The organism is Nonomuraea recticatena (assembly GCF_039533245.1).
Classification (GTDB): Bacteria; Actinomycetota; Actinomycetes; order Streptosporangiales; family Streptosporangiaceae; genus Nonomuraea; species Nonomuraea roseola.
Map to the genome: position 1 here is coordinate 110,915 of NZ_BAAATE010000012.1, position 55,500 is coordinate 166,414.

The following is a 55,500-nucleotide window of genomic DNA, read 5'->3' on the forward strand; positions in this document are numbered from 1 at the left end:
CACCGCCGACACCGACGAGGTCAGGCGCGAGGCGTACCGCGTCCAGCAGGAGGGGTTCGCCGACCACTTCGGGTTCGTGCCGCTGCCGTACGAGGAGTGGCTGGCCCGCAGGCAGGCCTCGGCGGCCACCGACTGGTCGCAGCTCACGCTCGCCAGGGTCGACGGCGAGCCCGCCGCGATGCTGCTGGGCACCAACCACTTCGTCTCCGACGAGAACCGCGGCTACGTGCTGAGCCTGGCCACCCTGCCGGCCTACCGAGGGCGCGGCCTCGGCCGCCTGCTGCTGCGCACGGCCTTCGCGGCCGACGCCGCCAGGGGCAGGCGCGGCACCCTGCTGCAGGTCGACGCCAACAACACCACGCCCGCCCTCGGCCTCTACACCTCGGCGGGCATGCGCCCCGTCCTGGTGATCGACGTCTGGCGCAGGAGGGTCTAGACCCTCACCGGCCCGGCGGTCCTCACTACCCGCGCGCGTCTCGGGCCGAGATCCGGTGCCTGGCCAGATGCTCGAGCACCGACTGGTTGGCCTCCCAGCCGTCGGGGAACTTCACGGGCACCCCCAGCTGCACGGTCTCGGCCGAGGGATGGGCGTCGAGCAGCTCGGGAATGCCCGCTCTGGCCACCACCACGCAGGCGTGCCTATGGCGTGAGGCCAGCACGCACAGCCGTCCTGACTCGAGGTGGAAGGCGGTGGCGTCCCTGCGCCCCGACAGCGGGTGCAGCACCACGGTCACGTCGTACTCGCGTCCCTGGAGCCTGTTGGCGGTGTCGACGGTGATCTCGGGCGGCACGCCCGCGTTCCTGATCGCCGCCACCTGGTCGCGATGGGCGGCGCCGACCGCGATGCGGTCGGCCGTCACGGGCGCCTCGCCCCGCTCGGAGTAGGCCACGCCCCCGCGCTGCAGCAGCCGGGTGGCCAGCAGCGCCACCGCCTGGACGGCCTCGGCGTCGGTGCGGACCGTGTGGCGGGCCGGCAGCTCCAGCAGCGCCCACCCCGCGCGGGCGGCCTCCTCCAGGGTGCGGTCGTAGACGGTGCCCATGCCCTCGGTGGTGAGCTCCATCCGGCGCTCGCCCGGCCCGGTGCCCGCCCTGAACCCGGTGAAGGGGTAGAAGGCCCGCGACACGACGGGCGCCGCAGAGGCGGGCAGCCGCCACGACACCGGAAGGCGGTGGACGGGCAGGTCGGGGTTGTGGCGCAGCAGCACCGACACCGCGCTCTGCACCGGGTCCCACGACAGCCCGGCCCACCGGTCGGCCTCCACGATCGAGAACGGGTCGAGCTGCCCCGGGTCGCCCACGAACAGCGCCCGCTCGAACAGCCCCGCGATGCGCAGCAGCTTGTCCGAGCGCATCTGGTAGGCCTCGTCGACGATCGCCCACGGCCAGGTGCGGCCGCTGATCCAGGCCCACTTGTCGGCGGTGGCGATCACGATGGCCGGATCGTCGAGGTCCTGCACCCTGGTGCCGATCGTGACGCTCGGCAGTTCGAGCAGCCTGAGCGGCGCCACGTAGCCCGAGGCCGACAGGCGGCCCACGCTCAGGTCGGGATGTTTGTCGGCGATGCGCTCGATGAGGTCGTCGACCTGCTCGTTGGTCTGGGCCACGATCATCAGCGGCTCGCCCGTCGCCGCCAGGTGCGCCGCGGCCCGCACGACCAGCGTCGACTTGCCCGCGCCCGGCGGCGAGTCGACGACCACGCCCCTGTGCCTGGGCAGGTCGGCGAGGACTGCCTGAATGACCTCTTCGGGGCTGCTCATGCCCATTCCTCCTGGGCGTCCTCGTCGTTCGGTACGTACTCCTGCGGCGGGCCGCCGTGCGTCCATGGCGTGGCGTCCCTGTCGGGCAGGGCGGCAGAGCCCTGGAAGTCGTCGGTCAGTGAGGTGTAGCAGACCCGCTCGCCCGGCTCGGGCACCGACCCAGGAGCGGGTGTCCTGCCCCTGCCCATGCCCTTGGTGATCTTCAGGGTGACCAGGCCGTCGCTCACGTCGACCAGCTGCGCCGCCTGGCCGCGACGGTCGGGTGTGCCGAGCGTGGCGCCCGGTGACAGGCGTACGGGGTCGTCGGTCTTGACCAGGACGACAGGGCGCAGCTTGCGCGAGCGGCCCTCGCCCTCGGTGTGCTCGGGGTCGGTCTCGATGACCTCGCCGGCGAAGGCCTCACCCGTCAGGCGGTACTCGGCCATGACCAGCGGATCGTCGTAGGCGCGCTGCACCTCGAAGGCCGCCTGCGCGCGCTCCATCCTGGACAGCCTGGAGGCGGCCGCGACCGCGCCGTCACGGCGGGCCTGCGGCGGTGCGCCCTCGGCGACCTGCTCGGCCATCATGCTGAACGAGCCGCGGTCGCTCTCCCACCGCGTGGCGACGCTCGCGCCCTCGGGCAGGGCGCGCAGCAGGTCGACGGCCTGCCACATCAGCCGCCACGTCGGCGCCAGCTGCGTGCGCAGCGCCTCGGTGACGCGCTCGACCGTGCCGCTCTCGATCGCGGGCGCTAGCACCTCGGCGTCGAACCCCGGGTCGGTGGCGGGGCCGGCGGGCGGCCAGATCAGCGGGTCCTCGGCCTCCTGCGCGGCCTGTGGCCCCGTGCGCCCAGGGGGAGGGGAGATCCAGCCGAGCAGCGCGGCCAGGTTGGCGTCCTCCAGACCGCTCTGCCCGCTGGCCCAGTGACGGCCGAGCTCCTCGGTCGCCGCCAGCGTCAGCGACGAGCCGGGGTGGGCGGCGCGCTCGGCGAAGTAGGTCAGCCACCTGCCCAGCAGCGGCACCTCGGCGGGCACGGGATAGGGCCCGTCGGGACGGCGGAACCTCGTCGACCTGCCGAGCAGCCTGGTGAAGGCCACGCCCGAGGGATTGGGGAGCAGCAGCTGCGGCGCGTCCAGCGCCCGCTGGTAGGGGTCGGCGTTCTTCTTCTCGACCGTCTCGCTCTGGCCGAGGAAGCTCTCCACGTACGGCAGCAGCACCCGCGCCAGCTCCGCCGTGAAGGCGAACCGCAAGTCCCTGTTGCGCGGCTGGGCGACCACGAGCAGCTCGGGCGCGTCACGATCGGTGCCCAGCATGACCGCCAGCGGCGCCGCGGCCTCGCCGGAGAGCCTGAGCGGGACGAAGACCATGGGGCGCCGGCCGAGATGGCAGTGGCGGACCGTGGCGATGGGCTGCGCCACGCCCTCCTTGATCGCCCTCAGCCTGGCCAGCGAGGTCAGGATGCTCACGCCAGGCACTCCCTGCGCAGCCGTTCGGCGTCGCGCAGCAGGCGCGCGATCTCCTCCTGGCCGGGGGCGGGCTCCCTGAGCCCGTCGGCCAGCGCCAGCGCCTCCTCCACCGTCGCCACCCCGCCCAGCTCGTCGCGCACCTGCCTGCCGAGCTGGTCGGAGGCCCCGTCGCGTCTGGCCTCGTCGCGGCAGAAGAAGCACAGGTCACAGGTGGACAGGCAGTCGGGCGCGTAGCGGGCGCTCACCTGCTGGATCGCCTCGGCGAGGGCCTCGGCCGACCTGGTGGGCGCGCCGTCCTCGCCGGGCAGCAGGTCGAAGCTCACCCCTTCGGGCAGCTCGGCCAGCAGCCTGTCGATCGAGGTCATCCTGGCCAGCTGCCGCTTCAGCACGGCCAACTGCCTGCGCACGTCGACCAGGGTGGCCATCGGGCGGTTGGCGAAGTTCTCCGGGCAGACCAGCACCACGTCGTGCGCCACCAGCAGCGGGTCGTGGCCGAGCTCCTCGAGGAGCGTGCGCAGGGCCAGCACGTACACCGCCGCCTGCCTGGCGGCCGCCGACACGCTGGCGGGGTCGGCCTGCCCGTCGATCACCGCGAACGACTTGATCTCCACGATGTGGAAGCGCCCGCCGTGCTGGAAGGCCACCACGTCGGGCTCGAGGAAGGCGGTGTGCCCGGCGATCTTCAGGCTGAGCAGCGGATGGTCGTAGAGCGTGCCCTGCTCGCCCCTCGCCGCCCTGTCGAACAGGGTGCGGGTGTGGGCGTGCCGCAGGTGGGCGCCGACGTTCTGCACGTCCTGGTAGGCCACCTCGTCGATCGGCAGGCGCAGCACGTCGCGCAGCAGCCTCAGCAGCTCCGCGCAGCCGTCGGCCTTGACCAGCGCCTCGAAGGCGTTGCCCCTGGTGATCGCGAACGGCGACTGGCCGAACGGGGCGGGGAAGCCCAGGTGCCTGGCGGCGGCGTCCTTGTCGACGCCCGCGCCGTCCATCAACGCCCTTCGCGCGCATCCCGGGTTGGCCGCCAGGGCGGCGATGGCCCTGGCGTCGTGGGGCTTGGCGGGCGTCGTGCCCCGCAGCGAGTCGAGCCCGCTCACCCTCTCACCGACGGTCGCCATCGGCCTCCGCTCTCCTCGCCTGACATATCCGGCTCACGCGCACGCACCCTTCCTCGCGACATCGCTCAGCGTAGCCGCGCCGAACAGGCACGCCACCTCATCCAGCTGCGCGGCGGCGCGTTGTGCCAGCTCCGCGCGCTGCCGCGTGTCGGCCTCGAGGTGGACCGCCAGCTCGGCCCTGGCCGCGACGGCCACCCGCTCGGGGTCGGGCTCGCCGAAACCGCTCCCCGCGTCGGGCACGTTGCGCGCCATCCTGGCGAGCAGCCGCCTCGCCGCGGGGGAGGGGTCGTCGAGCCCTCCCGCGCACGCGGCCACCTGGACGGTCGCCACCAGGAAGTCGACGCGCGGGCTCAGCGGGCCCACCACCCTGCGCTCCTGCGGCCAGGTGCTCACCGCCAGCAGCCCCCTGGCAGGGGTGAGCCTGTCGGTGAGCGCGGCGCACACGTAGTGGGGCCTGGCGTACGGCGAGCGCCTGAACGTGCGCTCCTCGTCACGCCTCAGCGTGGTGAGCTGCGAGCTGCGCAGCGGTTCGGCGAAGAACGCGTCGTGAACGCTGACCACCAGCCGCCCGGCCGCGGGCACGCCGAGCAGCGTCAGCGCCCTGTGGACGCGCTCGCGCACCGGCACCGCGACCCGCCCCTCCGGCTCGCCGGGACGAGCGGCGACCTGGGGAGGGGCGTTGACCAGGGTGTCCCATGCCCGCTCGGCCCTGCGCAGCTGCCCGCGCAGCTCGCGCGCCAGGGCGGCCTCCCTAGCCCTGGCGGCGGTGCGGACCTGGGCGCGCAGCAGGTCGATGCGTCGCTCGAGCTCGTCGAGGTCGTCGCTCAAGAGGAGGTCACCTGCCCTCCATGAGCATCAGCACGACCCCGATCGCGATCATCACGGCGAACAGCGCGGAGACGGCGGCGTAGACCCCGCCACCCCTCGCGCGGCGCGACATCGCGGTGGGCGCCGCCCGCAGGTCGCCGTCGTGACCGGCGGGCCATCCGGCGGCGTGTCCCCTCGCCGGCCCGTGCCCTGGCCCATGTCCCGGGCCGTGTCCCGGTCCGTGTCCCGGTCTCTGCTCCGGCCGGGGCCCTGTCGGCGCGGCGGCCCATCCGCCCGCGTGCGCCGCCCCCGGGCCCGTGGGCGCGGCGCCCCAGCCCGCCCCCTGGGCAGCCGCCTGCCCCGTGGGCATCGCGTTCCAGCCGCCCGAGTGCGCGGCCATGGGCGCGGGAGGCGGGCCCTGCCATCCCGCGTCGCCGGGAGGGGCGGGAGGGCCCGCCGTACCGGACAGGTCGGTGGCGGCCAGGGCGTCGCGGAACGCGGCGGCCGTCGGGGTCCGCAGGGCGGGATCGGTGGCCAGCGCGCGCCGCAGCACCTCGGTGAAGGCGGCGGGCACGCCGGGGATCTCGGGCACGGGCCTGCGGTGCAGCGCCATGATCACGGCGAGGTTGCCCACGCCGCTCTCGGGAAAGCGCGGAGGCCGCCCCGACAGCAGCGCGTAGAGGGTGGCCGACAGCGAGTAGACGTCGCCCGCCGCCGTCGGCTCGGTCAGCTCGAACGCCTCGGGCGGGGCGTAGGCGGGGGTGAGCGACTCGCGCGTCACCGACATCTCCGCGCCGGGCTCCGGCATCGTGGCCAGCCCGAAGTCGGACAGCACCACGTTGCCGTAGCGGTTGACCAGGATGTTGGCGGGCTTGACGTCACGGTGCAGCACCCCCGCCGCGTGCGCGGCGGCCAGCGCGTCGGCGATCCTGACGCCGATGTCGCGCACCTCGGCGACGGTCAGCGTGCCCGCGCGCAGGCGGTCGGCCAGCGACCCGCCGGGGCACAGCTCCAGCACCATGTACGGGCGGCCGTCGCGCAGCACCCCCGCGTCGTAGACGTGCGCGACGTGGGGATGGCCCGACAGCGCGCCGGCCGAGGTGACCTCGCGCACGAAGCGCCGCTGGTCACGCTCGGAGACGAGCACCCTGCTGTCGACCTTGAGCGCCACCTCGCGGCCGACAGCCAGCTGCCGCGCCTGGTAGACGACGCCGAAGCCGCCCTGGCCCAGCAGCCCGAGCACCTCGTAGCCTGGCACCTCGGGCGCCACCGCCCACCTCCGATCACCGTTATGGAGCGGCAGACTATCGCCAGGCTCCGACAGATCGGACACCCGCTGAGCCCGCCGAGGTCAGCGGGCTCAGCCGCGTGGGGTCAGCCGGGTGTGGTCAGCCGGTTCGGCGTGAGGCTGGAGGTGGCCTGCGCGCACAGGCGGCCGTCGGCGTCGGTGACGGTGGCCAGCGTCAGGATGCGCGTCCTGCCCCTGTGCGTCACCGTGCCGGCCACGGTGTAGACCTCCCCGGCCCGCACCGGGCGCAGGTAGTCGACGTTGAGGTTCATGGTGAGGTGGAGCGTGGGCCGCTCGGCCGCGCTCCCGCTCGCCATGCCGCACGCGTCGTCGAGCGCCGTGGCGATGTAGCCGCCGTGCACCACGCCCGACCTGTTGGTGAGCTCGGGCCCTGGGCGCCAGACCAGCTCGACCCTGCCGGGCTCCACCAGCACCAGCCGCAGGCCCAGGTGCGTCAGATGGGGGGAGGACTCCACGCTGCCGTCGGCGATGGCGCGCAGGAAGTCGGCCCCCGTCATGCCGGTACGGCCCGCGCCCACGTGCGGTCCTCGGTGAGAAAGCCGTCGAGGTGATGGGTGACTCTGCCCACCCCGGAGCCGAGCTCCAGGACGGTGCCGTTCGGGGGCGTCGCGGCCTCGCCGGGAGGCAGCAGCGTGTAGAACTCGACGGGCGATCCGTCGGGGGTGATGGTTCCAGGACCCGTTCCGCTGTTCATGATCCGACCCTAACCTCGGAGGGTGCGCCATGTGACTGCAGCGGTGATCGGGCTGGCCGCGCTGCCCGTCGTCTACTACCTCACTGAGGCGGGCGCGGCGGGCCTGCGCTCGGGATACGCGCTGCAGCAGCCCGATCCGCTCGGCCCCGCGTGGCTGGGGGCGGCCGTCGCGGTGAGCGGCGCGCTGGCCTGCGCCCCCCGGCTGTCACCGCTGGCCGCGCTGGTGTGCGGGCTGCCGCTGACCCTGCTCGGGCTGCTGTTCGCCGCCGCCCCCGAGAGCGCCGCGCGGGCGGTGGGCGCGCTGCCGCCGATGGACCTCCTCGCGGGCGCGGCTCATGGATCCGGCACCGCCGAGCCGCCAGGGCTGTTGCCCGGCGTGACGGGGCTGTACCTGGTGATCGGCGGCCTGCTGGTGCTCTCGGCGCTCCCTCCTTCGCGATGGCGCCCTCCCGAAGCCCGCTCCCGCGCAGGTGACGACCCCTCGCGGGTGAGGAACGAAGCGGGACTATCCTGGCCCCGTGAACGGTAGGGACCCCGATCGGCGCAAGGCGCTGCTCGACGCCGCCGACCGGGCCATCCTGCGCGAAGGGCCCCACGTGTCGATGGCGGCCATCGCCGCCGAGGCCGGGATCACCAAGCCGATCCTCTACCGTCACTTCGGCGACAAGAGCGGCCTGTACCAGGCGCTGGCCGACCGGCACGTGCGCAGGGTCATCGCGCAGCTGCGCCCCGAGTTCGTCAGGACCAGGACCGACCCCCGAGGGCGGGCCCGCGCGGCGGTCGAGGTCTACCTCGACCTCATCTCGGCCAACCAGAACCTCTACAGGTTCCTGTTCCACCGGGCCAGCGCCGAGGACACCGGCGTGCGCAGCCACATGACGGCGCTGGTGCGCGGGCTGGGCGAGGAACTGGGCGCGGTACTGGCCGCCGAGCAGGTGGTGCCCGACGCCGTGCGGGCGCAGATCCTCGGCCACGCCTTCGTCGGCATGGTGCAGACGACCGGCGACTGGTGGCTCGAACACCCCGAGGTCGGGCGCGAGCAGGTGGTGGAGGGGCTGGTCGAGGTGATCGTGGCCGCCTTCATCTCAAACACGGTCGGCTGACAGCGCCTCCAGCAGATCCCACTCGGTCTCGCAGACGCGCCTGCCGATCGCGGCCAGCTCCACCGACCTGGTCGCGCCCGTCAGGTGCCGCAGGGCCTGCGTGACGCAGATGACGCCCCACTTGAGCACCCCGAACGTCTCCCACCAGCGCAGCGCCATCCTGTCCACCCGGTGGCCGCAGGCGCGTTCGTAGGCCGCCACCAGGTCGTCGTACTCGCCGAACCCGCCGACGGGAGCCTTCGCGCCGAACCTCCACGCCTTGACGCACAGCCAGCCGAGGTCCTCGATCGGGTCGCCCGCGTGGGCCAGCTCCCAGTCGAGGACGGCGCGCACCCCCTCAGGCCCGACGACCAGGTTGCCGTTGCGGAAGTCGCCGTGCACGACGGTGGTGCGGGCGCTGTCCGGCCTGGTCCGCTCCAGCCTGCGCAGGGCCAGCTCGAACACCGGGTGCGGCTGTCCCGTCAGGTCGAGCACCTCCCGCCACCTGACGAGCGGATCCTCGGGTTCGGCCCGCTCGACGGCGTCGAGCGGCATCCTGTGCACCGCCGCCAGCGCCGTCCCGCACTGCGCCGCCAGCAGCGGCCTGGCGCGCTCGTAGCGTTCGTCGCGCAGGATCCTCCTCGGGATCGTCTCGCCCTCCACCCTGCTCATCACCAGGTACGGCTCGGCCGCCGCCACCACCTCGGGAACCGGCACCCCCGCCGCGGCCGCCGCCCTGAGCAGCCGCGCCTCCTCCAGCAGCCCGCGGCCCAGACCGGGCGCCGCCCCCTGGTCGTCGTGCGCGGCGGCCAGCCGGACGACGAGCCGGTGCGGGCGCTCGTCACCGTCGACGACGTCGACCGCCCAGGTCTCCCTCGACGCGCCGCCCGACAGCCTGGTCCTCGAGACGACCTCGCACCCGTCCCCGAACGCCTCCTCGACGATGGCGGAGATCATCGCAGCCCGAACTCCCAGTTGCCGCCCGCCGCGTAGGCGCCGAGGATGCGCCGCCCGACCGAGTCGACGTGGACCTCGTCGGGGCCGTCGTAGATGCGGCCCGCCCTTGCGTGCCGGTACATCCGGTCCAGGGGCGTGTCGGGGGTCAGGCCCGCGGCGCCGTACACCTGGATGGCGCGGTCGATCACGTTGTGCAGCATCCGCGCGCCCACCACCTTGATCGCGCCGATCTCGACGCGGGCGTCCTGGCCCGCGTCCATGGCGTGCGCCGCGTGAAGGGTCAGCAGCCTGGCCGACTGGATCTCGGCGTAGGAGTCGAACACGTGCTGGCGCATGAGCTGCTTGCGCGCCAGCGGCTCGCCGAAGGCCGAGCGGGCGTGCAGCCTGCCGCACATCAGGTCGAAGGCGCGCTGCGCCTGGCCGAGCCAGCGCATGCAGTGGAAGATGCGGCCGGGGCCCAGCCGCCTCTGGGCGATCACGAACCCCTGCCCCCTCGGGCCGAGCAGGTTGGCCGAGGGCACCCGCACGTCGTCGTAGCGCACCTCGCAGTGCGCCCCCGACAGCCCGAGCACGGGGGTCTCCCGCACGATGGTGTAGCCGGGCGTGTCCGTCGGCACCAGGATCATCGAGAACGCCAGGTGCGGGGGCGCCTCCTGCGGCTCGGTCCTGCACATGACGGTCGTGTACGCCGCCCTCGACGCGCCCGTGGTGAACCACTTGTGCCCGTTGATCACCCACTCGTCGCCGTCCAGCACGGCGACGGTCCTCAGCTGGGTCGGGTCGCTGCTGGAGACCAGCGGCTCGGTCATCGCGAAACTGGGCCAGATGTCGCCGCCGACCAGCGGCTTCAGGTAGCGCTCACGCTGGGCGGGCGAGGCGTGCTCGTGCAGCATCAGCGAGTCCTGCAGGGTGAAGGTGCCCAGCACCAGCTGCCCGAACTCACTGCGGCCCTGCACCTCGTTGACGTAGGCGTAGTCGAGGAAGGGCAGTTCGCCGCCGCCGAGCTCGCGCGGGTGCCCGAGCGCCCACAGGCCCTCCTTCTTCGCCTCCAGCTGCAGCTCGCGCAGCAGCGAGCCGTCGTCCTCCAGCAGGGCGGGCTCGGCGGGCTCGACCCGCTCGGTCATGAACGCGTGGACGGCGTCGCGCACCGGCCTGACACTGTCGGGGACGGCGAAGGTCATGAAAGGATCACAACCCGAAAGCCGTTGCATAGTCAATAAGGGGTTCCTTATGGCGGCGCCACACGACGTGCCCACGGCGGCGGAGCTGGTCGCGGCCGTACGCGAGTTCCTGGAGCGGGACGTGCTGCCCGAGGTGGAGGGGCGCGTGCGCTTCCACACCAGGGTGGCGGTCAACGTGCTCGGCATGGTCGAGCGCGAGCTCGAACTCGGACCCTCCCAGGCCCTCGCGCACGCCGAACGGCTCGACCGGCTCGGCGTGGCCGACGACGCCGAGCTGGCCGCCGCGATCAGGGAGGGCAGCCTCGCCGAGGACGAGCTGCTCGGCCCGCTGGCGGCAGCCGTACGCGACAAACTGCTCGTCGCCAACCCGCGCCATCTCGACTGAGTAGCCGGATACTCAGGCGCGTCGGGCCTGTCGACGGCACTCTGGAGCCATGAACGCGGGCGGGTTCAGAGCGATGCGGGCGCGGATGGCGGCGGCGCTGGCCATGGGCCACCTGGTCAGGTACGCCCAGAAAGGCGAGCCGCAGGAGCTGCATCGGGCCGTCGCGGCCTGCCGCAGGGCGCTCGCGCTCACCTCCGAGGACGACCCCCTCTACCCCGAACGCCTGTCGGGGCTCGGTGACGCGCTCTCGATGGCCTTCGACCACGGCGAGGACAAGGCGCTGCTGCGAGAGGCGCTGTCTCTGCAGGAGCGGGCGGTGCGGGCCGCGCCGCCCGGACATCCGGCCGCGGGCATGGTGCGCGTCAGCAGAGGGATCGCGCTGATCAACGACTACCGCTCGGGCGGCCCGCCCGGCCATCTCGACCAGGCGATCGAGGTGTTCGCCGAGGCGGAGTCGCTGCTGCCACCGGGGAGTGTGGAGGCGGCGCTGGCGCTCAGCAACCACGCCGAGGCCTACCACCGCCGTTACGAGCGCGACGGCAGGCGTGCCGACGCGCGGGAGTACGCCGCCAAGCTGCGCGCCGCGGTGGCGGCCACGCCGCAGGGCGACCCCGCCCTGATCTTCAGATCCGCCAAGCTGGCCGCCGCGCTGGTGCTGGTGCGCGACGAACCCGGCGCCGAGGACGAGCTCAGGAGGGCGCTCGACATCGTCCGTGCGGGGCTGCCGGGCGTGCCCGAGCCGATGCGCAGGGAGATCCACCTCATCGCCGGCGCCCTGCTGTACGGCGAGCTGCCTCCGCTGGACCACGAGCAGCTGGACCAGCTGCGCGAGATCTCCAGGAACCTGCGGGAGAGGGGCACGATCGGGACGGACCTGCGCGCCGCCGTCCTGAGCGACCTGGGAGGAGCCGTCGTCGAGCAGGCCGTGCGCTCGGGCCGGATCGAGGAGATCGACGGCGCGATCTCGATGCTGCGCGACGCGCTGAGGGAGGCCCCGCCCACCGGAAAGGAGCGGGCGGCCGTGCTGACCAATCTCGGCAGGATGCTCGGCCACAAAATGGAGTGGATGAGCGACCTGAGCGGCGTGGACGAGATGATCGACGTGCTCAGGCAGGCTGTGGAGACGCTGCCTGCCGGCCATCCCGACCACGGCCTCTATCTGGTCAACCTCGCCAACGCTCTGGCGCTCAAGCACGGCGTCGAAGGCGGCGACGCCCTCCAGCGCGAGCTGATCGGCGGCTACCGGCAGGCGGTGCGGGAGACGGCGCCCGACCACGCCGAGCGCGGCATCGCGCTGACCGGTCTGGGCACGGCGCTGTTCGGCCGCTACGAGCGCTGGGGCGGCCGCGCCGACCTGGACGACTCGATCGCCTCGCACAGGGCCGCCGTCGAGGCCACCCCCGCCGGCCATCACTACCGGCCGCTGTACCTGGCCAACCTCGGTAGCGCGCTCGGCCGCAGGCACGAGGTGACCGGCTCGACCGCCGACCTGGACGCGGCGGTCGCTGCGCTGCGCGAGTGCGTCTCGACCACCCCGCCGCTGCACCCGCACAGGGGCGGTTGGATCGCGTCGCTGGCGACCGTGCTGGTCATGCGGTTCGACAGGGTCGGCGAGCGGGACGCCCTGACGGAGGCGGTGTCCCTCTACCGGCAGGCGCTCGACGAGGCTCCCAAGGAGCACCTGCAACGCCACATGATCCTGACCAACCTCGGCAGGGCGCTGCTGCGGCAGGAGCTGCCCGAGGAGGCGGTCGCGGTCATGCGCGAGGCCGTCGCCGCGGCGCCGCCCACCAACACCCAGGCGCCCACGGGCCTGGCCACCGCGCTGGTGCTGCGCTTCTTCCAGGCCCAGGACGGAGACCTCACGGGGGAGGAGTACGCCGCGCTGGCGCTGGCGCTGCTGAGGGGCGAGGAGCCGCCGGCCGCCGAGCTGGCCGAGCGGCGCAGGCTCAGGCAGGGCGAACTGCTGGACGAGGCGATCGCCATCCTGCGCGAGGTCCTGGACAGGAGCCCTCGAGGCGAGTTCGACAGAGCCCGCGCGGCGGGTCAGCTGGGCACCGCGCTGCACGTGCGCGCCGCCATGACCGGCAGGGGACGGCACCTCGACGGCGCGATCCGCACGCTGCGTGACGCCGCCGCGGGCGCGGCGGAGGACGAGCCGGTGCTGTCGATCACGCGCTACCACCTGGCGCAGGCGCTGGCCGACCGGTGGCGGCGCTCGGGCGACGAGCGCGACCGTGAACAGGCGGCGCGGGAGTTCGCCGCGGCCGCATCCGTCGAGACCGCCGCCCCCGCCTGGCGGGCGGGGGTGGCCAAGCACTGGGGCGAGTTCGTCGCCGAGCACGAGGGACCCGCCGCCGCCGTCCTGGCCTTCGCGACGGCGGTGGGCCTGCTCGACGCCGCCGCCTGGCGCGGCATGCGCCGCCAGGAACAGGAGCGGGCCCTGTCGGGGTTCCAAGGGCTGGCCAGCGACGCGGCCGCCTGCGCGATCGCCGCCGGCCGTCCGGAACTGGCGATCGAGCTGCTGGAGCAGGGCAGGGGCGTCCTGCTCGCCCAGATCATCGACGCGCGCCCGCGACACGACGCTCTGCGTGTGGCCGCTCCCGCCCTCGCCGACCGCCTGGCGGAGATCCAGGACGGACTCGACACCGTCGAGGACCTCGACACGCGGCACGCGCTGGCCCGCGAGAGGGAGGAGACGCTGGCCGCGATCCGCGCGCTGCCGGGGCTGGCGGACTTCCTGCGGCCGCCGCCGTTCGCCGACCTGCGCGCCGCGGCGGCCGAGGGGCCGGTGGTGGTGGTGAATGTCAGCAGGTACCGCTGCGACGCGCTCGTCGTCACCGCCGAAGGCGTCACGCTGGTTCCGCTGCCCGGGCTGGGCGCGCAGGAGGTCGCCGAGCGGGCGGCAGGCTTCGTCGAGGCGGTGGGGGCCTACGCCCACGACGACGACCCCGACCCCGAGTTGCTGGAGCGGGTACCCGCGGCCCTGGACTGGCTCACCGAGGTGATCGGCCGCCCGGTGCTCGCCTTACTCGGCGCGCCGCCCCTGCCAGGCGCGACGTGGCCGCGCCTGTGGTGGTGCCCCACGGGCGCGCTGTCGCTGCTGCCTGTGCACGCGATCACCGTCGACGTCGCCGCCTCCTCGGTCACCCCGACCCTGCGCGCGCTCATCCACGCCCGTGAGCAGGCGGCGCCGACCGCGCAGGGCCGCCCGCTGCTGGTCGCCCTGCCCAGCACGCCGGGCGCCGACGACCTGCCTGGCGTCGCCCGTGAGAGCGAGGTCGTCAGGCGCCTGCTGCCCGACGCGATCTGCCTGGAAGGACCCTCGGCGGTACGGCAGGCCGTCCTCGACGCCCTGGCCGCCAGCCCGTGGGCGCACTTCGCCTGCCACGCCGAACAGGATCCCGGCGACCCGTCGCAGGGACGGCTGCTGCTGCACGACGGGCCGCTCACGGTCAGGGAGCTGGCCACGGCCCGGCTGGAGCGGGCCGAGTTCGCCTTCCTCAGCGGATGCGAGACCTCGCGCGGCGGCGACGTGCTGGCCGACGAGTGCGTCAGCCTGGCCGCCACGGTCCAGCTGGCCGGATATCCCAGCGTGATCGGCTCGCTGTGGCCGATCGCCGACCGCCACGCGCCCGTGGTGGCCGAGGCGGTCTACGCGATGATGACCGGCGGCGGGACCAGGCCTCCCGACCCGCGAGCCGCCGCCCTCGGCCTGCACCTGGCCGTGCGCGCCCTGCGGGAGGAGCACACCGGCCTGCCGATCCTGTGGGCGCCCTTCACCCACATCGGGCCCTGACTCTGACCACCCGCGGCGGCAGGCTCAGCGGAGCCTGACCGCCCACGCCCCGAGGACGAACGCGGGCGCGGCCAGCCCCGCCGTCCCGCCGGGCGGGGCGGCCGTGCCCGTGGCGAGGTGGAAGGCGAGCGCGCAGCCCACCCAGGCCAGGGCCGCGCACGCCATCCCGGCCGATCCCCTGATGGCCAGGCGCGTCCAGCGCTGTCCGGGGGCGCCGGGTTCGCCCGCCGTCCAGAGTGCGACCGTGGCCAGCAGCAGCGCGAGCGAGCCCAGTGTGGCGATCACCGCCGGCGTGACGGAGCCCGGCAGCGGCACCCGGTAGCCGAAGGCCTGGATCGCGGCCAGCACCATGAGCGCCGCGCCCACCACCGCGGCCTGCAACAGGTTGAGCCGCTCGCGGTGGCGCTGGAGCTCCTCCTGGCGGCGCTGCAGCCGTTCGCGCCGGTCCTGCACCGCCTCCTCGGCCGCCTGGACCGCCTCGGTGAGCCCGTCGCGCACCCGCTCCCTGGCCGCTTCCAGGTAGAGCAGGTCGTCATCGAGCCGCTGGCCCAGCCAGGCGGCCAGCTCCAGGTCGTCGCGGAAGGGGCCAGGCGTGGCCGCCAGCCTCGTCGAGGGGCGCAGGTTGGCCTCGGCGATGCGCACGGTGCGCTCCATCTCCCGCAGCAGCGTCGTCGACCAGGTCAGCCCGTCAGGGCCGGACAGCAGGCCCGACAGCCGCCGCCTGACCTCCAGCAGCCGCTCGGCGGGGTCGTCGGAGGAGGCCCTGTGCCGCTCGCGCAGCGTCTGGTCGGCGCGCCGCAGCACCTCGTCGGCGTCGAAGCGGTCGCGCTGCCGCAGCTGGTGCCTGACCTTCGCGGCGTGCAGCAGGTGGAGGGTGAGGGGCGGGACGGAGGCGCCTCCAGGCGTCCACATCCACGCCTCCGAGTCGTCCTGCCGGTGCACGGCGCTGATCACCAGCAGCCTGCGCGTGAGGCGGTCGTCGGCTCCCCGCTGCTCCCACACGGCCGTGTGCCCGTCGACCAGCAGCGCCGTGCCCGCCAGCTGCGGCAGAGGGAAGCCGTGAGGAGCCTCGGCGGGAGGGGGCGTGAGGTCGTGGGCGACACCGGTGAACAGGCGCGCCTCGCCCAGTGCCCACGCCGGCAGGTCACCGGCCGTCCGGGTCCAGCGCTCCTCCAGCTCGCGCCAGTCCACCCCGTCCCGCGCCGGTGGGGACATGCCGACCGTCAGCGCCAGCACGTCGTGCCTGCGCCGTACGACGGCCTCGACGATCTCCTCCCGGGAGCGAGACCTGCGCGCGGCCAGCACGGGCCCGCGCGCCGGCTCGTCCAGGTCCAGCCGGTAGGGGCCGAGCTCCGGGATGGACCACGTCATGCCCAGGCCCTCGCCCAGTCGCTCCCACAGCGCGGTCAGTTGCTCGCCGCAGCCGGAGACGGGCGCGAAGACGTGGACGACCAGCGCCCGCTCATCCATCCTCGGCAGGCTCCCGCTCCTCGAACTCGACGACGAGCCGGTTCAGCCGCTCCCTGGTCTCCTCGGGGATCGGCCTCCTCGGCGGGTCGCCGTGCCGGTTCCTCAGCCGCACGGGGCCGACCAGATCCAGGTCCCTGACGGCCAGCGCAGCGGCCCGCTGGTCGCCCGAGCGCGCCGCCGCCTCCAGCGCGCGCAGCGCCCGGTCGACGCGCGCCCAACGGCCCTCGGACAGCTGGTAGCCGGAGATCGCCCGCAGGATGGTGACCGCTCTCGCCCGATCCATGGCGCCATCGTAGGAGCGAGACGACGAAAGGGGATGAGTACCGGGATACTCACCCCCTTTCAGGACACCGGCAGGGTCAGTGCGCCCCCGACAGGTCGAGGTCCTTGACCTTGGGGTCGCCCTCGTCGGCGAAGTAGTCGCCGCGGGAGGTGGCGTCCTCGCCGTCGGCGACCTTGGCGGCGCGGAAGATCAGGGTGGCCAGGGCGGCGACCACCAGGTTGACCGTCAGCGCGATGACGCCCGCGTACAGCGTGGCCTTGGTGTCGAAGCCGAAGTTGGCCAGCGGGAAGGCCGAGCCGCCGAAGTGCAGCTTGCCGTTGGCCGGGTTCGGGATCAGGTAGAGCATCCACATGCCCGCCGCCAGGCCGGCCGCCCAGCCGGCGATGAGGCCGCCCTTGTGGAACCAGCGGGTGTAGAGGCCCAGCGCGACCGAAGGGAGGGTCTGCAGGATGACCACGCCGCCGATGAGCTGCAGGTCGATGGAGAACTGCGGGTCGAGCAGCAGGATGCACAGCACCGCGCCGACCTTGACCACGAGCGAGACCAGCTTGGAGACCTTGGCCTCCTGGGCGTCGGTGGCCTGCTTGTTGAGGTACTCGCGGTAGATGTTGCGGGTGAACAGGTTGGCCGCCGCGATGGACATGATGGCCGCGGGCACCAGGGCGCCGATGCCGATGGCCGCGTAGGCGACGCCGGTGAACCAGTCGGGGAACATCTGGTCGAACAGCACGGGCACGACCGTGTTGTTGTCGCCCTTGCCGGTCTCGGGGTTGACGATGGGCTTGACGTCCGCCGCGATCGCCATGAAGCCCAGCAGCGCGATCAGGCCGAGCAGGAAGCTGTAGGCGGGAAGCGCGGACATGTTGCGCTTGATGACGTTGCGGTTCTTGGAGGCCAGCACGCCGGTGAGGCTGTGCGGGTACAGGAACAGCGCCAGCGCCGAGCCGAAGGCCAGCGTGATGTACTGCAGCTGGTTGTTGGCGTTGAGCAGGATGCCGTCGCCGGGCGCCTCGGTCTTGGCGAACTTGGCGGCCGCCGCGTCGAAGATGTTGCCCCAGCCGTTCAGCTTGGCCGGGATGTAGATGATCGCGGCCAGGATCACGATGTAGATCAGCGTGTCCTTGACGAAGGCGATCAGCGCGGGCGCGCGCAGGCCCGACTGGTAGGTGTAGGCCGCCAGGATGGCGAACGCGATGATGATCGGCAGGTGCCCGGTGATGCCCATCGCCTTCAGCACCGCCTCGATGCCGATCAGCTGCAGCGCGATGTAGGGCATCGTCGCCACGATGCCGGTGATCGCGATCAGCAGCGCCAGCGTCGGCGAGCCGAACCTGGCCCTGACGAAGTCGGCGGGCGTGACGAACCCGTGCACGTGCGAGACCGACCACATGCGCGCCAGCACGAGGAAGACCAGCGGGTAGACCACCACCGTGTACGGCAGCGCGTAGAAGCCGAGCGCGCCGGCGCCGAAGACCAGGGCGGGGACGGCCACGAAGGTGTAGGCGGTGTAGAGGTCGCCGCCCACCAGGAACCAGGTGATCCAGGTGCCGAAGTTGCGGCCACCCAGACCCCACTCGTGCAGGCTCTCGATGTCCTTGGGCCTGCGCCACTTGGCGGCCACGAAGCCCATGCCGCTGACCACCAGGAAGAGGGCGACGAAGACGACCAGCTCGGTCGTGTGCTGGCCGCTCACTTGGTCATCCTGTAGACGATCGTCGTGCAGACGACGCCGACGACGATGAAGGCCAGCTGGAGCCAGTAGAACAGCGGGAAGCCCGCCACCCTGGGCTCGTCGGAGTTGAACAGGAACGTCAGCAGCGGCAGCACGATCGGCACGAACAGCAGCCAGTTCCACGGACTGCGGTCGCCGCGCTCCTGCCCGGTTTCGGGGCTGGACAAGTGATCACCCTCCGGAACGAAAGAAGTTGCACGCACACTAACGTTCCGGAGGTTTTAACCACAGCACATAAGCTTGTTACGGTTTGGCCTAAATTCGTTACGTGGATGACTCGAGTTCCAGATCCCTGACTCGCGGATCGCCCTCGTCGGCGGTGAAGTGGTCGGGCCTGGTGCCGTCGGGGCCGTCGGGCACCTTGGCCGCCCTCGCGATGAGCGTCGCCGCGACGGCCACGATCAGGTTGAGCAGCAGCGCGAGGAAGCCCGCGTAGATCGTCATCTTGGTGTCGAAGCCGAGCTTCTCCAGCGGGAACGCCGAGCCGCCGAAGTGCGCGTGCTTGATCGCCGGGTTGGAGATGTTGTAGAGCAGGACGAGCCCGCCGCCCATGCCCGCGACCCAGCCCGCGATCAACCCCGCCTTGTGGAACCACCGCGTGAACAGCCCGATGGCCACCGACGGCAGCGTCTGCAGGATGATCACGCCGCCGATGAGCTGCAGGTCGATGGAGAACTGCGGGTCGATGAGCAGGATGAACAGCACCGCGCCCACCTTCACCACCAGCGAGGTGAGCTTGCTGACGCCCGCCTCCTGGGCGTCGGTGGCCTGCGGGTTGATGTACTCGCGGTAGATGTTGCGGGTGAACAGGTTGGCCGCGGCGATCGACATGATGGCCGCGGGGACGAGCGCCCCGATGCCGACCGCCGCGAACGCGATCCCGGCGAACCAGTCCGGGAACATCTGGTCGAACAGCACGGGCACGATCGTGTTGTTGTCGGTGCCGATCGGCTTCACGTCCGCCGCGATGGCCATGTAGCCGAGCAGCGCGATCAGGCCGAGCAGCAGGCTGTAGGCGGGAAGCGCGGACATGTTGCGCTTGATGACGTTGCGGTTCTTGGAGGCCAGCACGCCGGTGATGCTGTGCGGGTAGAGGAACAGCGCCAGCGCCGAGCCCAGCGCCAGCGTGAAGTACTGCAGCTGGTTGTTGGCGTTGAGCAGGATGCCGTCGCCCTGCGCGGGCGTGGCGGCGAACTTCTCCTGGGCCCTGCCGAAGATCACCTCCCAGCCGCCAAGCCTGGCGGGGATGTAGATGATCGCGACGAGGATGACCAGGTAGATCAGGATGTCCTTGACGAAGGCGATCAGCGCCGGCGCCCGCAGCCCCGACTGGTAGGTGTAGGCGGCCAGGATGACGAACGCGATGATCAGCGGCAGGTCCGACAGCAGCCCGCTGCCGCCGATGCCCATCGTCTTCAGCACCGCCTCGATGCCGATCAGCTGCAGCGCGATGTAGGGCATCGTCGCCACGATGCCGGTGATCGCGACCAGCAGCGCCAGCGTCGGCGAGCCGAACCGCACCCGCACGAAGTCGGCGGGCGTGACCAGGCTGTGCACGTGCGAGACCGACCAGAGCCTGATCAGGACCAGGAAGACCAGCGGGTAGACGATCACCGTGTACGGCACCGCGAAGAACCCCATCGCGCCCGCGCCGAACAGCAGCGCGGGAACCGCCACGAAGGTGTAGGCGGTGTAGAGGTCGCCGCCCACCAGGAACCAGGTGATCCAGGTGCCGAAGTTGCGCCCGCCGAGACCCCACTCGTTCAGCGACGCCAGATCCTGGGGCCTGCGCCAGCGGGCGGCCACGAACCCCATGCCGCTGACCACCAGGAATAAAACGGTGAAGATGACGATCTCGGTGACGTGCTCGCCCGGGTTCATCGCGTCATCCTGTAGACGAGGGTCGTCGTGGCGACGCCGAGGATGATGAAGGCGAGCTGGAGCCAGTAGAAGAGCGGGAAGCCTAACAGCGTGGGTTCGGCGGCGTTGAACAGGAACGTCATCAACGGGACGGCGATGGGCACCAGCAGCAGCCAGTACCAGGGACTGCGGTCGCGATCGTTACCGGGCAAGGCGTCCTCCCTTTTCCGTTGCCCGGCACATTAGTTTTCTGGCTGTGCCCGTCAGCTCGTAGATCGCTGAACGGTAGGGTCCTCGCGCCGAACGGTCAGCTCGTCGGCGATGTCGCGCGTGCCGTACCCCTCGGGGGCCGGCACCTCGGTGATCGGATCGGGTCTGTCGTCGAACTCCAGGCGCAGCGCCCTCGCCATCGTCGCGTGCATCTCGTACAGGCACGTGACGTAGGTCAGCTCGAGGATCTGCTCGTCGGGCAGGTGCCGCTTCAGCACGGCGAAGACCTCGTCGTGCACCCTGCCGCCGTCGAGGACCAGGCCGTCGGTGTAGGCGAGCACCGCCCGCTCCAGCTCGCCGAACTCCTCGCTGACCTGCCAGTGCGCGACCGCGCGCACCTTCTCCTCCGGCACGCCGAGCGCCCTCAGCTGCTTGCAGTGCTGGGAGTAGACGAACTGGGACTGCCTGGCCCACCCCGCGCGGGTCTGGCCCAGCTCGCGCAGCACCGGGTCGAGCGCGGACTCACGGTAGAGCTGGAAGCCCTTCACGCAGTGCCTGAAGATCGCCGGGTCCTGGGCGAAGACCGTCCACCAGTCGCCGGGCGAGCCGGTCGCGGTGCCCTCGGGCGTCAGCAGCCGGTCGTAGAAGAACGCGACCACGGGGTCGCTGACCTCCTCACGGGGCACCTGGCGCAGGCGCGGCATCAGAGGGTCCTGTCGGCGGCGGTCTTCGGCTCGTGCCGGACGTCCTCGGGGCGGTCGAGCTCGCGCAGCCAGCAGGCGAACTCGATCAGGACGCCGTCGGGGTCCTTGAAGTAGATGGAGCGCACGAACACGCCGTCGTGCAGGGAGGGGGCGACACCGAACTCGCTGTCATCGTGGTTGAGCAGCACCCCGACGTCGATGCCCTTGGCCACCAGCCGCTCCCTGTACTCCTCGATCTTCTCCGGCGGCACGTCGAAGGCCAGGTGGTTCATCGAGCCCACCGCCGAGAGCAGCTCGCCCCTGTCGGGCAGGTTCCTGGGCGCGGAGACGCCGGGCACGCCGTCCGGCGCGTCGGGGAACCAGAAGAAGGCGAGGGCGTTGCCGCCGCCGCAGTCGAAGAAGAAGTGCTGGCCCCAGCCCATGGGCAGCTCGATCGTCTTGATCAGCGGCATGCCGAGGACGCCGGAGTAGAAGTCGACGGTCTGCTTCATGTCCGAGCAGACCAGCGCGATGTGGTTGACGCCGCGAAGCTCGAATTCGGTGTTCATAGTAACCAACTGCTTATCACAGCGCGGGTCGCTAAAACATGACAGAGGATGTCGGACTTCAGCGGGAGGATCACGGCATGACGGAAACAGTCGCGCTGGTCACAGGCGCCACAAGGGGCACGGGAAGAGGCATCGCCGTCCAGCTCGGAGCGGCGGGGGCCACGGTCTACTGCACGGGACGCACCACCCGGCAGGGACGCTCGGAGATGGACAGGGCCGAGACGATCGAGGAGAGCGCCGAACTGGTCACCGCGGCGGGCGGCAAGGGCATCGCCGTCAGGACCGACCACCTGGTGCCCGAGCAGGTCAAGGCGCTGGTGGAGCGGATCGACAGCGAGCAGGGCAGGCTGGACGTCCTCGTCAACGACATCTGGGGCGCCGATCACCTGTGGTCGTGGGACACCCCCGTGTGGGAGCACGACCTCGACAAGGGGCTGCGCCTGCTGAGGCTGGCGCTCGACACCCACCTGATCACCAGCCACCACGCGCTGCCGCTGCTCATCCGCAGGCCGGGAGGGCTGGTCGTGGAGGTCACCGACGGCACGGCCGGCTTCAACGCCACCCGCTACCGCAACCCGATCTTCTACGACCTGGCCAAGACCGCCGTGAGCAGGCTGGCCTTCGCCCAGTCGCACGAACTGCGCCCGCACGGCGCGGCGGCCGTGTCGATCACGCCCGGCTTCCTGCGCTCGGAGATGATGCTGGACAACTTCGGCGTCACCGAGGAGAACTGGCGCGACGCCATCGCGCACAGCCCTGCCTTCGCCATCTCGGAGACGCCCGCCTACGTCGGCAGGGCGGTGGCCGCGCTGGCCGCCGACCCCGACAGGATGCGCTGGTCGGGCTCGTCGCTCTCCAGCGGCCAACTGGCCAAGGAGTACGGGTTCACCGACGTGGACGGCTCCAGGCCCGACGTGTGGCGCTGGATCGAGGAGGTCGAGGAGGGCGGCAAGGACGCCGCCCCCGCCGACTACCGCTAGCGGGGGCCGCCGCCCAGGGTGTCCTCGGCGTACAGGCCGGACATCCGGGCGGCCGCCTCGGCCACCAGGGCGCGCAGCTCGGGCGGGTCCAGCACCTCCGCCTCGGGGCCGAAGGCCAGCACCTGGGTGTAGGCGACCGCCGGCGACTCGACCGCCAGCACCACCGTGCCGTCGTCGCGGGCGGAGGCCAGCGCCTCCGGCAGCGCGGCGGGGTCGGCCACGTGCCGCAGCATCCGCAGCCCCGCGGGGCTGAGCCTCAGCGTGACCTGCGTCCTGAGCAGGGAGCGGGTGAACTGCTCCGACCGCTCGGCCCAGAAGGCCGCCAGGTCGAAGGCGGGGTCGCGGTCGAAGCGCCTGGCGGTGTCGACGCTCACCTCGGTGAACCTGTCGACCCTGTAGACCAGCAGGCGCTCCTTCGCGCGGCCCGCCAGGTACCAGACGCCCGCCTTCAGCACCAGCCCGTACGGCTCGACGGCGCGCGGCGCCTCCCTGTACCTCCCGCTCACGGGATGGTTCCCCCACACCGCCCTGGCCAGCGGCGCGAGCGACTCGGGCGGCGGGGTGTCGCTGGCGAACCAGCCAGGCGCGTCGAGGTGGAAGCGCTGGGCGGCGGTGGCGGGCGCGTCGCGCAGTCCTGGCGCCAGCGCGGCGGCCGCCTTGAGCCTGGCGGCCTCGGCGATCTCGCGCAGGCCCATGTCGCGCAGGGCGGCGGGCACCCCCGACAGGAACAGCGCCTCCGCCTCGGCCCTGTCGAGCCCGGTGAGCCTGGTGCGGTACCCGTCGACCAGGCGGTATCCGCCCGTTCTGCCCCTGTCGGCGTAGACGGGGATGCCCGCCTCCGACAGCGCCAGCACGTCGCGGTGGATGGTGCGCTCGGAGACCTCGAGTTCCTGGGCCAGCTCGCCCGCCGTCATCCCGCCACGCCCCTGCAGGAGGAGGACGAGCGACATGAGGCGGGCGGCGCGCACCATCCGATGCTACCCATCTCGGGTGATCCCGGCCGTCAGAGGACGGCGCAGCCGATCCTGACGGGGACCCGGGCCGAGAAGCGGCCCGACATCGTGTCGTACGCGTAGGCGTAGGCGTTGGCCGGCTTGCCCTTGGCCGAGCAGTCGAACTTGCCGGTCAGGTAGCCGAACGCCCCGCCCGGGTAGCCCGAGGCCTGCTTGGCGGTCACGCTGGCGTGCCAGTAGAGGGCGTCGTTGTGGCTCCACCTGATCGCCAGCTTGACCGTGCCGAAGTTGTAGTGGCTGCCGTTCAGCTTCAGCCTGGCGATGCTGTCGGTCGAGGTGGTGGTCGCGGTGCCGTCCCCGTTGTCCTTCGGCCCGATCGTGTACTTGGTGATCCACAGCTTGGCCAGCACCTTGCGCGCCGAGCTCTGGCCGTTGTCGGCCGCGGCCAGGTCACGCTGCCTGGTGGTGACACAGACGTCGTCGCCGTCGTAGGCGTTGCGCCAGACGTAGGGGACGACGCAGGTGTGCGGGCCGTACGCGCCGGTGGTCCAGCGGCCGTGCCTGGCGGCGTTGTCGGCGGCCACCTGGGTACGGGTCGCGGGGGTGACGCAGACCAGGTCGGACGGCTTGGCGACCCGCCACACGTATCCCTGGCGGCAGGTCTCGGGGCCGGGGTCGGCCGAGCCGGAGACGGCGGCGGAGGCCGCGGCGGGGGCGGTGACGGTCAGGCCGGCGATCGCGAGGACGGCCAGACCGAGCGAGGTGCGCTTCATGGTGCTCTCCTGAGGTCTCGGGGCCCCGGTCCGGCGGTTGCGCCCTGGGGCTCGCGACTCAGTTATGCACCGCTCTGCCTGCAACCTTCTTGCCGTCGATCACGGAAAGTGACCCGCAAGTAACTCAAGCCGCCGTCAAGGGCAGGACGAGCGAGGAAGGGCGCGAGGGGTCGTGGAAGACCTCGACGTCGGCGGGCACCCCCGGGGCGTCCCACCCGGGGGCGCCGGGGTTGCGGGCGATCGTCGGGTAGGCGCCGCTCGCCACGTGCACCCTGATCCTGTGCCCCTTGGCGAACCTGTGCGCGATCGGCCACAGGTCCACCGAGGCCCTGCGCACGCCGTCGGCGTCACCCCCGTCGGCCGCCGACAGCCGCCGCACCCCCTCGCAGACGTTCATGGAACGCCCGTCGGGATGCACGTCGCACACCCGCACGACCACGTCCACGTGCGGCGTGCTCGACCTGACGAACAGCTCGGCCGAGACCGGGCCGATCGCCTCGGCGTCCTCGCGCAGCACGGGGGAGGTGTAGACGAGCACGTCCCTGCGCGCCTCCAGGCGGCGCTGGTCGCGCGGCCTGGAGTCGGCCAGCAGCACGGGACCGCCGATCACCGGCGTCGGATGGGCGGGGTGGTACCTGTACCGGTCGGGCTCGGCCTCCAGCGGCCCGTCGGGACCGAGGCCGAAGGCGCGCTGCAGGTGCCAGCGCACGGGCCGCATGCCGGGCACCGGCCAGTCGGGATAGTCGCGCCACTGCCTCGCGCCCGTCACGTACAGCCGCACAGGGGAGTCCCGCAGCCCCGACCGGTCGCCCAGCAGGTGCGCGCGGAACCAGGCCAGCGACTCGGCCCTGGTCACGGGTCCATGCCTGACGTCGATGTGCCACCAGGGCCCGATCGTCAGGTACGGCTGCCGCCCCGCCGCCCGCATCGCCACGTAGTCGCGCAGCTGCCACGGCAGGAACACGTCGTACCAGCCACCCAGCATGGTGACGGCCGCCTCCACCCTCCCGACCTCGGCCGAGAAGTCCCGCCTGTGCCAGTACGGCACCGCAGGGTCGGCGTGGTGGGCGAGCAGGTCCCTGTAGAAGGGCAGCGCCTGGCCCGCCGACACCAGGTCCAGCTCGGCGACAGGCCGACCCGACAGCACCGCCCTCCTGGTCAGCCTGGGCGCGGTCAGTACCGACGCGCCGCCGAACCTGCGCGAGATCCCGTTGGTCAGTGTGGTCCAGCTCAGCGCCGACTCCAGTGCGAACGCCCCTCCCACGTAGGCGGCGTCCCTGAACTGGGAGGCGGTGATCTGCGTGGCCATCGCCTTGAGCTCGCCTCCCACGTAGGGGGCGATCGCCCACTGGGTGTAGCCGAGGTAGGAGGGGCCGTGCATCGCGAACGCGCCCGGATACCACGGCCTGCCGCGCAGCCACTCGACGGTGGCCATGCCGTCGTCGTGCTCGTCGCCGAGCGGGTCGAGCATCCCGCCCGAGCCGAAACCGCCCCTGCAGCTCTGGATCACCACCTGCAGACCATGGCGGGCGAACCCCCGCCCGTAGGCGTAGCCGAACAGGCCGCGCCTGCCGTACGGCGAGCGGATCAGGACCACCGGCGCGCGCTCGGCCCCGACCGGCACGTAACGGTCGGCGAGCAACGTCACGCCGTCCCGCATCGGGACGGCAAGGTCCCTCTCGACTCGAACCCGCATTACTAACCAGTAACAGACGGGCGGCGGCCTCGACAAGGTGAGTCCCGTCACCCCAGGCTACGGTCGCGTAGGGAGATCACCTGTTGGCAAACTATCCGGTCATGGGACGAATTGCGTCGTTTGTCGCTCTGGGGGACAGCTTCACCGAGGGTCTCGAGGACCCCGCCGACGAGGGCTACCGCGGATGGGCCGACCGGCTGGCCGAGCACATCGAGGCCGAGCAGCCGGGGCTCGCCTACGCGAACGTGGCCGTGCGCGGCAGGCTGATCGACGAGGTCGTCGGAGAGCAGGTGCCGATGGCCGTCGAGCTCGGCCCCGACCTGGTGTCCCTGTGCGCGGGAGGGAACGACATCCTGCGGCCGAGCAGCGGCCCCGACGTGGTGGCGGCCAGGCTGGAGCAGGGCGTGGCGGCGCTCACGCAGGCAGGCTCGAGGGTGATGCTGTTCACCGGCTTCGACCTGCGCGACGTCCCGATGATGCGGCTGGCGCACAGCAAGATCGAGATCTTCAACCTGCACATCCACGACATCGCGCGCCGCTACGACGCCTTCCTGGTGGACATGTGGCCCATGGCGGTGCTGCGCGACAGGCGGGCGTGGAACATGGACAGGCTCCACCTGTCGCCCGACGGGCACCGCAGGGTGGCCCTGCACGCGGCCGAGGTGCTCGGGGTGGCGGTGCAGGAGGACTGGCGCGAGCCGTACCCGCCGCTGCTGCCCGCCCAGTGGGCCGACGCCCGCCGCGAGGACCTGCGATGGGCGCGGCAGTTCCTCGGGCCGTGGATCAACAGGCGCATCCAGGGACGCTCCTCCGGCGACGGTGTCCGCCCCAAGCGACCCGAGCTGGCACCCCTGGTCAACCGCTGAAAACGGCGCGGTGTGTCCGCGTTGCGTGATCTCCGATCGGGCGGCTACCCTTGGGCTATGCGAATCGGCTTGCAGCTTCAGTGGTGGCGCCGCTCCTAGGCGGCGCCAGATTCGCATTCCTCAACGGACGGCCGCCCCGGAAGGCGGCCTTTCCTGTCTCCGCCCCGGGGCTCATGAGCTAGCAAGGGGCTTTGAGTGGAGACGAGCGGATATACCACCGCCGGGGGCGTCAGCGTCGAGCGCGAGGTCCGTGAGGTGCCCGAGGAGGCCCTCGAGCAGATCGTGACCGAGCTCGGCGAGCGACGCGGCGGCGCGTTCTCGTCGGGCATGGACTACCCCGGCCGCTACAGCCGATGGGCGTTCGGCTACGTCGACCCCTGCGTCGAGCTCGTCGCCCGAGGCCGCACCATCGCCGCGAGGGCGCTGAACGAGCGCGGCAAGGTGGTCCTGCCCGCCATCGCCTCCTGCCTGCTGGCCGCGGGCAAGCCGGTCTCCGAGCCGACCGGCGCCCACGTCGAGGTGCACATCCCCGAGTCGGAGGACCTGCTCCCCGAGGAGATGCGCAGCCGCCGTCCCACCGTCTTCACCGCCATCCGCGAGGTCATCGCCGCCTTCAAGGGCGAGGACCAGCACCTCGGCCTCTACGGCGCCTTCGGCTACGACCTGGCCTTCCAGTTCGAGCCCATCCGCCACGAGCTCGAAAGGCCCGCCGACCAGCGCGACCTGGTCCTGCACCTGCCCGACAGGCTCGTCGTCATCGACCGCCAGCGCGAGACCAGCGTGGAGTACCGCTACGAGTTCGTCGTCGACGGCGTCTCCACCAGAGGGCTCGAGCGCACCGGCGACACCTTCCCGCAGGTCGCCCCCACCGAGGTCCCGAAGGACCCGGAGAAGGGCGCCTACGCCACCGTCGTCGCGGCGGCCAAGGAGAAGTTCAAGCGCGGCGACCTGTTCGAGGTCGTGCCGGGCCAGGTCTTCCACGCCACCTGCACCGACCCCTCGGCCTTCTACCGCAGCCTGCGCCTGACCAACCCGGCGCCCTACGAGTTCATCATCAACCTCGGCGACGGCGAGCACCTGGTCGGCGCCTCGCCCGAGATGTACGTCCGCGTCACCGGCGACAGGGTCGAGACCTGCCCCATCTCCGGCACCATCGCCCGCGGCTCCAACCCCGTCGAGGACGCCGAGGCCATCCGCACCCTCCTGTCCAGCGTGAAGGAGGAGTCCGAGCTGACGATGTGCACCGACGTCGACCGCAACGACAAGTCGCGCATCTGCGTCCCCGGCACCGTCCAGGTCATCGGCCGCCGCCAGATCGAGCTCTACTCCCGCCTGATCCACACCGTCGACCACATCGAAGGCCGGCTGCGCCCCGAGTTCGACGCCCTCGACGCCTTCCTCACCCACATGTGGGCCGTCACCGTGACCGGCGCGCCCAAGACCTGGGCGATGCAGTTCATCGAGGACCACGAGGCCACCACCCGCAGGTGGTACGGCGGAGCCATCGGCTTCATCGGCTTCGACGGCTCCATGAACACCGGCCTGACCCTGCGCACCGCCCAGATCAAGAACGGCGTGGCCACCGTCAGGGCGGGCGCCACCCTGCTGTTCGACTCCGACCCCGAGGCCGAGGAGCGCGAGACCGAGCTCAAGGCCAGCGCCCTGCTCGGCGCGCTGGCCGCGGTCAACCAGCCCTCCGCCGTCCGGGAACGCCCCGTGCGCGACCAGCCGGGCCTGGGCATGAAGGTCCTGCTCGTCGACCACGAGGACTCCTTCGTCAACACCCTGGCCGACTACTTCCGCCAGGAGGGAGCCGACGTCGTCACCCTGCGCCACGGCTTCCCCGCGGAGATGATCGACCAGATCGCCCCCGACCTGGTCGTCCTGTCGCCGGGCCCCGGCTGGCCCTCCGACTTCGGCATGTCCGCCCTCATCGACCAGGTCTACGCCAGGGGCCTGCCGGTCTTCGGCGTCTGCCTCGGCCTGCAGGCCATGGTCGAGCACGCGGGCGGCGCCCTCGAACTGCTCGACTACCCCGAGCACGGCAAGCGCGGCCACGTCTCCCGCCTCGGCGACAGCGCCCTGCTGGAGGGCCTGCCCGCCGAGTTCGTCGCCGCCCGCTACCACTCGCTGCACGCCAAGCGGCCCGGCGTCGTCGGCTTCGAGGCCACGGCGCTGACCCCCGACGGCAACGTGATGGCGATCGAGGACGTGGCCAACAGGCGCTTCGCCGTACAGTTCCACCCCGAGTCGATCCTGACCGCGGAGGGCGGCGCGGGCGCGAAGGTGATCGCCAACGTCCTGCGGCTGTCACGCAGGGACTGAAGGACACGCGACCCCGGCCGCGCGGCCGGGGTCGCCCCAACGTACGCAGTGGGCAAAAGCCCGGATCTCGCCGGCGATCACGCTCTAGAGTCAGGCGCATGCTCCCCGTAGACCTGCCGGATGCGGTGCGCGACGCCCTGCTCGCCCCGCTCGTCGACCACCACTGCCACGGGGTACGCCGCGACGACCTCAGCAGGGCCCAGTTCGAGCTGCTGATCGGCGAGTCGCGCACACCCGCCCCGCCGGGAACCACACACTTCGACACCCCGCTCGGCGCGGCCATCCGCCGCTGGTGCGCCCCCGTGCTCGACCTCGAACCGCACGTCGCCCCCGCCGTCTACCTGGGCAGGCGCCAGGAGCTCGGCGCGGGAGAGGTCAACAGGAGGCTGCTGCAGGCCTCAGGGGTGGTCGCCTTCCTCGTCGACACCGGACTGGAGGCCCCCGACCTGCTCTCTGCCGCCGAGATGGGCCGCCACGGCGGCGCCGCGGCCGACGAGATCGTCAGGCTCGAGCAGGTCGAGCAGGACATCGCCGACACCGCGGCGGTCGCCGTCGACTACATGGACAGTCTCGGCGAGGAGCTCGTCGCCAGGGCGGCCCGCGCCGTCGGCCTCAAGTCGATCATCGCCTACCGCTGCGGCCTCGACTTCGACCCCTCCAGACCCAGCAGGGGCTCGGTCATCGCCGCCGCCAACCGCCGCCTGTCCGACCCGCGAGAGCGCCTGGTCGATCCGATCCTGCTGCGCCACCTGCTCTGGACCGCCGTCGACGTGGCCCGCGACCGCGCCCTGCCCATCCAGTTCCACACCGGCTACGGCGACGCCGACCTCGACATGTCGCGCGCCGACCCCGCCCAGATGACCGGCTTCATCCGCGCCCTGCAGCCGCTCGGCATCCCCGTCGTGCTGCTGCACTGCTACCCCTTCCACCGCCAGGCCGCCTACCTCGCCTCGGTCTTCCCGCACGTCTACGTCGACGTCGGCCTCACGCTCACCCACACCGCCGCGGGGTCGGCCAGGATCCTCGACGAGCTGCTCGAACTGGTGCCCTTCCACAAGCAGCTGTTCAGCTCCGACTGCTACGGCCTGGCCGAGGGCTGCCACCTCGGGGCCGTCTACTTCAGGCTCGGCATGGCCGGCGCGCTGGGCAGGCGCGTGGAGTCGGGGGAGTGGAGCGCGGCAGACGCCGCCCGCGTCGCCCACATGGCGGGCTCGGGCAACGCCCGCCGCGTCTACCGGCTTTGACCGCTCCCGCCGGCCTGTTCCGGCCGATTTCAGGGGCGATGCCCCGGCGCCAGCACGGGCTCCGGGGGCAGCCGCTCGGTCACCAGAGACACCTGGACGTCGCAGCGCGGATCGGCGCACTCGCATACGAACGGCCGGGCGGTCGTCTCGGAGGCGTCGGGGCTCCACGGCCGGGCGAAGAAGGCCCGGTACTGCTCGACCACCGCCTCGTTGGCCTCACGCAGCAACCGTGCCCGCTCCTCGGGCCCCCGCGCCAGCGGACCCGCCGCCAGCTCCGCGGCGAAGAAGCGCTCGACCTCGGGTAGCGCGTCCTCCCGCGTGATGACCGCGACACCGGCCCGCTCCACCTCCGCCTCGATCAGCTCGCCGAGGCGAAGGTAGAGCTCGGGCGCCCAGCCGGGCCCGTGCCGCGCCCTCAGCCTGGCCAGCCGTACCTCGGCGGGCGGCACCAGCCACACCGCCCTGCTGCCGGGGGGCAGCATCCCCGGCAGCACCTGCGTGCCCTCGGCCACGGTCAGCGGCGAGGACGGCAGCGCGCGCAGGTCGGCGACGGTCATGGGGCCGCGCTCGGCCTGCAGCCACATGGCCAGGCGCTCCTCCATCGGAGCGGCGGCGCGCTGCGCGGGCGTCAACTCCTCGAACCGCAGCGCGGCCGGATGACCCGCCTTGACGGCCAGGTCGCGATGCGCCCAGGTGCGGGCGTCGGAGTCGTAGCGCCGCAGACCGTGAAGGCGCGCCAGCCTCCTGGCCACGGTTGTCTTCCCCGATCCCGGCGGCCCCCCGATCCACAGCACGTTCACGTCAGGAGAGACTAGCCGGGAGCCGCAGTCAAGGCGCGGTGCGAGGGCCCGTTCTCTGTGACGACGGGCGTACGATGGCGGGCGGCCAGAACGCCGAGCACAAGGGGGATCCACTAAGTGAGCGACGAGCCGCGTTTCCTGAACGACGTCACGGTCGAACTCGTCAAGCACAGCGCGTCCGACACGGATGTGCTCTGGGCCGCCAGGGTGTCGACCGCGGGGGAGCAGTCACTCGAAGAGGTCGGCAAGGATCCCGAGCGGTCCAAGGGGCTGATCAACTATTTGATGCGCGACAGGCACGGCAGCCCGTTCGAGCACAACTCCATGACGTTCTTCGTCAGCGCCCCGATCCTGGTGTTCCGCGAGTTCATGCGTCACCGAGTGGGCTGGTCTTACAACGAGGAGAGTGGCCGCTACAGGGAGCTCCAGCCCGTCTTCTACGTGCCGGGCCATGAGCGCAAGCTCGTCCAGGAGGGCAAGCCGGGCCGCTATGTCTTCGTCGACGGCTCCCCCGAGCAGCACAAGCTCGTCACCGAGGCGATGGAGGGCGCCTACCGGCAGGCGTACGCCGCCTACCAGGAGATGCTGGAGGCGGGCGTTGCTCGCGAGGTGGCCCGCGCCGTCCTGCCCGTGGGTCTGTTCTCCACGATGTACGCCACCTGCAACGCCCGCTCCCTCATGCACTTCCTGTCGCTGCGCACCAAGAACGAGCAGGCCAAGGTGCCCTCCTTCCCGCAGCGGGAGATCGAGATGGTGGCGGAGAAGATGGAGGCCGCCTGGGCCGAGCTCATGCCCCTCACGCACGCCGCCTTCGTCGCCAACGGGCGGGTCGCCCCGTGAAGGTCCTCATCTCCGGCGGGGCCGGATACATCGGCAGCACCGTCGCCTCGGCCTGCCTCGACGCCGGCATCACGCCGGTCGTCCTCGACAGCCTGGTCACCGGGCGCGGGGAGTTCGCGCGGGGGCGCGCCTTCTACGAGGGTGACATCGCCGACGGCGGCCTGATCGACACGATCTTCGCCGAGCATCCCGACATCGAGGCCGTCGTCCACTGCGCGGCGCTCATAGTGGTGCCCGACTCGGTGGCCGACCCCGTCGGCTACTACCGCGCCAACGTGGCCAAGAGCCTCGACTTCGTCGAGCACCTGCTGCGCAACGGCTGCGAAAAAATGATCTTCAGCTCGTCGGCCTCGATCTACGAAGCGGGCGACGACTTCACCGTCGACGAGAGCTCGGGGCTCGCGCCGCAGAGCCCGTACGCGCGGACCAAGGCCGTGTGCGAGGGGATGTTCGCCGACATCAGCGCCACGCAGCCGATCAGGATCCTGTCGCTGCGCTACTTCAACCCGATCGGCGCCGACCCCAAGATGCGCACGGGACTGCAGCTGCGCAGGCCCAGCCACGCGCTCGGCAAGATGATCGAGGCGTGGGAGGAGGGCACGCCGTTCCAGGTCACCGGCACGTCGTGGCCGACCCGCGACGGCTCGGGCATCCGCGACTACATCCACGTGTGGGACCTCGCCACGGCGCACGTGGCGGCCCTCGAGCGGTTCGGCACCTTCACCGAGGACGTCATCAACCTCGGCACCGGCAGGGGAACCACGGTGCGGGAGCTGGTGGACGCCTTCAACGAGGTGGTCGAGCGGCCCATCGAGGTCGTGGAGACGGGGCCGAGGCCCGGTGACGTGGCGGGCGCCTACACCCGCACGGAGCTGGCCAGGCGCCTGCTGGAGTGGGAGCCTCGCCACACGGTGGCCGAGGGCATCAGGCACTCGCTGGAATGGGCCAGGATCCGCCCGGAGATCCTGGGCTGACGGGAGTCCGGGCTCGTTCCCGCGCCGAGGCGGCGTCCTCGCCCGCGGGAACGAGCCGGTGGCCCGCTGCAAAGCGCCTCGGCGGCAGGCGGCAGGGCGCGATATGCGAGGATGGCGGCCGTCCGGTGATCCCGAGCGGATCACGGTCTCGAGGATCGGGGGCCCTGCCATGGTCAGCGTCAGTGTGGAGACCCGGCAACAGACCGAGGAGCGCCTGCGCCAGGTGATCTCCATGGCCGACCTCACCGTGCACGACGGCGTGTGGCACTTCGAGGAGTTCCCCGCCGATCGCCCGCCGGAGCTCACCGAAGACACCCTGGCGGTGGTCCGCGACAGCGAGAGCTGGAGCAGGCTGGTCCCCCTGCCGCGGGACGGCGGAGAGTCCGAACGCTTCGGCGTCTTCTCCTTCCACTTCCCCGCCGACCTCGACAACAGCGGCTTCGTCGGCTGGCTGGCCAGCCACCTCAAGGCCGAGCTGGGAACCGGCGTCTTCGTCATCTGCGGCAGCAACCGTGCGCGCGGTGGCATCTACGACTACTGGGGCTGCCCCGTCGAGCTGCTGCAGGAGGCCGTCGCGGTCGTCGAGGCGCTGCGCGCCGGCTGACGGCCTGCTCGGGGATGGCCGGGATGGCGTCGCCCGGCGGCTTCGAGCGATGACCGTGAAAAGCGATGACCGTGAAAGCCGCATGCCGGGCTGTCCAGGTAGCGTGCGTCCCATGCCCGAGCTGCAGCGCCTCCGCTCCGACCACGCTTCCGCCCTGCTCGCGTTCGAACGGGAGAACAGGGCCTATTTCGCCGCCTCGATCCCCGACCGCGGTGACGCCTACTTCGCCGAGTTCGACGCACGCCACGCCGCCCTGCTGGCCGAGCAGGCCGCAGGGGTGATCCACTTCCACGTGCTCGTGGACGGCGACGGCGTGGTCCTGGGCCGCGTCAACCTGGTCGACGTGGCGGACGGCTCGGCCGAGCTCGGCTACAGGATCGCCAAGAGCGCCTCGGGCCAGGGCCTGGCCACCGCCGCCGTCCGCCAGGTGTGCGCCCTGGCCGCCACCGAGTACGCCCTGACGACGCTGCGAGCGGCGACGACGCTGGACAACCTCGCCTCGCAGGCCGTGCTGGCCCGCACCGGCTTCGTTCCCACCGGCGAGACCGTGCTGGACGGCCGCCCCGCGCTCGAGTACACCCTCGAGCTGAGCCGGTTCGGCGGCTGATTCCGCTCGCCGTCTGCCTCACCCCGCGGTCGTATCGTCACTCGCGGGCCGACCCCGCGGCTCCTTGGACGGCCCGCCCCGCCTCCGCGAGCGGGGCGGTGGCCGGCAGCCTGGCCTCCACCAGGGTGCCGCCACCAGGGCGGGAGGTGACGAAGCAGGAGCCGCCGAGCTCGGCCGCGCGTTCGCGCATCGACGAGGTGCCGACGCCCGCCCTGCAGTCCTGACGCAGGCCCACGCCGTCGTCCTCGACGCTGACCACGAACTGGCCGGCCTCGCGGACCAGGGCGATCCTGACCGACGACGCCCGCGCGTGCCGCCGCACGTTCGTCACCGCCTCCTGCGCGATCCGGTAGGCGGCCACCTCGACGGCCGCGGGCAGGTCGCCCAGCTCGCCGTCCACCACCACCTCGACGGCGGTGCCCTCCTCGTCGGCCCTGGTCAGCGTCGCCTCGGCGAGCTGCCGTACGGCCTGCGCCAGGCCGAGGTCGTCGAGCGCGGGAGGGCGCAGGCCGTACACCAGCTCCCGGATGTCGCCCGTGACCGCCTCCATGCCGCTGTGGAGGTCCTTGAGCAGGTCGTCCGCGGTGCCGGGAGCGCGCTTGATGCTGATGCGGGCGATGTTGATCGTCATGGCCATCGCGCCGAGCGTCTGCCCCAGGCCGTCGTGCAGGTCACGGCGGAGCCTGCGGCGTTCCTCCTCGCGGGCCGCCAGGATGCGCTCACGTGAACGTTGCAGGTCGGCCGCCATGCGCGCGGCATGCGCCACGTCGGCGACATACGGCAGCAGCGTCGCGATGACCCGCTCGTCGTGCGCCGCGGCGAACCTGCGCGCCCCCGGGCGGCCGATCAGCAGGCGTCCGACGGGCTCACCGTGCCAGACCAGGGGGATCTCGCGGGGCGAGGCGCCGACGTCGCCGCTCTCGACGGACAGGCCCCCGCTCACCCGTACGGCCGCGCCGTCCACCGCGAGGCCGTCCCGCACGACCTCGACGACCACGCTCAGGGCCTCGGCCGGGTCCGCGCGCCTGACCTCCTGCGTGAGCCGCTCGGCCAGCAGGCGCGGATCGCCGACGGGGCCGTACATCAGCCTGTCCACCGCCCGCTGCAGGAGGCGGCGCATCGGCTGGAAGAACGCGCCGGCGAACAGCGCCGCGGCCAGCCCCGCCACCTGGTGGTATCCGGCGACCAGCAGGCTCGACACGGCGCCCACGCCGAAGTAGACGCCGCTGACCGCCGCGATCAGGCCGGCGGCCACGAAGGCGCGGCTGACGACCGTGTCGATGCCGAACAGCCGGTAGCGCAGTATCGACACCATGAGCGCGACGGGGATCAGGGCGGTCCAGAAGACGGCGGGCGCCCAGTAGTCGTCGCCGAGCAGCAGGAAGACGATGTAGACGGCGAACGTGACGAGCGGCCAGGCGATCTGGCGGCGCATCGCGGGGTCGGCCCTGCGAAAGCGCGTGGCGAGCGCGATCAGCGCCACGACGACGCACACCTCCATGGCCAGGTAGGCCGCCTCGTAGAGCTGGAGGTGGACGGGCGCGAGCGCCTCGATCTTCAGCGGGTTCGGGATGACCGCGGGGCGGCGCAGCGCGCCGGGCGAGGGCTTCGGACGGACGGCGAGCAGGAAGGCGAGCGTGGCGAACACCGTCATGCTCACCGCCGCATGTACCCGCCACCCGGGCGAGGGCAGCCTGCCGTCCGGCGCGAGCAACGGCACGAGGACCGCGAGGATGCCGCCGCCGAACGCCCACATGGTCCCCGACGCGATGCGGAGCACGCCCGCCGTCTCCATCGACCCCGCGCCCGCCGCCTGGAACATCAACATCCCGGCGAGCACGCTGAGCCCCGCGAACAGCCCGCCCGCGCACATCAGCCAGCCCACGACGAGCCTGGGACGCCGCGCCACGACGAAGGCGCCGACGAGCGGGAAGGCGAGCCCGGCCGCGTGGTCGGGCGTGGCGGGGATGGACGGCCGCCACGCCTCGGGCAGCCGCGCCTGGATCAGTAACGCCACCACGACCGCGACCAGGGACACGACCGCGACACCCCACGCCATGACGCGCGCCAACGCAGCTCCCCGACCGTCCATCCGGGGATTATGTCCGCAATGAGGCAGCGCCCGCCAGCCGGGAGCGCGGGGCGGGACGCTGCCGATCACGGGGGAGCCGCTCGGGGTTCAGGCGCCGATGGCATCGGCCACTCGGCCGCGGTGCAGGCGGGCGGCCTTGGCCATGTTCCAGCCGAGTACCCCGGTGACCTTCCCGTCCCGGTGATAGAGCGCGACGAAGCGGTTCTGCTCGAGATCGCCCTCCACCACGTCCGCCCTGGCGTCTGGGGGGAAGAAGCCGTGTGCCTGGATCTTGGTGTCGTACTGGTCGGTCCAGAAATAGGGCAGGGGAAGGTAGGGCCGGTCCTCGCCGAGGAGGTTGGCCGCCACGATCTGGGCCTGTTCGACGGCGTTGGTCCTGTTCTCCAGCCGCAGCCTGCGATCCAGCTGCTCGTGGTGCCAGGAGGCCAGGTCGCCCACATCAGGCCGCTGACCAGCCGCCGTCCACCGGTACGATCGCTCCGTTGACGAACGAGGCGGCGTCCGAGGCCAGGAAGAGGGCGGCGTCGGCCATCTGCTCCGGCTGCGCCATCCGCTCGCCGAGTGCGAGCACGGGCGCGAGGCGGGCGGCGCCCGCGGGGTCGAAGCTCCCGACGCTCTCCGCTGAGGCGATGCCGGTCAGGGTGGGGCCGGGCAGGATGGCGTTGCAGCGGATGCCGTCCTTGGCGTACGCCCAGGCCACGCTGCGCGTCAGGCCGACGACGCCGTGTTTGGAGGCGGTGTAGGCGGCGCCGGCCGTCCCGCCCCTGATGCCGGCCTCGGAGGCGGTGTTGACGATCGCGCCCCTTCCCTCGCGCAGCATGTGCGGCAGCACCGCGTGGGTGACCAGGAACGTGCCGGTCAGGTTGACCCGGAGCACCCGCTCCCAGAGCGCCACCGGGATGTCGGCGGGCAGGGCCATGGTGTCCATGATCCCGGCGTTGTTGCACAGCACGTCGATCCGGCCGTACGCGCTGATCGCGCTCTCGACCAGCGCGTCCACCGACGCCTCGTCGGAGATGTCGGCGGCGGCCACGATGGCCGCGTCCCCGATCTCGGAGGCGGTCCGCTCCGCGCGTTCGCGGTCGATGTCGCAGACCACGACGCGGGCCCCGGCCTTGGCGAAGGCGAAGGCCATCGCCCTGCCGATTCCGGAGCCCGCGCCCGTGACCAGGCTGACGCGGTCGTCGAAGGCGAAGGTCGTCACGTGTTCGTCCTTTCGGTCGCGGCGCTAAGGCGGCCTGGCCGCGGGCGACGCCCCCGCCCGTGAGGTGCGCCGCGGCTCGGCCGCGGCCCGGGGCGACGTCAGCAACGGACAACCTTGTCCGGTTGCTACTGTAGGCGATGTGCACACTGCGCGTCGACCGAACAGAGGACCAAGCGCCGCGGCGGAGAACCGGGCCGCGCTGATAGCCGCGGCCTGCGAGGTCTTCGCCGGCGCCGGGTACAACGCGCCGCTCAGCATGGTCGCCCGTGCGGCAGGGGTCGGGCAGGGAAGCCTCTACCGGCACTTCCCCGATCGCGTCAGCCTCGCCCTCGCGGTGTTCGAGGACGCCGTGGCCGACCTCGAGGCCCTGGCCGGCGAGCCCGGCTCCACCCTGGCCGACGTCCTCGACCTGATCACCGAGCAGACCATCGCCTCGACCGCGTTCATCGACATGGTCAGCGTGCCCCCGATGGACCCCGATCCTCGCCTCATCCAGGTGCGCGACAGGGTGGCGAGGCTCTTGGCCGGCGCGCTGCCCGAGGCCCGGCGCGCGGGTCGCGTCCGTGAGGACCTCGGCCCCGACGACCTGGTCCTGGCCGTGGGCATGCTCGCCGGCGTGCTCGCCAAGACCCCCGCACCCGACCGGCGTGAGACCGCCGAACGGGTGTGGACGCTGCTCCGCAGGGGACTGGAGCCCTGACCGTGGTCAGCGGAGCGAGGGATGGCGCACGCCGAGCCGCGCCCGGCCATCCGGCGGGGACACGGCCGGGCAGCGGGCGCCAGGGGCAGGGACGACCAGGGATGTCAGATAGCGGTCGATCGTCTCGGTGGTGCAGTCGCTGCGGCCGTAGACGCCGTGGCCCGCGCCCTCGTAGGTGAGGAGCCTGGCCTCGTGGCCGATCTGCTGAGCCGTGCTGACCGCCCACAGGTAGCCCGAGGCCGGGTCGTGGAGCGAGTTGGCCAGCAGGATCGGTGGGGAGCCTTCCACGCGCAGCCTGTGCTGCGGGTTGGGGAGGGGCGTGGGCTGGCCGAGGCAGGAGGCGAGCGCCCCCAGCGCCGCCGGGCTGAATCGCATGTCCCCGGCGAGGGTGGACTGGCGGCCCAGGTGCGCGGCGTACTCGCGGTAGTCGCGGACGGGCAGGTGGAAGTCCTGGCAGTAGACCGCCCGAGGGAAGGGGGACACCGCCCCGTCCTGCTCCGGCCCGGTGAAGGGGGAAGGCGGCTCTTCGCCGGTGTCGATGGCGAGCAGCAGCTCGGCCAGCTCGGCCCAGTTCGGTCCGTAGAACGCGGCGAAGGCCATGTCGGTCAGGTCCCAGCTGGTCATCGGCTCAGCCGACCGGCCGGGCCGGTGCAGTTCGCCGCGGTCGGCCCTGGCGAGCAGGTCCGCCCAGAACGCGCGCACGTCCTTGCCATGCAGTGCGCACCCGGCGGTCCTCGTGCACCAGGCGGCGAACTCGTCGAAGGATCCCTCCGCGTGGAGGGCCGCGGTGTCGAGGTAGGCGGCGGTGCCCAGGCTGTGGTCGAAGTTGCCGTCCAGGGCAAGCGCCCTGACCCGATGAGGGAAGCGTTCGGCGTAGAGCTGGCCGATGAGCGTGCCGTACGAGCCGCCGTAGTAGGTCAGCTTCTCCTCACCCAACGCGGCGCGCAGAGCGTCCAGGTCACGGGCCACACTGAGTGAACTGACGTGGTCGAACAGCGGCCCTGTGCGGGCCCTGCAGTCCTCGCGGAGCCGCCGGTTGTAGGCGAGCCGGGCTTCCAGTTCGGCCTGACTCCCGATGAGCGGGTGCGGGCCCTCGCCCAGCAGCGCGGAGGAGCAGACGACCGGATGGCTGCGGCCCACGCCGCGCGGGTCGAAACCCACGATGTCGAATCTGCTGGTGAGCTCCCCGCTGAAATAGCCGCCGGCCGAGAGTACGAAGTCGACGCCCGAGATGCCAGGCCCGCCGGGGTTGATCACCAGCGAGCCGATCCTGGTCGTACGGCCGGTGGCCTTGCGCCTGGCCAGAGCCAGGTCGATGGAGCCTTCGCCGGGATCGTCCCAGTCGATGGGCACTTTCAGCGCGCCGCACTCGGCGCCGGCGTCCTGGGCGCACGGCGTCCAGATGATCGGCAGCGCGGGGGGCGTGACAGCTCCAGAGGCGCTGAGCGGGAGCAGGGCCGCGATGACGGCCGGGGCGATCGCGAGCAGGACGGATCTTCGCATGTGACTTCAATCGTCGAGGGGCGGATGGAGGAACTCCGGCGGTCGCGGAGCCCGTCACGATCATGAGAGACCGGACATAACGCCCCCGTCACCACCTCCGATCCCGCCGCGACGATGGAGCACCCATGGCATGGCCAAAGCGGTCGACGACCACCGGGCATCTGACAGCTGGGGGCTGACGGGACACACCAAAGAACAGACAATGGGAACAATCGCCAATAAAGGGACTTACGTGACCACATGGATGATCGGGGGACACGCCAATGGTCGACATCGATGTTCCGATCTGGGCCGCCCGTCTGGGAGTCCTGCGCCGAGGGCGGCTGTGGAGTCAGAGAGAGCTCGCGGAACGGCTGTCAGCCGCGGCGGACGAGAGCACGCGGGACCGGTTGCCCGCGCTGGAGACGCTCACCTCGATGATCCGGCTCTGGGAGGCGGGGGAGCGGCGGCCCGACGAGTGGTACGCGGAGCTGCTCTGCCGGGCGTTCGGCGTGGACGAGACCGAGCTGTTCGTCGGCGACGCGGCCGGCACCACCCTGTGGCACTACCTGACCGGCATCCCGCTGGTGCCGGGGATGTTCACCGCCGAGGAGGAGGAATCCACCGGCCGGGCGATCGAGGCGCCTCAGCGGGCCGATGACCGGACGGTCGGCTACTTCAGGGCGATCCTGGACGCCTACACCCGAACCGACCTCCGCCCCGCCGACGCGATCAGCGTCCTGCGGCCTGTCTTCGTGGGCATCGAGGAGTTCCGTCACGATGCCAGTTCGCCCGTCAGACGCGCGTTCCTGCTGCTCGCCACCGAGAACGCGGAGCTGATCAGCCGCCTGCACCACGAGGCAGGAAACCCGGGCAGGGCGCTGGCCTGGTCGGATGAGGCCGTACGCGATGCTCGTGAGGCGGCCGACGCGCTGCTCGAGGCCTACACCCTTGCCCAGAGGGGAGGCCTCTCCGACACCGCCGGTGATCCCGGCGGGCTCGTCGCCCTCGCCGTCGCCGCCCGTGAACGCGCCCACCTCCCCGCGCGGGTGGATGCCCTGTCCCGGCATCATGAGGCGCAGGGCCACGCCCTCGCCGGCAATCTGGACATGTGCCGGCGCCGCCTGGAAGAGTCCGCTCAGTCACTCGCGGAACCGGGGGACGACACGCCCTACCGGTTCGACTGCTCCACCCAGGCCCACGACACCCTGTGCGCGGGGTGTCTGGTCGATCTCGGCCATGCCAGGGACGCGATCGAGATCCTGGAACAGCAGCCACCGAAGGCGCCGCCGACCTATGCCACCGCCTACGCCTTGGCGCGCATGGCCCACGCGTACGCCGACGTTCACGAGTGCGAGCGCTCGGTCGAAACAGCCAGACAGGCCCTCGCCCTGGCCCGGCAGACCGGCGCCCTCCGAGCCCTGCGAGAACTGGCCAAGGTCCACATCCCACCCCAGGAGGCCAGACACACCCGCATCCGCCCGTAGCCACCAGCCACCTGACCTGCCACAGTGGCGCCGCGGAGCTCGTGACGGAGGCCGGCCCGGGGCCGACGAACCACACACCGCCTTCAGCCAAATGATGAAGGAGGACCACCTTCGCTCGGCTTGCCACCGTGACCAGCCCGCAAGGCACTCCTGGTCACGGGCATGGCCGAGCTGTCTCGTCCCAGTGACCAAATCAGGCGCCTAAACCACCCAGATCTACGAGGAAACCTGTCCACCAGAATCCAGCGCATGATGGTCGCCACACGAGTAACCCACTTGAACTGCGATCCTGATCACCGGGGTAAGAACCCCTTGGTCCCTCATGTCCTGTCGAGGGGGCTGGCGATCCTCGGAAGGATCCTCGAGCCTTGACCCAACCCCGCCACCACGACGCCGGGGCCGGGAGGCCCCATGCTGAGGGGAGCTGGGCTCCCCCGGAACACCCGCCCGAAGCCACCCTCGCGCGAAGCGCCCAAAGGCGAAGGCCCATGCAGTCAGGACCCAGCCGAAGCCCGCTGAGGTCAAAGGGCAGGCAGGACGTACACCTCGGCTCCCGGTGGGATCGCGCAGTCGAGGCCGCCCAGCCCCTAGGCGTTCTCCCCGCACACGAACATGTTGATGTGGCTCTTGATCTGCCCGTGGTCGTCCCGTAACCGCCCCTCCAGCGATGGATGAGTCCGCCGCAGCGTGTCGAGGGCGGAGCCCAGGGTGGGCGGTGTGTCGCGGTCGGCCCCCACGGCGAAGACCTTGACCTCGCTCTCACCGCTCACCCAGTGCCGCAGCGCGCTGGGAAGCACGAAGACGACCATCATGGCGGGCTTGGCCATGGGCTAGAGCACCGCCGCCCTGACGGTCAGGACGTCGGGCAGATGGGAGGCCACCTCGCTCCAGGTGTCGCCGCCGTCGCGCGAGCCGTAGACCGAGCCGTCGCGGGTGCCGAAGAAGATGCCCGCGTGCGAGGCGGTCATCGCGTCGCGCAGCACGGAGGCGTAGACAGGCCCCTCGGGCAGGCCCTCGCCGTGCGTCTGCCAGCTCTCGCCCGCGTCGTCGCTGCGGAAGACCTGGTAGCGGTGGCCGACGGGGGTGCGGTCCATGTCGGCGTGCAGCGGCAGGACGTAGAGGGTGTCGGGCCTGTCGGGGTGGACGACGACGGGGAAGCCGAAGTCGGACGGCAGGGAGGAGCCGATGTCGGTCCACGACCCGCCGAAGTCGTCGCTGCGGTAGACGCCGAAGTGGTGCTGCAGGAACAGCCGCTCGGGCCTGGCCGGGTGCAGGCTGACCTTGTGCACGCACTGCCCGAACTCGGGGTACTGCTGGCCCTCGGGCAGGAACGGGGCGCGGATGCCCTGGTTGGCCGCCTCCCAGGACAGGCCGCCGTCGGTGGTGCGGTAGAAGCCGCCCGTGGAGATGGCCACCCCCATGATCTTGGGGTCGGTCGGGTGGTTGAGGATCGTGTGCAGGCACAGGCCGCCGCCGCCCGGCTGCCACTGCGGCCGGTGCGGATGCTCCCACAGCCCCTCGACGAGGGTGTAGGTGATGCCGCCGTCGTCGGAGCGGAACAGTGCGCCCGGCTCGGTGCCGGCCCAGACGACGCCTGGCTCGGACGGCGAGGGCAGGAGCTGCCAGACCTTCTCGAGGGTGGCTCCGGTCTTCTCGGGGAAGGCGATGGGTGGTTTCTGCGCCTCCTGCCAGCTCTTGCCGAGGTCGTCGGAGTACATCACCGAGGGGCCGAAGTGGCCGTACTCGATGCCCGCGAGCAGCCTGGGCCTCTCGCCCCTGGTGTCGATCGCGACGGCGTGCACCCCGACGGTGGAGAACTGGATCGGCTCGACTTCGAACGGGCCGCCGCCGGTGGAGCGGGCGAGGAAGAGCCCCTTGCGGGTGCCGACGGCGAGTAGGGCGTCGCTCATGTTGGTCTCCCTGTCTTGGCTTGCTGGCCATCGTGTCACGCGCTACCGACAACTTCTGGGGAGTGCGGGATTTGCGGGCGTGCGTCGTCCGCTTACGTCCCAGGTAATCGTGATGATTCCCTTTTCCCGCTACCGTTCGGGTTATGGGAGCGCTTGCCGTACAAACTGAGTCATTTGGTGATCTGTTGCGCTCGTGGCGCCAGCGGCGCCGCGTCAGCCAGCTCGATCTGGGAATCGAGGCGGAGGTCTCGGCCCGGCACATCAGCTTTCTCGAGACGGGCCGGGCCAGGCCCAGCAGGGACATGGTGATGAGGCTGTCCGAAGAGCTGGAGATACCGCTGCGGCACCGCAACCGCCTGCTCGTGGCCGCGGGTTACGCGCCCGTCTTTCCCGAGCGCGAGGTGCGCGCGCCGGAGATGGAGGTGGTACGGCAGGCGCTGGACAAGATCCTCGCCGGGCACGAGCCGTACCCCGCGCTGGTGGTGGACGCCGCGTGGGACCTGGTGGCCGCGAACGGCGCGGCCGCGATGTTCATGGAGGGCGCGCCCGCCGAGCTGCTGAAGGAGCCCGTCAACGTGATGCGGCTCTCGCTGCACCCCGAGGCGATGGGCGGGCGGTTGGTCAACCTGCCGGAGGTGCGGGCGCACCTGCTGCACCGTCTGCGCAGGCAGGCGGAGGCCTCGGGCAGCGGGCGCCTGGCCGAGCTGCACGACGAGCTGGCCGGTTACACCTACGAGGGGGTGGACCTGAACGTGGCGCACGTCCCCGGGCCCGCCGACATCCTGCTGCCGCTGCGGATCAGGCAGGGGGACAGGGTGCTGTCGATGTTCACCACGATCGCGACGTTCGGTACCCCGGTGGACGTGACGGTGTCGGAGCTGGCGATCGAGACCTTCTGGCCGAACGACGAGGAGACCGCCGCCGCCTTCCACTGAGCCCTCCTCCCGCGGCCGCGCAGGGGAGGAGGCCGGGGGAGGAGGAAGGGGTCAGCGTTCGCCCTGGACGACGTCGCGGTGGATGCGGGCGAGCGGCACCCCGCTCGCCTGCAGCCGTCCGACCGTCTCGTGCACCATGGCGGGCGGCCCGCAGACGTACACCTCGTGCTCGGCCCAGGAGTGGAAGCGCTGCATCACCTCGGGCAGGTGGCCGCGCATGCCGTCGTAGGAGGGCTGGTGCGAGACCACGGGCAGGACCCGCAGCCAGGGGAAGCGTGACTCCATGCGGATCAGGTCGGGCAGGTCGTAGAGGTCCTCGGCGGTGCGCGCGCCGTACAGCAGGTGGATGTTGGGCCGCCGTCCCGAGGTGATGACGTGGTCGATGATGGCCTTGATCGGGGCGAGGCCCGTGCCGCCCGCCACGCACAGGATGTCCCTGCCGCCGGACTCGTGCGGGATCATCGTCCCGATGGGCGGGCCGAGCATGAGCGTGTCGCCGATGCGCGTGTGCCGCACCAGGGCGGTCGAGACCCAGCCGCCTGGCACGCCTCGCACGTGCAGCCTGATCGTGTTGTCCTCGCGCGGCGCGTTGGCGATGGAGAAGGTCCTCCACACCCTCGGCCAGCGCGCGGTCTGCACGTTGACGTACTGGCCCGCGGTGTACGGCAGGCGCTGGGTCGGCCTGAGCGTGAGCACCGCGATGTCGGTGGTGCGCCGCTCGTGGTCGACGACCTCGGCCAGCCACCACGCGGGTGAGACCCCCGCGTCGCTCTCGGCCGAGTCGATCATGAGGTTGGCGGCGGCGGTGTAGGCCGCCACCCATGCCGCCTCGATCTCGGTGTTCCATATGTCGGCGGCGAAGCGCCTGATGGTGGCCAGCAGGGCGTTGCCGACCGCGGTGTAGTGCTCGGCGATCACACCGTACTTGCGGTGGTCGCGGCCGAGCTGGCCGAGATAGGAGGCGAGGCTGTCGGGACTGTCCAGGCTCCACACCACCCTGGTCAGCGCGCTGAACAGCCGGTCGCGCTGCACGTCCATGGCAGGGGGGAACATCCCCCGCAGGTGCGGGTTCTCGGCGAACAGCCGGCCGTAGAAATAGGCCGCCGCCCTGTCGGCGACGGGTTCGATGACGGAGAAACTCTCTTTGACGAGGCGCGGATTCAACGACATGCCTTTTGACCCCACCCTTTGACCGGAATGTGATTCCGGTCGTGTCGTTCCACCTCCCTGACGGCTCCGGGTTGTGAGCGTACGGCGCGCCCCGGCACGTCCGCGCACTCATCTGGAGTGTTACACCGGCTCCCTGGGGCCACAACCGTTTCACCTCAATACGGTGTTAACCAGAACTATCCGTAATGGGAACGTTATTTTCCGCAATCGAAATTCAGGAGTTAAGGACAGTGAAAGTGAATACGTATCGCATTCGTATTCGCCGGGTGCCGCCGTCCGTCACGTTCGCCCAGGAAGCTTCCCGGCGCCCTGCGACGTGAGGGTGGCGGCATGATCTCTGAGGAGGAAGTGACAGCACTGATACCCGGGAAGGTGACATAACCGAAATCCGGTAGGCCATGATGGAGCGGGAACCTGGTCACCACCTCTGACGCGGGTTGCCCGACCTCCTGCATGCCTCCTGGAGCGCGCATGTCTCGTCCGTTGATCGGTATCACCGCCTATTTCGAGGCCGCCCGATGGGGTGACTGGGTGAGAGAGGCGGTCATCGGGCCGCCCTCCTACGCCAAGGCGGTCGAACGGGCGGGCGGCGCCCCCGTCCTTCTCCCGCCGCTCAATCTGCACGCCGTCGACGACTACGTCCGCGGCCTCAAGGGCATCGTCCTGGCGGGCGGCGTGGAGGTCGGGGCCACGCTCTACGGGGCCGACCAGGACGACAGGGTCGCCGAGCCCCAGCCGCACCGCGACAGGTTCGAGCTCTCGCTGGCCCGCGCGGCCGTCCAGGCCGACGTGCCGATCCTCGCGGTGGCGCGCGGCATGCACGTCCTGAACGTCGCCCAGGGCGGCACGCTCATCCCCTGGCTGCCCGACGTGCTCGACCACGAGCGGCACGGCGCGCAGGGGCAGCCGCACGTCATCCAGGTGAGCGTCTCCAGCAAGCTCGGCAAGGCCATCGGCGACACGATCGAGGTCAACGCCCCGCACCACCAGTCGGTCAAGCGCCTCGGCACCGGGCTGCTGGCCGTGGCATGGGCCGACGACCAGATCGTGGAGGGCGTCGAGTTGCAGGGGCACAGGTTCGGCGTGGGCGTCCAGTGGCATCCTGAGCGCGGCGATGATATGCGGTTGTTCGAGGCACTCGTCGAGGCCGCCCGATACTGATGAGAAATGGTGTGGCTCATGAGTAAGCTCGGATCATGAGCTTGCACCCCCAGGCCAGGGCCTACCTGGAGCTCTACCCCTCCGACCTCGGCGCCGACCTGGCGAGCCTGGGGCCTGCGGAGATAGAGCGGATGCGCGCCATCGACGGCTTGGCGGAGCGGCGCGGCCCGCTGACGCGGCTGCCGTTCGTCCGCGACGCGCTGGCCGACGAGGTGCCGATCAGGGTCTACCGGGCCGACCCCGGCGACCACACCCTGCCGGTGATCGTCTACTTCCATGGCGGCGGCTGGGTGTTCGGCAGCGTCAGGCGCAACGACGCCGTCGGCAGGGACCTGGCGATCAGGACGGGGGCGGTGGTGGTCTCCGTCGACTACCGCCTGGCCCCCGAGCACGCCTTCCCCGCGGCCGCCGACGACGCCTGGACCGTGGTGCGCGACATCTTCGCCCGCCCGGCCTTCTACCAGAGCAACGGCCACGTGGCGGTGATCGGCGACAGCGCGGGAGGCAACCTCGCCGCGGTGGCCGCCTGGCAGGCCCGCGACGCCGGGCTCACCCTCGCCCACCAGGCGCTGCTCTACCCGATCGTCGACGTGGCCATGGACACCCCCAGCTACCGCGAGCACGCCAAGGGCTTCGGCCTCGACGCGGAGGAGATGGCCTGGTTCGTCCAGCAGTACGCCGCCGGAGCCGATCCGCTCGACCCGCGCCTGTCACCGCTGCGCCTGGGCTCGTGCGCGGGCCTGCCGCCCGCGACGGTGGTGAGCGCCGAGTACGACGTGCTGCGCGACGAGGCCGAGGCCTACGCCGCGCGCATGGCAGGCGAGGGCGTGGCCGTCGAGGTGCGCCGCTGGCCCGGCATGGTCCACGGCTTCTTCGGCCTGCCCGGCTTCTTCGACCAGGCCGACGAGGTCCGCGCCTACGTGGCCGACAGGCTCAGGAGGGCGCTGGAGCCGTGACCTACGACAAGCTGAGGCTCGACTGGGCCGCCGAGGGCGTGCGGCGGGTGACGATCAGCGAGCCGCGCAGGCTCAACGCCGTCGACATGGCGGGCCATCGTGAGCTCGCCGAGATCTGGCGCGACCTCGACCGCGACGACGACGTGCGCGTCATCCTGGTCAGGGGAGAGGGCGAGGCCTTCTCCGCGGGCGGCGACCTGTCCATGATCGAGGAGATGACCCGCGACCACGCCACCAGGCTGCGGGTGTTCACCGAGGCCCGCGACATCGTCTACAACGTGCTCAACTGCTCCAAGCCGGTGGTGAGCGCCATCCAGGGCCCCGCCGTCGGCGCCGGCCTGGCGGTGGCGCTGCTGGCCGACATCTCCGTGGCCGGGCGCACCGCCCGCATCATCGACGGCCACACCCGCCTGGGCGTGGCCGCGGGCGACCACGCGGCGATCATCTGGCCGCTGCTGTGCGGCATGGCCAAGGCCAAGTACCACCTGCTGCTGTGCGAGCCGGTCACCGGCGAGCAGGCCGAGCGGATGGGCCTGGTCAGCCTCTGCGTCGACGACTCCGAGGTGCACGACAGGGCGCTCGACATCGCGGTGAGGCTCGCGGCGGGCTCCCAGGAGGCGATCAGGCTGACCAAGTACTCACTCAACAACTGGCTCAGGATGGCGGGCCCGACCTTCGACGCCTCCCTGGCCATGGAGTTCCTCGGTTTCTCCGGCCCCGACGTCCAGGAGGGGGTGCGGGCGCTGCGAGACAAGCGCCCGCCGTCCTTCTAGAAGCTGCGCGGCAGCCCGAGCACCTGGGTGGCCAGGTGGTTCAGCAGCAGTTCCTCTGTCACCGGCGCGATCTTGCCGATCCGCGCGTCGGTGAGCAGCCGCGCCACCGGGTACTCCAGCGAGTAGGCCATCCCGCCGTGCGTTTGGAAGGCCGCGTCCGCCGCCTCCCACGCCGCCTGCGAGGCGGTCAGCTTGGCGATGTTGGCCTCGGTGCCGCACGGCAGCTGCCGGTCGAAGGACCACGCGGCCTTGTACAGCATGAGCCTGGCCAGTTCGATCTTCGCCTTGACCTGGGCGAGAGGGAAGGCGATGGCCTGGTTGGCGCCGATCGGCCGCCCGAACACCTCGCGCTCCTTGGCGTAGCTCACCCCCACCCGCAGCGCCACCTCGGCCCCGCCCAGCGCCGAGGCGGCCAGCAGGATCCGCTCGGGGTTGAGGATGTCCCACAGGACGAGGGCGCCCTGGTCGATCTGGCCGACCACGCTGGAGGCGGGCACGCGCAGGTCGTCGAGGAAGACCATGTTCGAGGGCGTGGTGTTGGCGCCCATCTTGGGGATCGGCCGGAAGGACAGCTGGCCCGCCGCCACCGCCTCGGGCACGTTGACCAGGAAGACGGTCATCCCGTTCGTGCGCGGCTTCGCCTCGGCCGCCGGGATCGTCCTGGTGACGAGCATCATCCAGGTGGCCCGCTGCACCCCCGTGATCCAGATCTTCTGCCCGTTGATCACGTAGTCGTCGCCGTCGCGGCGCGCAGAGGTGGTGATCGCCAGCGAGTTGGAGCCCGCGTCCGGCTCGGTCAGCGCGAAGCACGTCTCGATCTCGCCGGTGGCCAGCCCGGGCAGCAACGCGGCCCGCTGCTCGGCGCTGCCGTGCCTGGCCAGCGTCAGCGCGCCGAAGCCCGGGGTGAGCACGTAGGTGAACGCCGAACCGCCCGCCGCCCCTGAGGCGGCCAGGGTCTCGGTCGCCACCGCCAGCTCCAGCAGGCCCTGCCCGCCGCCGCCGTACTCCTCGGGTACGGCCAGGCCCAGCCATCCGCCCTTGGCCAGCTCCGCCCACACCTCTTCCGGCCAGCGCTTGTCGGCCTCGCAGCGCTGCCAGTAGTCCATGTCGTAGCGCGAGCAGATGTCACCGACGCCCTGCTGGACGGTCAGCGCGCTCTCGGGGAGCGTGAAGTCCACCTCGATCACCCCATTCTCGTTGCGTGCGCAATCGTAGAACGAAGTTCTGTCCAGCCGACAGGGGTCAGCGCGGACGGCGGGCGTGCAGCACGTAGGCGGGCGGGGTGTTGCGCCACACGGTACGGCCCAGCACGACCTCCTCGAAGCGGTCGGCCAGCAGCGCGCGGAAGCGGCGAGCCGAGCCCAGCGGCATCGCGTGGATGTAGGAGAAGGTCGTGAACGCCCCCGACGGGCACAGGGTGGAGGTGACCGCGCCGAGCAGCCGCTCCTGCAACGTCTCGGGGAAAGCCGCCCACGGCAGCCCACTGACCACCACGTCCGCCCTGGTCAGGCCGCGATCGCGGAGCAGGTCGGGCAGGCGGGCCGCGTCGTCCTGCGCCACGTCCACCCGGGGAAAGCGATCGGCGAGCAGGGAGGCCAGCGTGGGGTTCAACTCGATCGCCAGGTGATGGCCACGCCCGTCCAGCCTGCGCTGGATCTCGGCGGTGAACGGCCCGGTGCCGGGGCCCAACTCGACCACGGTCGGCTCGCCGCGCTCGGGCACGGGGGTGCACACCGTCTCCGCCAGCCGCCGTGAGCTGGGCGCCAGGGCTCCGATGGTCGCGGGGGAGCGCATGAACTGGCCGAGGAACAACGTGGTGTCGTTGGGCATGGGACCAACGTTACGACCCCCGCGCAAGCCCGCTCATCCGACTTGCGGCCAGAAAACCGGCCACTTGGAGGATGCGAACTCCTCCATCGGGAGGATCGAGCAGGCGGCGGTCCTCGATACGGTTGTCCCCATGCGATGGCGTGGTGTGGCACCCGACGTGCTGCTTGCCGCCTCTGGAGTGGCCCTCGACCTGCTGATGTCGGGCAAGGCGGGGGCAGGGGCGGCGCCCGACTGGCTGGTCCCCGTCTTCGCCGTCCTGGTCGGCGCGCCGATGGCGTTCGTGCGGCGCCGTCCCGTCCACGTCAGCCTCTATCTGGCCGCGTTGCTGTTGTTCACCGACCAGATCGAGGCCTTCACCTCCAACACCGCGCAGATCCTGCTCTGCGTCGCGATCGGCGCCACCGGCTACCTGCGAGGCTGGCTCGCCACCCTCGTCGCCGTCGTGCCGGGCGCGTTGGCCACCGGCCTCAACATCGCCGACCCCGGCACCGGCTTCACCGGCGCGGCCTGGGTCTACTCCGTCGGCATCCCGCTGCTGCCCGCCCTGGTCGGCCGCTACCTGCGCGGTCCCGCGGGGCGGCTGAAGGAGCCCGAGGTCACCCCCGACGTGCTGCTGGCGGGGGCGGGCGTGGCCGTCGCGGTGCTCGGCACCTGGCCCATGTGGCACACCAGCGAGCAGCCCGCCTGGGTGATCGTCTCGTTCGTGGTGGTCGCGGGGCTGGCCCTGGGTGTGGCCAGGCGGCTGCCCGCGGTGGTGTTCCTGGTCGAGGGGGCGCTGCTGCTCCTGTCCAACCAGGCCTTCTCGGCGGCGACCAGCACCGTCCACGTCCTGCTGCTGATCTCGGTCGGCGTGTTCGCGATGCGGGTGGCCTCCTGGTTCTGGAACCTGGCCGTCTACGTGGCGGCCAGCTTCCTGGCCTCGCTCGTGGTGGTCGGCTCCGAGGGCACTGTCACCGGGCTCAAGGTGGGGCTGATGCTCGTGGTGGTCGCCACCCCGATCGCGATCGGCAGGTACGCGGGCGCCAGGCAGTCGGCCGCGGAAGCCGAGCGGCTGCGGGTGCGCGAGTCCGAGCGGCTGGCCATCGCCCAGTTGCGCGCCGACCAGCTGGCCGAGCGCGAGCGCATCGCCCGCGAGGTCCACGACATCGTCGCCCACCACGTCGGGGCGATGGTGCTGCGGGCCGGCGCCGCCCGCTACGCCGCCCCCGACGGTCCCGTCGCCGACGCGCTGGCCGATATCAAGGAGACGGGCCACCAGGTGCTCGAGGACCTGCGCGGCCTGCTCGACGTGCTGCGCGACCCCGGCGGCGACGCCGCGCTGCTGGCCGACCCCGCCGACGTGGTCACCGAGTCCGCCGAGCGGATGATCGCCGCGGGGCTGCTGGTCGACCTCGACGTCGACCCCGCGCTCGGCGAGGCGCCGCTGGTGGCCAGGGCCTCGGCCGCCCGCATCGTGCAGGAGGGACTGACCAACGTGCTCAAGCACGCGGGGCCGGGCACCGCCGTACGGGTGGGGCTGGCCGCGGGTGACGGGGAGCTCCTCGTCGAGGTGTCCAACGGCCGCCCGCCCACGGTGCGCGAGCCGCTGCCGTCCTCGGGGCAGGGACTGGCGGGCATGCGTGAGCGCGCCAAGGCGCTGGGCGGCACGCTGAGCGCGGGACCCGACGGCGGCGGCTGGCGGCTGTCGGTGACCCTTCCCTATCCGAAGACCAAGGTGACGACGTGATCCGAGTGGTGGTGGCCGACGACCAGGCGCTGGTCAGAGCCGGCGTGCGCATGCTGCTGCAGGCGGCGGGCGACATGGAGGTCGTCGGGGAGGCCGAGGACGGCGCGGAGGCGGTGCGCCTGGCCGAACACCACAGGCCGGACGTGGTGCTCATGGACCTGCGCATGCCCAGGGTCGACGGCCTCGAGGCGATCAAGCGCATCCTGGGCTCGCAGCCGGGCGCCAAGATCGTGGTCCTCACCACCTTCGCCGACGACGCCAACGTCTACGCGGCCCTGCGCGTCGGAGCGCTGGGCTTCCTGGTCAAGGACGACGAGCCGGAGCGCATGGTCGATGCCGTGCGAAGGGCGGCTTCGGGCGAGCAGCTGCTGGCCCCCTCGGTGCTGCGCAGGGTGGTCGAGCGGGCGCTGGCCGCCGAGCAGCAGGCCACACCCGCGCCCGTCGGGCTCACCGAGCGGGAGCTCGAGGTGCTCGCCCTGGTCGGCACCGGCCTGTCCAACGCCGAGATCGCCGACAGGCTGCACGTCGGCGTCACCACGGTCAAGACCCACGTCGGCTCGGCGATGGACAAGCTCGGCCTGCGCAACCGCATCCAGGCCGCCGTCGTCGCGCACCGCATCGGGCTGGTCGACGCCGCCTTCCGCCCCGTGCGGCATCCGCCGCGGGGCTGACCGGGGCATCACCCGGCAGGCTGACGACCGCCGGGTGCCCGCGCCGTCACGATGTGGTCCTCACCTCTCCAGGAAGGACCACCTCATGCACGACGTGACCTCAGCCACGTCTGTCTCCCCTGTCTCCTCAGGGCTGCTCTACACCCTGCGCGTCCTCGTGCTCGCCCACGCGGTCTCGCTGCTCGTCGCGGCCATGTTCGCGGGCCAGGCGCTGGTCTTCACCGACACCGGCATCGTCGCCGATCTCGGGGTCGCCGAGACCCACGTCATGATCGGCATGGTCTCCCACCTGATCGGCCTGCTCCAGATCGTCGCCGCCGTCCTGTACTGGCGTCCGGGCAGGGGCGCGGGCTGGCCCGCGCTCGCCAGCCTCGCGCTGTTCGTGCTCGGCATCGCCCAGCACTTCCTGCTGGCCATCGGCCTGGGCGCGCACGTGCCCAACGGCGTGCTCATGTTCGGCCTGCTGGCCCTGACCACGGTCTGGGCCTGGTCGCCCTCGGCCTCACGCCGGCGCTAGGCTTTCGGCTATGTTCGTGAAGATCTGCGGGCTGAGCGAGCCCGAGCACGTCGAGGTGGCCGTCGAGGCCGGCGCCGACGCGATCGGGCTCGTCATGACCGCCAGCCCGCGCAGGGTCACCCCGTCGCGGGCCGCGGAGCTGGCCGCGCTGGCACCCTCTCACGTGCTGACCGTGGGCGTCTTCATGGGCGAGCCGGTGGAAGAGGTACGGCAGGCGGCCCAGGCCGCGGGGGTCGGAGCCGTCCAGCTGCACGGCAGGCACCCGCACGCCGACTTCACCGCGTTGAAGGATCTCGGCCTCACCCTCGTGCGCGCCGTGGCGGCCGACGCCGACCTGCGCACCGGAGCCTTCGACGAGGACCTGCTGATCGTCGACGCGCCCAGGGCGGGCGCGGGCGAGCCGTGGGACTGGACGGCCGTGCGGGGCAGGCCGTCGGGGAACTGGCTGCTGGCGGGCGGCCTCGACCCCGGCAACGTACGGCAGGCGATCGAGGCCGCGCGGCCGTGGGGCGTGGACGTCTCGAGCGGCGTCGAGGTGGCCAGGGGCGTGAAGGACTCCGCCCTCATCCGCTCCTTCCTCAGGGCGGCCCGCTCCTAGACTTCGGTCTGTCCCCGCTCCTCTCACGGAAGCGGCGGTCTGTCGGTCAGCTGCACGTAGACCTCGCCGCCCCCGGCCACGAACTCCTCCGACTTGGCGCGCATGCCCTCCGCCGCCCGCAGGTCGTGCGAGATGCGCATCGAGCAGAACTTCGGCCCGCACATGCTGCAGAAGTGCGCCGTCTTCGCGGGCGCGGCGGGCAGCGTCTCGTCGTGGAAGGAGCGGGCGGTGCCGGGGTCGAGGGACAGCTCGAACTGGTCCTCCCACCTGAACTCGAAGCGCGCCTCCGACAGCGCGTCGTCCCACTCCTGGGCCTTCGGGTGCCCCTTGGCGAGGTCGGCGGCGTGCGCGGCGATCTTGTAGGTGATGACGCCGGTCTTGACGTCCTCCCTGTCGGGCAGCCCCAGGTGCTCCTTCGGCGTGACGTAGCAGAGCATGGCGGTGCCGTACCAGCCGATCATGGCCGCGCCGATCCCCGAGGTGATGTGGTCGTAGCCCGGTGCGATGTCGGTGACGAGGGGGCCGAGGGTGTAGAAGGGGGCGTCGTCGCAGAGCTCGCGCTGCAGGTCGACGTTCTCCTTGATCTTGTGCATGGGCACGTGGCCAGGGCCCTCGACCATGACCTGGACGTCGCGGGAGCGCGCGATCCCGGTGAGCTCGCCCAGCGTGCGCAGCTCGGCGAACTGGGCCTCGTCGTTGGCGTCGGCGATCGAGCCGGGGCGCAGGCCGTCGCCGAGGGAGAAGGCGACGTCGTAGGAGGCGAGGATCTCGCACATCTCCTCGAAGTTCTCGTACAGGAAGTTCTCGCGGTGGTGGGCCAGGCACCACGCCGCCATGATCGAGCCGCCGCGCGAGACGATGCCGGTCTTGCGGCCGACGGTGAGGGGGACATAGGACAGACGCACGCCCGCGTGGACGGTCACGTAGTCGACGCCCTGCTCGCACTGCTCGATCAGGGTGTCGCGGTAGACCTCCCACGACAGGTCGGGCGCGACCCCGCCGACCTTCTCCAGCGCCTGGTAGAGCGGCACGGTGCCGATGGGCACGGGTGAGTTGCGGATGATCCACTCGCGGGTGGTGTGGATGTCACGACCCGTCGAGAGGTCCATGACGGTGTCGGCGCCCCAGCGGATGGCCCAGGTCATCTTCTCCACCTCCTCCTCGATGGAGGAGGAGACGGCGGAGTTGCCGATATTGGCGTTGATCTTGACGAGGAAGTTGCGGCCGATGATCATCGGCTCGCTCTCGGGATGGTTGACGTTGGCCGGGATGATCGCCCTGCCCGCGGCCACCTCGGCGCGGACGAACTCGGCCTCGACGCCCTCCCTTACGGCGACGAACTCCATCTCCTTCGTCACGACGCCCCTGCGGGCGTAGGCGAGCTGGGTGACGGGCCCGCCCGCCGCCCTGAGCGGCTGGCGCCGCGCGCCCAGGCGGGGCACGGCCTGGCCGCGCTTCCACGAGGCCTGGTCGCGGTAGCCGTCGTCGAGCGGCTTGACCTGGCGGCCGCCGTACCCGACGACGTCGGCGCGATCGAGGATCCACTGCTCGCGCAGGGGGCTCAGGCCGCGCGTGACGTCGGTCTCGACGGCAGGGTCGGTGTAGGGGCCCGAGGTGTCGTAGACGGTGAACACGGTGCCGTCGCTCAGTCCGATCTCCCGCATGGGGACCCTGAGCTCGCCCTGGTAGGTCTTGGAAAAGCGCGCGCCACTCATCGCGCAAACTCCCTTCGCCGGCATTACCCGGAGCAGGTTCTGGCGGTCGGCGGCTGGTCAGCCGTCCTCTCAGCCCGGTCCGCACCGGGCTCCCGCGTTGGTCGGCGCCACCGTAACCCGATCACCCGGGTGTCGCGCAAGCCCCTGCCGCCCGCGGGCGGCCGAACCCGCGCGGAAACAGCGGGCGGGCGGCTCAGCGTGCGCAGGTGGGTGACGCAGTAGGGTCGGCAGCGTGAGTGAAACTTCCGCCGAGGACCGAATCTGGACGGTTCCGAACCTGCTGAGCTTCCTGCGTCTGCTCGGCGTCCCCGTGTTCCTCTGGCTGGTTCTCGGGCCCAAGGCGGACGGCTGGGCGATCGCGCTGCTCATGGTCGCGGGGTTCACCGACTGGCTCGACGGCAAGATCGCCCGCGCGTGGAACCAGACCAGCAGGCTCGGCCGTCTCATCGACCCCGCCGCCGACAAGCTCTACGTCTTCGCCACCCTGCTCGGCCTGCTGCTGCGCGAGGTCATCCCATGGTGGCTGGTCGCGATCATCCTGGGCCGCGAGATCTTCGTCGGATGTTTCTTCCCCGT

General features: G+C 71.7%; 55 protein-coding genes and 1 riboswitch (2 of these 56 only partly in view). Of the genes, 24 read left to right on the plus strand and 31 right to left on the minus strand.

Annotated features, from left to right (window positions below; all coding sequences use genetic code 11):
- On the plus strand, positions 1-436 hold the 3' end of the coding sequence (locus tag ABFX50_RS23545) for a GNAT family N-acetyltransferase (RefSeq protein ID WP_346149511.1). Its footprint begins 497 nt before the window's first position; the window shows 436 of its 933 coding nt (coding positions 498-933); the start codon falls outside the window, past its left edge; it ends in the stop codon at positions 434-436.
- 25 nt (positions 437-461) lie between these two features.
- Here the strand turns inward: ABFX50_RS23545 and ABFX50_RS23550 are convergent, their stop codons facing one another.
- From ABFX50_RS23550 to ABFX50_RS23580, 7 genes are all read right to left on the minus strand, one after another.
- A complete protein-coding gene (locus tag ABFX50_RS23550; RefSeq protein ID WP_346149512.1) occupies positions 462-1,757 on the minus strand; it encodes an AAA family ATPase in 1,296 nt (431 codons plus the stop codon).
- Positions 1,754-3,202: a hypothetical protein gene (locus ABFX50_RS23555; RefSeq protein ID WP_183661481.1), complete on the minus strand. Its 1,449-nt coding sequence runs from the start codon at positions 3,200-3,202 to the stop codon at positions 1,754-1,756. Before ABFX50_RS23555 ends, ABFX50_RS23550 begins: the two co-directional genes overlap by 4 nt.
- On the minus strand, positions 3,199-4,314 hold the full coding sequence (locus ABFX50_RS23560) for a hypothetical protein (protein WP_183661479.1): 1,116 nt from the start codon (positions 4,312-4,314) through the stop codon (positions 3,199-3,201). Before ABFX50_RS23560 ends, ABFX50_RS23555 begins: the two co-directional genes overlap by 4 nt.
- 33 nt (positions 4,315-4,347) lie before the next feature.
- Positions 4,348-5,142: a hypothetical protein gene (locus ABFX50_RS23565; protein WP_346149513.1), complete on the minus strand. Its 795-nt coding sequence runs from the start codon at positions 5,140-5,142 to the stop codon at positions 4,348-4,350.
- A gap of 7 nt (positions 5,143-5,149) precedes the next feature.
- Positions 5,150-6,391, minus strand: a complete 1,242-nt coding sequence (locus ABFX50_RS23570; RefSeq protein ID WP_346149514.1) for a serine/threonine-protein kinase — start codon at positions 6,389-6,391, stop codon at positions 5,150-5,152.
- 104 nt (positions 6,392-6,495) lie between these two features.
- Entirely contained in the window at positions 6,496-6,948 is a 453-nt protein-coding gene (locus ABFX50_RS23575) for a PaaI family thioesterase (RefSeq protein WP_312896061.1), read from the minus strand.
- Positions 6,924-7,124 (minus strand): hypothetical protein, encoded by a 201-nt coding sequence (locus tag ABFX50_RS23580; protein WP_346149515.1) that lies wholly within the window; start codon positions 7,122-7,124, stop codon positions 6,924-6,926. The genes ABFX50_RS23575 and ABFX50_RS23580 overlap by 25 nt, the downstream gene beginning before the upstream one ends.
- A gap of 22 nt (positions 7,125-7,146) precedes the next feature.
- On the opposite strand from ABFX50_RS23580, the gene ABFX50_RS23585 reads away from it, so the two are divergent.
- Positions 7,147-7,653 (plus strand): hypothetical protein, encoded by a 507-nt coding sequence (locus tag ABFX50_RS23585; protein WP_346149516.1) that lies wholly within the window; start codon positions 7,147-7,149, stop codon positions 7,651-7,653.
- Positions 7,643-8,227 (plus strand): TetR/AcrR family transcriptional regulator, encoded by a 585-nt coding sequence (locus ABFX50_RS23590; RefSeq protein WP_183661470.1) that lies wholly within the window; start codon positions 7,643-7,645, stop codon positions 8,225-8,227. The genes ABFX50_RS23585 and ABFX50_RS23590 overlap by 11 nt, the downstream gene beginning before the upstream one ends.
- Here the strand turns inward: ABFX50_RS23590 and ABFX50_RS23595 are convergent.
- Together ABFX50_RS23595 and ABFX50_RS23600 are read right to left on the minus strand one after the other, a co-directional pair.
- Positions 8,210-9,163, minus strand: coding sequence for a phosphotransferase family protein (locus ABFX50_RS23595; RefSeq protein ID WP_346149517.1), 954 nt, complete (start codon positions 9,161-9,163; stop codon positions 8,210-8,212). The two genes, ABFX50_RS23590 and ABFX50_RS23595, sit on opposite strands and share 18 nt — an antisense overlap.
- Entirely contained in the window at positions 9,160-10,344 is a 1,185-nt protein-coding gene (locus ABFX50_RS23600) for an acyl-CoA dehydrogenase family protein (RefSeq protein ID WP_346149518.1), read from the minus strand. The genes ABFX50_RS23595 and ABFX50_RS23600 overlap by 4 nt, the downstream gene beginning before the upstream one ends.
- A gap of 49 nt (positions 10,345-10,393) precedes the next feature.
- Here ABFX50_RS23600 and ABFX50_RS23605 point away from each other — a divergent pair, with 49 nt between their 5' ends.
- Positions 10,394-10,729: a DUF6285 domain-containing protein gene (locus ABFX50_RS23605; RefSeq protein ID WP_346149519.1), complete on the plus strand. Its 336-nt coding sequence runs from the start codon at positions 10,394-10,396 to the stop codon at positions 10,727-10,729.
- A gap of 49 nt (positions 10,730-10,778) precedes the next feature.
- On the plus strand, positions 10,779-14,528 hold the full coding sequence (locus ABFX50_RS23610; protein ID WP_346149520.1) for a CHAT domain-containing protein: 3,750 nt from the start codon (positions 10,779-10,781) through the stop codon (positions 14,526-14,528).
- Positions 14,529-14,552: 24 nt separating this feature from the next.
- Here the strand turns inward: ABFX50_RS23610 and ABFX50_RS23615 are convergent, their stop codons facing one another.
- The 8 genes from ABFX50_RS23615 to ABFX50_RS23650 form a co-directional block, all read right to left on the minus strand.
- A complete protein-coding gene (locus ABFX50_RS23615) occupies positions 14,553-15,998 on the minus strand; it encodes a CATRA conflict system CASPASE/TPR repeat-associated protein (protein WP_346149521.1) in 1,446 nt (481 codons plus the stop codon).
- Positions 15,991-16,281 carry a CATRA system-associated protein gene (locus ABFX50_RS23620; RefSeq protein WP_346149522.1) on the minus strand — a complete coding sequence of 97 codons (291 nt, stop codon included), beginning with the start codon at positions 16,279-16,281 and terminating at the stop codon, positions 15,991-15,993. The genes ABFX50_RS23615 and ABFX50_RS23620 overlap by 8 nt, the downstream gene beginning before the upstream one ends.
- Before the next feature lie 76 nt (positions 16,282-16,357).
- Positions 16,358-17,974, minus strand: coding sequence for a monocarboxylate uptake permease MctP (mctP, locus tag ABFX50_RS23625; RefSeq protein WP_346149523.1), 1,617 nt, complete (start codon positions 17,972-17,974; stop codon positions 16,358-16,360).
- Positions 17,971-18,180: a DUF3311 domain-containing protein gene (locus ABFX50_RS23630; RefSeq protein ID WP_183661454.1), complete on the minus strand. Its 210-nt coding sequence runs from the start codon at positions 18,178-18,180 to the stop codon at positions 17,971-17,973. The genes mctP (ABFX50_RS23625) and ABFX50_RS23630 overlap by 4 nt, the downstream gene beginning before the upstream one ends.
- A gap of 97 nt (positions 18,181-18,277) precedes the next feature.
- Positions 18,278-19,894: a monocarboxylate uptake permease MctP gene (gene mctP / locus ABFX50_RS23635; RefSeq protein WP_346149524.1), complete on the minus strand. Its 1,617-nt coding sequence runs from the start codon at positions 19,892-19,894 to the stop codon at positions 18,278-18,280.
- Entirely contained in the window at positions 19,891-20,085 is a 195-nt protein-coding gene (locus ABFX50_RS23640; protein ID WP_183661450.1) for a DUF3311 domain-containing protein, read from the minus strand. Before ABFX50_RS23640 ends, mctP (ABFX50_RS23635) begins: the two co-directional genes overlap by 4 nt.
- A gap of 51 nt (positions 20,086-20,136) precedes the next feature.
- Positions 20,137-20,787, minus strand: a complete 651-nt coding sequence (locus ABFX50_RS23645; protein ID WP_346149525.1) for a carboxymuconolactone decarboxylase family protein — start codon at positions 20,785-20,787, stop codon at positions 20,137-20,139.
- Positions 20,787-21,335, minus strand: coding sequence for a VOC family protein (locus tag ABFX50_RS23650; RefSeq protein ID WP_346149526.1), 549 nt, complete (start codon positions 21,333-21,335; stop codon positions 20,787-20,789). The genes ABFX50_RS23645 and ABFX50_RS23650 overlap by 1 nt, the downstream gene beginning before the upstream one ends.
- Positions 21,336-21,412: 77 nt before the next feature.
- Between ABFX50_RS23650 and ABFX50_RS23655 the strand changes: the two genes are divergently transcribed.
- Entirely contained in the window at positions 21,413-22,315 is a 903-nt protein-coding gene (locus tag ABFX50_RS23655; protein ID WP_346149527.1) for an SDR family oxidoreductase, read from the plus strand.
- Here the strand turns inward: ABFX50_RS23655 and ABFX50_RS23660 are convergent.
- The 3 genes from ABFX50_RS23660 to ABFX50_RS23670 all read right to left on the minus strand — a co-directional run bounded on the left by ABFX50_RS23660 (position 22,312) and on the right by ABFX50_RS23670 (position 25,737).
- Complete coding sequence (locus ABFX50_RS23660) at positions 22,312-23,283, minus strand: helix-turn-helix transcriptional regulator (protein WP_346149528.1); 972 nt, start codon at positions 23,281-23,283, stop codon at positions 22,312-22,314. The genes ABFX50_RS23655 and ABFX50_RS23660 overlap by 4 nt on opposite strands.
- A gap of 35 nt (positions 23,284-23,318) precedes the next feature.
- Positions 23,319-24,041 (minus strand): hypothetical protein, encoded by a 723-nt coding sequence (locus ABFX50_RS23665; protein ID WP_346149529.1) that lies wholly within the window; start codon positions 24,039-24,041, stop codon positions 23,319-23,321.
- Positions 24,042-24,165: 124 nt separating this feature from the next.
- Positions 24,166-25,737, minus strand: coding sequence for a CocE/NonD family hydrolase (locus ABFX50_RS23670; RefSeq protein ID WP_346149530.1), 1,572 nt, complete (start codon positions 25,735-25,737; stop codon positions 24,166-24,168).
- A 101-nt stretch (positions 25,738-25,838) separates the two neighbouring features.
- Between ABFX50_RS23670 and ABFX50_RS23675 the strand changes: the two genes are divergently transcribed.
- From ABFX50_RS23675 to ABFX50_RS23685, 3 genes are all read left to right on the plus strand, one after another.
- Complete coding sequence (locus ABFX50_RS23675; protein ID WP_346149531.1) at positions 25,839-26,603, plus strand: SGNH/GDSL hydrolase family protein; 765 nt, start codon at positions 25,839-25,841, stop codon at positions 26,601-26,603.
- Between the two features lie 195 nt (positions 26,604-26,798).
- Entirely contained in the window at positions 26,799-28,928 is a 2,130-nt protein-coding gene (locus ABFX50_RS23680; RefSeq protein WP_346149532.1) for an anthranilate synthase component I, read from the plus strand.
- A 98-nt stretch (positions 28,929-29,026) separates the two neighbouring features.
- Positions 29,027-30,172: an amidohydrolase family protein gene (locus ABFX50_RS23685; protein WP_346149533.1), complete on the plus strand. Its 1,146-nt coding sequence runs from the start codon at positions 29,027-29,029 to the stop codon at positions 30,170-30,172.
- Positions 30,173-30,201: 29 nt separating this feature from the next.
- Here the strand turns inward: ABFX50_RS23685 and ABFX50_RS23690 are convergent, their stop codons facing one another.
- Positions 30,202-30,972 carry an AAA family ATPase gene (locus ABFX50_RS23690; RefSeq protein WP_346149534.1) on the minus strand — a complete coding sequence of 257 codons (771 nt, stop codon included), beginning with the start codon at positions 30,970-30,972 and terminating at the stop codon, positions 30,202-30,204.
- A gap of 117 nt (positions 30,973-31,089) precedes the next feature.
- On the opposite strand from ABFX50_RS23690, the gene thyX reads away from it, so the two are divergent.
- From thyX to ABFX50_RS23710, 4 genes are all read left to right on the plus strand, one after another.
- Entirely contained in the window at positions 31,090-31,812 is a 723-nt protein-coding gene (thyX, locus tag ABFX50_RS23695; RefSeq protein WP_183661433.1) for an FAD-dependent thymidylate synthase, read from the plus strand.
- Positions 31,809-32,786 (plus strand): UDP-glucose 4-epimerase GalE, encoded by a 978-nt coding sequence (gene galE, locus ABFX50_RS23700; RefSeq protein ID WP_346149535.1) that lies wholly within the window; start codon positions 31,809-31,811, stop codon positions 32,784-32,786. Before thyX ends, galE begins: the two co-directional genes overlap by 4 nt.
- Before the next feature lie 169 nt (positions 32,787-32,955).
- Positions 32,956-33,390 (plus strand): DUF6196 family protein, encoded by a 435-nt coding sequence (locus tag ABFX50_RS23705; RefSeq protein WP_346149536.1) that lies wholly within the window; start codon positions 32,956-32,958, stop codon positions 33,388-33,390.
- Between the two features lie 112 nt (positions 33,391-33,502).
- Positions 33,503-33,997: a GNAT family N-acetyltransferase gene (locus ABFX50_RS23710; RefSeq protein ID WP_346149537.1), complete on the plus strand. Its 495-nt coding sequence runs from the start codon at positions 33,503-33,505 to the stop codon at positions 33,995-33,997.
- 37 nt (positions 33,998-34,034) lie between these two features.
- On the opposite strand, the gene ABFX50_RS23715 is transcribed toward ABFX50_RS23710, so the two are convergent.
- From ABFX50_RS23715 to ABFX50_RS23725, 3 genes are all read right to left on the minus strand, one after another.
- Positions 34,035-36,068 (minus strand): sensor histidine kinase, encoded by a 2,034-nt coding sequence (locus ABFX50_RS23715; RefSeq protein WP_346149538.1) that lies wholly within the window; start codon positions 36,066-36,068, stop codon positions 34,035-34,037.
- Between the two features lie 108 nt (positions 36,069-36,176).
- Positions 36,177-36,527, minus strand: a complete 351-nt coding sequence (locus ABFX50_RS23720) for an oxidoreductase C-terminal domain-containing protein (RefSeq protein ID WP_346149539.1) — start codon at positions 36,525-36,527, stop codon at positions 36,177-36,179.
- Position 36,528: 1 nt separating this feature from the next.
- Positions 36,529-37,293 (minus strand): SDR family NAD(P)-dependent oxidoreductase, encoded by a 765-nt coding sequence (locus ABFX50_RS23725; protein WP_346149540.1) that lies wholly within the window; start codon positions 37,291-37,293, stop codon positions 36,529-36,531.
- A 139-nt stretch (positions 37,294-37,432) separates the two neighbouring features.
- Between ABFX50_RS23725 and ABFX50_RS23730 the strand changes: the two genes are divergently transcribed.
- Positions 37,433-37,993: a TetR family transcriptional regulator gene (locus ABFX50_RS23730; RefSeq protein ID WP_346149541.1), complete on the plus strand. Its 561-nt coding sequence runs from the start codon at positions 37,433-37,435 to the stop codon at positions 37,991-37,993.
- 6 nt (positions 37,994-37,999) lie between these two features.
- Here ABFX50_RS23730 and ABFX50_RS23735 read toward each other — a convergent pair whose 3' ends face one another.
- The gene (locus ABFX50_RS23735; protein WP_346149542.1) at positions 38,000-39,496 is read right to left on the minus strand and encodes an alpha/beta hydrolase; all 1,497 of its coding nucleotides are present in this window, start codon (positions 39,494-39,496) and stop codon (positions 38,000-38,002) included.
- A 263-nt stretch (positions 39,497-39,759) separates the two neighbouring features.
- Between ABFX50_RS23735 and ABFX50_RS23740 the strand changes: the two genes are divergently transcribed.
- The gene (locus ABFX50_RS23740) at positions 39,760-40,962 is read left to right on the plus strand and encodes a helix-turn-helix domain-containing protein (protein WP_346149543.1); all 1,203 of its coding nucleotides are present in this window, start codon (positions 39,760-39,762) and stop codon (positions 40,960-40,962) included.
- A 587-nt stretch (positions 40,963-41,549) separates the two neighbouring features.
- Here the strand turns inward: ABFX50_RS23740 and ABFX50_RS23745 are convergent.
- Positions 41,550-41,789: a ubiquitin family protein gene (locus tag ABFX50_RS23745; RefSeq protein WP_346149544.1), complete on the minus strand. Its 240-nt coding sequence runs from the start codon at positions 41,787-41,789 to the stop codon at positions 41,550-41,552.
- A gap of 3 nt (positions 41,790-41,792) precedes the next feature.
- Entirely contained in the window at positions 41,793-42,872 is a 1,080-nt protein-coding gene (locus ABFX50_RS23750; protein ID WP_346149545.1) for a WD40/YVTN/BNR-like repeat-containing protein, read from the minus strand.
- Positions 42,873-43,057: 185 nt separating this feature from the next.
- Here ABFX50_RS23750 and ABFX50_RS23755 point away from each other — a divergent pair, with 185 nt between their 5' ends.
- Positions 43,058-43,807: a helix-turn-helix domain-containing protein gene (locus tag ABFX50_RS23755; RefSeq protein ID WP_346149546.1), complete on the plus strand. Its 750-nt coding sequence runs from the start codon at positions 43,058-43,060 to the stop codon at positions 43,805-43,807.
- A gap of 51 nt (positions 43,808-43,858) precedes the next feature.
- Here the strand turns inward: ABFX50_RS23755 and ABFX50_RS23760 are convergent, their stop codons facing one another.
- Complete coding sequence (locus tag ABFX50_RS23760; protein ID WP_346149547.1) at positions 43,859-44,977, minus strand: globin domain-containing protein; 1,119 nt, start codon at positions 44,975-44,977, stop codon at positions 43,859-43,861.
- Between the two features lie 471 nt (positions 44,978-45,448).
- Here ABFX50_RS23760 and ABFX50_RS23765 point away from each other — a divergent pair, with 471 nt between their 5' ends.
- Genes ABFX50_RS23765 through ABFX50_RS23775 form a run of 3 tightly spaced genes read left to right on the plus strand, consistent with a single transcriptional unit; the run spans position 45,449 to position 47,867 of the window.
- Positions 45,449-46,138: a gamma-glutamyl-gamma-aminobutyrate hydrolase family protein gene (locus ABFX50_RS23765; protein ID WP_183661401.1), complete on the plus strand. Its 690-nt coding sequence runs from the start codon at positions 45,449-45,451 to the stop codon at positions 46,136-46,138.
- Between the two features lie 35 nt (positions 46,139-46,173).
- On the plus strand, positions 46,174-47,094 hold the full coding sequence (locus ABFX50_RS23770; RefSeq protein ID WP_346149548.1) for an alpha/beta hydrolase: 921 nt from the start codon (positions 46,174-46,176) through the stop codon (positions 47,092-47,094).
- Positions 47,091-47,867: an enoyl-CoA hydratase/isomerase family protein gene (locus ABFX50_RS23775; RefSeq protein ID WP_183661399.1), complete on the plus strand. Its 777-nt coding sequence runs from the start codon at positions 47,091-47,093 to the stop codon at positions 47,865-47,867. Before ABFX50_RS23770 ends, ABFX50_RS23775 begins: the two co-directional genes overlap by 4 nt.
- On the opposite strand, the gene ABFX50_RS23780 is transcribed toward ABFX50_RS23775, so the two are convergent.
- Positions 47,864-49,054 (minus strand): acyl-CoA dehydrogenase family protein, encoded by a 1,191-nt coding sequence (locus tag ABFX50_RS23780; protein WP_346149549.1) that lies wholly within the window; start codon positions 49,052-49,054, stop codon positions 47,864-47,866. The two genes, ABFX50_RS23775 and ABFX50_RS23780, sit on opposite strands and share 4 nt — an antisense overlap.
- A gap of 55 nt (positions 49,055-49,109) precedes the next feature.
- On the minus strand, positions 49,110-49,697 hold the full coding sequence (locus tag ABFX50_RS23785) for a class I SAM-dependent methyltransferase (RefSeq protein ID WP_183661397.1): 588 nt from the start codon (positions 49,695-49,697) through the stop codon (positions 49,110-49,112).
- A 130-nt stretch (positions 49,698-49,827) separates the two neighbouring features.
- Here ABFX50_RS23785 and ABFX50_RS23790 point away from each other — a divergent pair, with 130 nt between their 5' ends.
- From ABFX50_RS23790 to ABFX50_RS23805, 4 genes are all read left to right on the plus strand, one after another.
- The gene (locus tag ABFX50_RS23790; RefSeq protein WP_346149550.1) at positions 49,828-51,423 is read left to right on the plus strand and encodes a sensor histidine kinase; all 1,596 of its coding nucleotides are present in this window, start codon (positions 49,828-49,830) and stop codon (positions 51,421-51,423) included.
- A complete protein-coding gene (locus tag ABFX50_RS23795; protein ID WP_346149551.1) occupies positions 51,420-52,094 on the plus strand; it encodes a response regulator in 675 nt (224 codons plus the stop codon). The genes ABFX50_RS23790 and ABFX50_RS23795 overlap by 4 nt, the downstream gene beginning before the upstream one ends.
- An 85-nt stretch (positions 52,095-52,179) precedes the next feature.
- A complete protein-coding gene (locus tag ABFX50_RS23800; RefSeq protein WP_346149552.1) occupies positions 52,180-52,611 on the plus strand; it encodes a hypothetical protein in 432 nt (143 codons plus the stop codon).
- A 10-nt stretch (positions 52,612-52,621) separates the two neighbouring features.
- The gene (locus ABFX50_RS23805) at positions 52,622-53,209 is read left to right on the plus strand and encodes a phosphoribosylanthranilate isomerase (protein ID WP_346149553.1); all 588 of its coding nucleotides are present in this window, start codon (positions 52,622-52,624) and stop codon (positions 53,207-53,209) included.
- A gap of 23 nt (positions 53,210-53,232) precedes the next feature.
- Here the strand turns inward: ABFX50_RS23805 and thiC are convergent, their stop codons facing one another.
- Complete coding sequence (thiC, locus tag ABFX50_RS23810) at positions 53,233-54,924, minus strand: phosphomethylpyrimidine synthase ThiC (RefSeq protein ID WP_346149554.1); 1,692 nt, start codon at positions 54,922-54,924, stop codon at positions 53,233-53,235.
- Positions 54,917-55,030: riboswitch (TPP riboswitch) on the minus strand. (Overlaps the previous gene by 8 nt.)
- Before the next feature lie 126 nt (positions 55,031-55,156).
- Here thiC and clsA point away from each other — a divergent pair.
- Positions 55,157-55,500 carry the 5' portion of a cardiolipin synthase ClsA gene (clsA, locus tag ABFX50_RS23815; protein WP_183661387.1) on the plus strand. Its footprint extends 241 nt past the window's final position, so the window shows 344 of its 585 coding nt (coding positions 1-344); the start codon lies at positions 55,157-55,159; the stop codon falls past the right edge of the window.

What these genes read in the sequence shown, in the direction of transcription:
- ABFX50_RS23550 (WP_346149512.1), bottom strand. Translation starts at nt 1,757, where the DNA reads ATGAGCAGCCCCGAAGAGGTCATTCAGGCAGTCCTCGCCGACCTGCCC.
- ABFX50_RS23560 (WP_183661479.1), bottom strand. Translation starts at nt 4,314, where the DNA reads ATGGCGACCGTCGGTGAGAGGGTGAGCGGGCTCGACTCGCTGCGGGGC.
- ABFX50_RS23580 (WP_346149515.1), bottom strand. Translation starts at nt 7,124, where the DNA reads ATGAACAGCGGAACGGGTCCTGGAACCATCACCCCCGACGGATCGCCC.
- ABFX50_RS23595 (WP_346149517.1), bottom strand. Translation starts at nt 9,163, where the DNA reads ATGATCTCCGCCATCGTCGAGGAGGCGTTCGGGGACGGGTGCGAGGTC.
- ABFX50_RS23600 (WP_346149518.1), bottom strand. Translation starts at nt 10,344, where the DNA reads ATGACCTTCGCCGTCCCCGACAGTGTCAGGCCGGTGCGCGACGCCGTC.
- ABFX50_RS23605 (WP_346149519.1), top strand. Translation starts at nt 10,394, where the DNA reads ATGGCGGCGCCACACGACGTGCCCACGGCGGCGGAGCTGGTCGCGGCC.
- ABFX50_RS23610 (WP_346149520.1), top strand. Translation starts at nt 10,779, where the DNA reads ATGAACGCGGGCGGGTTCAGAGCGATGCGGGCGCGGATGGCGGCGGCG.
- ABFX50_RS23615 (WP_346149521.1), bottom strand. Translation starts at nt 15,998, where the DNA reads ATGGATGAGCGGGCGCTGGTCGTCCACGTCTTCGCGCCCGTCTCCGGC.
- ABFX50_RS23620 (WP_346149522.1), bottom strand. Translation starts at nt 16,281, where the DNA reads ATGGATCGGGCGAGAGCGGTCACCATCCTGCGGGCGATCTCCGGCTAC.
- mctP (WP_346149524.1), bottom strand. Translation starts at nt 19,894, where the DNA reads ATGAACCCGGGCGAGCACGTCACCGAGATCGTCATCTTCACCGTTTTA.
- ABFX50_RS23645 (WP_346149525.1), bottom strand. Translation starts at nt 20,787, where the DNA reads ATGCCGCGCCTGCGCCAGGTGCCCCGTGAGGAGGTCAGCGACCCCGTG.
- ABFX50_RS23650 (WP_346149526.1), bottom strand. Translation starts at nt 21,335, where the DNA reads ATGAACACCGAATTCGAGCTTCGCGGCGTCAACCACATCGCGCTGGTC.
- ABFX50_RS23655 (WP_346149527.1), top strand. Translation starts at nt 21,413, where the DNA reads ATGACGGAAACAGTCGCGCTGGTCACAGGCGCCACAAGGGGCACGGGA.
- ABFX50_RS23665 (WP_346149529.1), bottom strand. Translation starts at nt 24,041, where the DNA reads ATGAAGCGCACCTCGCTCGGTCTGGCCGTCCTCGCGATCGCCGGCCTG.
- ABFX50_RS23670 (WP_346149530.1), bottom strand. Translation starts at nt 25,737, where the DNA reads ATGCGGGTTCGAGTCGAGAGGGACCTTGCCGTCCCGATGCGGGACGGC.
- ABFX50_RS23675 (WP_346149531.1), top strand. Translation starts at nt 25,839, where the DNA reads ATGGGACGAATTGCGTCGTTTGTCGCTCTGGGGGACAGCTTCACCGAG.
- ABFX50_RS23685 (WP_346149533.1), top strand. Translation starts at nt 29,027, where the DNA reads ATGCTCCCCGTAGACCTGCCGGATGCGGTGCGCGACGCCCTGCTCGCC.
- ABFX50_RS23705 (WP_346149536.1), top strand. Translation starts at nt 32,956, where the DNA reads ATGGTCAGCGTCAGTGTGGAGACCCGGCAACAGACCGAGGAGCGCCTG.
- ABFX50_RS23710 (WP_346149537.1), top strand. Translation starts at nt 33,503, where the DNA reads ATGCCCGAGCTGCAGCGCCTCCGCTCCGACCACGCTTCCGCCCTGCTC.
- ABFX50_RS23735 (WP_346149542.1), bottom strand. Translation starts at nt 39,496, where the DNA reads ATGCGAAGATCCGTCCTGCTCGCGATCGCCCCGGCCGTCATCGCGGCC.
- ABFX50_RS23740 (WP_346149543.1), top strand. Translation starts at nt 39,760, where the DNA reads ATGGTCGACATCGATGTTCCGATCTGGGCCGCCCGTCTGGGAGTCCTG.
- ABFX50_RS23745 (WP_346149544.1), bottom strand. Translation starts at nt 41,789, where the DNA reads ATGGCCAAGCCCGCCATGATGGTCGTCTTCGTGCTTCCCAGCGCGCTG.
- ABFX50_RS23750 (WP_346149545.1), bottom strand. Translation starts at nt 42,872, where the DNA reads ATGAGCGACGCCCTACTCGCCGTCGGCACCCGCAAGGGGCTCTTCCTC.
- ABFX50_RS23760 (WP_346149547.1), bottom strand. Translation starts at nt 44,977, where the DNA reads ATGTCGTTGAATCCGCGCCTCGTCAAAGAGAGTTTCTCCGTCATCGAA.
- ABFX50_RS23765 (WP_183661401.1), top strand. Translation starts at nt 45,449, where the DNA reads ATGTCTCGTCCGTTGATCGGTATCACCGCCTATTTCGAGGCCGCCCGA.
- ABFX50_RS23770 (WP_346149548.1), top strand. Translation starts at nt 46,174, where the DNA reads ATGAGCTTGCACCCCCAGGCCAGGGCCTACCTGGAGCTCTACCCCTCC.
- ABFX50_RS23785 (WP_183661397.1), bottom strand. Translation starts at nt 49,697, where the DNA reads ATGCCCAACGACACCACGTTGTTCCTCGGCCAGTTCATGCGCTCCCCC.
- ABFX50_RS23790 (WP_346149550.1), top strand. Translation starts at nt 49,828, where the DNA reads ATGCGATGGCGTGGTGTGGCACCCGACGTGCTGCTTGCCGCCTCTGGA.
- ABFX50_RS23800 (WP_346149552.1), top strand. Translation starts at nt 52,180, where the DNA reads ATGCACGACGTGACCTCAGCCACGTCTGTCTCCCCTGTCTCCTCAGGG.
- ABFX50_RS23805 (WP_346149553.1), top strand. Translation starts at nt 52,622, where the DNA reads ATGTTCGTGAAGATCTGCGGGCTGAGCGAGCCCGAGCACGTCGAGGTG.
- thiC (WP_346149554.1), bottom strand. Translation starts at nt 54,924, where the DNA reads ATGAGTGGCGCGCGCTTTTCCAAGACCTACCAGGGCGAGCTCAGGGTC.